The organism is Streptomyces sp. RK62, from assembly GCF_018070255.1.
Classification (GTDB): Bacteria; Actinomycetota; Actinomycetes; order Streptomycetales; family Streptomycetaceae; genus Streptomyces; species Streptomyces nigra.
Map to the genome: position 1 here is coordinate 1 of NZ_JAGPYD010000024.1, position 57,671 is coordinate 57,671.

Here is a 57,671-nt window from a genome sequence, read left to right on the forward strand (position 1 = left end):
GGCTGCTGTGGGTGGGGACGTGTCGTCGGGGGTGGGGGTGGACCATGGGGCCGGGGGGGTCATCCGAGGGGCTCCTTCGTGGGGGTGAGGGCTCCGGTGATCCATTTGCGGTCGTCGCCGGGGACCAGGAGTTCCGCCACCTCCAGGACGTGGTGGCCCGCCATCGACGGCAGGCAGCTGCCGCGGGCCGGGGCGATCGCGGCCGCCCAGTCCGGGGGGATTGCCTGCTCGCCCTGGGTCGCGCCGGCCAGCGCGCCCGCCACCGCGGCCGTCGTGTCCGCGTCGCGGCCCATGTTCACCGCCGTCAGGACCGCCTGGACGAAGTCGCCGTCGGCCGCCGCGTACGCGCCGAAGGCCAGGGCGACCGCCTCGGGGGCCAGGTCGGTCCAGGGGTAGCCGCCGATGACCACCGCGGAGCGCACCGCGCGTTCCCCCTCGTGGGCGACCGCGGCGGCCCGGCGCAGGGAGCGGGCCGTCCAGGAGTCGTCCGGGACCACGGCCAGCGCCGAGGCCACCACCACCGGGGTCGGGGCGCCCGTCATCGCCGCGGCCACCCCGGCCGCCACGGCCTGGCCGCCGTAGATGCCCTCGCCGTCGTGGCTCACCGAGCCGTCGATGGCGACCAGCCGGGCCGCCTCGGCGGGGCGGCCCGCGGCGAACACGCCGAACGGCGCCGCCCGCATGGCCAGCCCGTCGCTCCAGGCGTGCCGGTGCTGGGCGGAGATGGGGGCCGCGAGCCCCCGGCGGAGGTTCTCCAGTGTGCCCCGCTCGCTGAACCCGGCGCCCCGGAACGGCCCCTCCGCCCGGTCCGCGATCCACTCGTGCCAGGCGGCCTCGACATGGGCCGGGGTGAGCGCCGAGCCATGGCGGGCGAGCAGCAAGCCGGAGAAGATCGCGTACTCGGTGTCGTCGGTGCCGCACGGCCGTTCGCTGACGAAACCGGTGATACGGCCCCACCGGGCGCGGATCTCCGAGGGCTTCATGTTCTCGGCGGGGGCGCCCAGCGCGTCGCCCACCGCCAGGCCCAGCAGGGCGCCGCGCGCCCGCTCGCGGAGTTCGCCGGCGTCACCGGGCGCCGGGACCGAGGGGATGCAGGCGATCGATGCCATACGCGGCCTCTCCTCCGGGGGCTCCGCCCAGGGCGCGGAGCCCTTTGCGGATGTGTCCCACCGTCGGCGGTTGACCTGAGCCTGGACGGCCCCACTGTCACCCGGTCGACGTGGCGTCCGAGGCCCCGGCGGCGTGACGGGTTCTGGGGCAAAACCGCAGGTTAGCCCAGCCTTTCCTTGCTGGCGGGCGGGAATGGGGCGGCGTAGATTGGGTGTTGTCAAAGAGTAGAACTCGTCTAAAGCAAGCCTTGCCTGACTTCGCGTTCTGCCGCCTCACCTGGCTTTTCCGAAGCTTTTCCGACCACCTGACTTCCGGGGGGAACCTCATGGCGATCATCGAGACCGAGGCCGCGCTGCACGAGGCGCACCGTGACAACCACACGCACCGCGATGTGAACGGCGGCTGGCTGCGCCCCGCGGTCTTCGGCGCGATGGACGGCCTCGTCTCCAACCTCGCCCTCATGACCGGTGTCGCCGGCGGTGCCGTCAGCCACCAGACCATCGTGCTCAGCGGCCTCGCGGGCCTCGCGGCCGGCGCGTTCTCCATGGCCGCCGGCGAGTACACCTCGGTCGCCTCGCAGCGCGAGCTCGTCGAGGCCGAACTGGCCGTCGAGCGGCGGGAGCTGCGCAAGCACCCCGAGGACGAGGAGGCCGAGCTGGCGGCCCTGTACGAGGCCCGGGGCGTGGACGCCGACCTCGCGCGGGCCGTCGCCGCACAGCTCTCCCGCGACCCCGAGCTGGCCCTGGAGATACACGCCAGGGAGGAGCTCGGCATCGACCCCGGCGACCTGCCCTCGCCCCTGGTCGCCGCCGTGTCGTCGTTCGGGTCCTTCGCCCTGGGCGCCCTGCTGCCCGTCCTGCCGTACCTGCTCGGCGCCACCGCGCTGTGGCCGGCCGTCCTGCTCGCGCTGCTCGGCCTCTTCCTGTGCGGTGCGGTCGTGGCCAAGGTGACGGCGCGCAGCTGGTGGTTCAGCGGACTGCGGCAGCTCGCCCTGGGTGGCGCGGCGGCCGGTGTGACGTACGCCCTGGGCAGCTTCTTCGAAACGGCCGTAGGATAGCGCGGCTGGAACTTATGCGTCGGACCGCATAAGTTTCCGTTACTCGCTGGTTTCGGATGCATGACCACCGGGCATGAGCCGTAAGCACTGTGGGCAATGACGCCTGCAGCGCACACGCGGGGTGGGCGGCGACGCCCCTTCCGCCTCCTTGAGGACCGACGGGCATGGACCTGTCCCGCTCGGTCCCCCCATACTTCGAGCTACGTGCGCGGGACCCCTGCCGCAGGCCGTGGTGTCCGCATGGTGGAACGGAGTATCCCGGTTCCCGAGAGTCGTTCCATCATGTAACCTGCACGAAATTTTGCGATCACGCAGAGGGCCAACGTCGTCCCTTGCACCTGCCCCCCGGCTTCCGATCCCGGGGGATTCCCAGACAAATGACGACGACGGGAGAGCCGATGCGTACGCCGCGCCAGCCGTCCCAGCACTCCACGAATGGCCAGAACTGGTCGTTCATGGATGCTCGCCCTGCTGCGCAGGGTATGTACGACCCCCGCGACGAGCACGACGCCTGCGGCGTCGGCTTCGTGGCCACCCTCACCGGAGAGGCGAGCCACACGCTGGTCGAGCAGGCGCTGACCGTTCTGCGCAATCTCGAGCACCGCGGCGCCACCGGCTCCGAGCCCGACTCGGGTGACGGCGCGGGCATCCTCTCCCAGGTGCCGGACGCCTTCCTGCGCGAGGTCACCGCGTTCGAGCTGCCCGAGGCCGGCGCCTACGCCGTCGGCATCGCCTTCCTCCCGGAGGAGGGGACCGAGGACACCGTCGCGCGCATCGAGACGATCGCCGCCGAGGAGGGCCTCGACGTCCTCGGCTGGCGCGAGGTCCCGGTCGCCCCCGGACTGCTCGGCGCCACCGCCCGCTCGACGATGCCGGCCTTCCGCCAGATCTTCGTCGCCGACGGCACCTCCACCGACATCGCCCTGGACCGCAAGGCGTTCGTGCTGCGCAAGCGCGCCGAGCGCGAGGCCGGGACGTACTTCCCGTCGCTGTCGTCCCGCACCATCGTCTACAAGGGCATGCTGACCACCGGCCAGCTCGAGCCCTTCTTCCCGGACCTGTCCGACCGCCGCTTCGCCTCCGCGATCGCGCTCGTCCACTCGCGCTTCTCCACGAACACCTTCCCGTCGTGGCCGCTCGCGCACCCCTACCGCTTCGTCGCGCACAACGGTGAGATCAACACCGTCAAGGGCAACCGCAACTGGATGCGCGCCCGCGAGTCGCAGCTCGTCTCCGACCTGTTCGGCGACCGCGGCCTCGAGCGGATCTTCCCGGTCTGCACGCCCGACGCCTCCGACTCGGCGTCCTTCGACGAGGTGCTGGAGCTCCTCCACCTCGGCGGCCGCTCCCTGCCGCACTCCGTGCTGATGATGATCCCGGAGGCGTGGGAGAACCACGACTCCATGGACCCGGCCCGCCGCGCCTTCTACCAGTTCCACTCCACGATGATGGAGCCCTGGGACGGCCCGGCCTGTGTCACCTTCACCGACGGCACCCAGGTCGGCGCGGTCCTCGACCGCAACGGCCTGCGCCCCGGCCGCTACTGGGTCACCGACGACGGCCTCGTGGTCCTCGGCTCCGAGGTCGGCGTCCTCGACATCGACCCCGCCAAGGTCGTCCGCAAGGGCCGCCTCCAGCCGGGCCGCATGTTCCTCGTCGACACCGCCGAGCACCGCATCATCGAGGACGACGAGATCAAGGCGTCCCTCGCCGGCGAGCAGCCGTACGCGGAGTGGCTGGAGGCCGGCGAGATCGAGCTGTCGGACCTGCCCGAGCGCGAGCACATCGTGCACACCCACGCCTCGGTCACCCGCCGCCAGCAGACCTTCGGCTACACCGAGGAAGAGCTGCGCATCATCCTCGCGCCGATGGCCAAGGCCGGCGCCGAGCCGATCGGCTCGATGGGCACCGACTCGCCGATCGCCGCGCTGAGCGACCGCCCCCGGCTGCTCTTCGACTACTTCACCCAGCTGTTCGCGCAGGTCACCAACCCGCCGCTGGACGCCATCCGCGAGGAGCTCGTCACCTCGCTGCGCTCCTCGCTGGGCCCGCAGGGCAACCTGCTCGAGCCGACCGCCGCCTCCTGTCGCTCGGTCACCCTGCCCTTCCCGGTGATCGACAACGACGAGCTGGCCAAGCTCATCCACATCAACGCCGACGGCGACATGCCCGGCTTCAAGGCCGCGACGCTGTCCGGCCTGTACCGGGTCTCCGGCGGCGGCGACTCCCTCGCCGCGCGCATCGAGGAGATCTGCGCCGAGGCCGACGCCGCCATCGAGAACGGCGCCCGGCTGATCGTCCTGTCGGACCGCCACTCCGACGCCGAGCACGCGCCGATCCCGTCGCTGCTGCTCACCGCGGCCGTCCACCACCACCTCATCCGCACCAAGCAGCGCACCCACGTGGGCCTGCTGGTCGAGGCCGGCGACGTCCGCGAGGTCCACCACGTCGCCCTGCTCATCGGCTACGGCGCCGCCGCGGTCAACCCGTACCTGGCGATGGAGTCCGTCGAGGACCTGGTCCGCGCCGGCACCTTCCTGCCCGGCATGGAGGCCGAGCAGGCCATCCGCAACCTGATCTACGCCCTCGGCAAGGGCGTCCTCAAGGTCATGTCCAAGATGGGCATCTCCACCGTCGCCTCCTACCGGGGCGCCCAGGTCTTCGAGGCCGTCGGTCTCGACGACGCCTTCGTGGAGAAGTACTTCAACGGCACGGCCACCAAGATCGGCGGCGTCGGCCTCGACGTCATCGCCCAGGAGGTCGCCGCCCGGCACGCCAAGGCCTACCCGGCCTCCGGCATCGCCCCGGCGCACCGCGCGCTGGACATAGGCGGCGAGTACCAGTGGCGCCGCGAGGGCGAGCCGCACCTGTTCGACCCGGAGACGGTCTTCCGCCTCCAGCACTCCACGCGCACCGGCCGCTACGACGTCTTCAAGAAGTACACCGAGCGCGTGAACGAGCAGTCCGAGCGGCTGATGACGCTGCGCGGCCTGTTCGGCTTCAAGTCGGACCGCCCCTCGATCCCCGTCGAGGAGGTCGAGCCGGTCTCCGAGATCGTCAAGCGCTTCTCCACCGGCGCCATGTCGTACGGCTCCATCTCCAAGGAGGCGCACGAGACCCTCGCCATCGCCATGAACCAGCTGGGCGGCAAGTCCAACACCGGTGAGGGCGGCGAGGACCCGGACCGTCTGTACGACCCGGCCCGCCGGTCGTCCATCAAGCAGGTCGCCTCCGGCCGCTTCGGTGTGACCAGCGAGTACCTCGTCAACGCCGACGACATCCAGATCAAGATGGCCCAGGGCGCCAAGCCCGGCGAGGGCGGCCAGCTGCCCGGCCACAAGGTCTACCCGTGGGTGGCGAAGACCCGGCACTCCACGCCGGGCGTGGGGCTCATCTCCCCGCCGCCGCACCACGACATCTACTCCATCGAGGACCTGGCCCAGCTGATCCACGACCTCAAGAACGCCAACCCGCAGGCCCGCATCCACGTGAAGCTGGTCTCCGAGGTCGGCGTCGGCACGGTCGCGGCCGGTGTGTCCAAGGCCCACGCGGACGTCGTGCTGATCTCCGGTCACGACGGCGGCACCGGTGCCTCCCCGCTGACCTCGCTGAAGCACGCGGGCGGTCCCTGGGAGCTCGGCCTCGCCGAGACCCAGCAGACCCTGCTGCTCAACGGCCTGCGCGACCGGATCGTCGTGCAGACCGACGGCCAGCTGAAGACCGGCCGTGACGTCGTCATCGCCGCGCTGCTGGGCGCCGAGGAGTTCGGTTTCGCGACCGCGCCGCTCGTCGTCTCCGGCTGCGTCATGATGCGCGTCTGCCACCTGGACACCTGCCCGGTCGGCATCGCCACCCAGAACCCGGTGCTGCGCGACCGGTTCTCCGGCAAGGCCGAGTACATCGTCAACTTCTTCCGGTACATCGCCGAAGAGGTCCGCGAGCTCCTCGCCGAGCTGGGCTTCCGCTCCATCGAGGAGGCCGTCGGCCACGCCGAGGCGCTCGACGTGACCCGCGCGGTCGACCACTGGAAGGCGCAGGGCCTGAACCTGGAGCCGCTGTTCCACGTGCCCGACCTGCCGGCCGGCACGGTCCGCCACCAGCTGGTCCAGCAGGACCACGGCCTGGAGAAGGCGCTCGACAACGAGCTGATCAAGCTCGCCGCCGACGCCCTCGCCGCCGACTCGGCGACCGACGCCCAGCCGGTGCGCGCCCAGGTGAAGGTCCGCAACATCAACCGCACGGTCGGCACCATGCTCGGCCACGAGGTGACGAAGAAGTTCGGTGGCGCGGGCCTGCCCGACGACACCATCGACATCACCTTCACCGGCTCCGCGGGCCAGTCCTTCGGCGCCTTCCTCCCGCGCGGTGTCACGCTGCGCCTGGAGGGCGACGCCAACGACTACGTCGGCAAGGGCCTCTCCGGCGGCCGGATCGTCGTCCGCCCGGACCGCGCGGCCGACCACCTCGCCGAGTACTCGACGATCGCGGGCAACACCATCGCGTACGGCGCGACCGGCGGCGAGCTGTTCCTGCGCGGTCGTACGGGCGAGCGGTTCTGCGTCCGCAACTCCGGCGCGACGGTCGTCTCCGAGGGCGTGGGCGACCACGGCTGCGAGTACATGACCGGCGGTCACGCGGTGGTCCTCGGTGAGACGGGCCGCAACTTCGCGGCCGGTATGTCCGGTGGCATCGCCTACGTCATCGACCTCGACCGGGACAACGTCAACGCCGGCAACGTCGATGCCGTCGAGGCGCTCGACGAGACCGACAAGCAGTGGCTGCACGACGTCGTGCGCCGCCACCAGGAGGAGACCGGGTCCACGGTGGCCGAGAAGCTCCTCGCCGAGTGGGACACCGCGGTGGACCGCTTCAGCAAGATCATCCCCAGCACGTACAAGGCAGTGCTCGCCGCCAAGGACGCCGCCGAGCGAGCCGGTCTCTCCGAGACCGAGATCACCGAGAAGATGATGGAGGCGGCGACCAATGGCTGATCCCAAGGGCTTTCTCAACCACGGGCGCGAGGTCGCCAAGTCCCGCCCCGTCGACGTCCGGCTGAAGGACTGGAACGAGGTCTACGTCCCCGGCTCGCTGCTGCCGATCATCAGCAAGCAGGCCAGCCGGTGCATGGACTGCGGCATCCCGTTCTGTCACAACGGCTGTCCGCTCGGGAACCTCATCCCTGAGTGGAACGACTACGCCTACCGCGAGGACTGGGCGGCCGCCCAGGAGCGGCTGCACGCGACCAACAACTTCCCGGAGTTCACCGGTCGTCTGTGCCCCGCGCCCTGCGAGTCGGCGTGTGTGCTCGGCATCAACCAGCCGCCGGTCACCATCAAGAACGTCGAGGTCTCCATCATCGACAAGGCGTGGGAGACCGGGGACGTCGCCCCGCAGATCCCGGAGCGCCTGTCCGGCAAGACCGTCGCCGTCATCGGCTCGGGCCCGGCGGGTCTCGCCGCCGCCCAGCAGCTGACCCGGGCCGGCCACACCGTGGCCGTGTACGAGCGCGCGGACCGCGTCGGCGGCCTGCTGCGCTACGGCATCCCCGAGTTCAAGATGGAGAAGCGGCACATCAACCGCCGCATCGAGCAGATGCGCGCGGAGGGCACCCGCTTCCGCACCGGCGTAGAGATCGGCCGCGACCTCAAGGCGACCGACCTGAAGAAGCGGTACGACGCCGTCGTCATCGCCGCCGGCTCCACCACCGCCCGTGACCTCCCCGTCCCCGGCCGGGAGCTGAAGGGCGTGTACCAGGCGATGGAGTACCTGCCGCTGGCGAACAAGGTCCAGGAGGGCGACTACGTCACCTCCCCGATCTCCGCCGAGGGCAAGCACGTCGTCGTCATCGGCGGTGGCGACACCGGCGCCGACTGCGTGGGCACCGCCCACCGCCAGGGCGCGGCCTCGGTCACGCAGCTGGAGATCATGCCCCGCCCGAACGACGAGCGGAACAACGTCAGCCAGCCGTGGCCGACGTTCCCGATGCTCTACAAGGTCACCTCCGCGCACGAGGAGGGCGGCGAGCGGGTCTACTCCGTCTCCACCACCCACTTCGAGGGCGACGAGGACGGCAACGTCCAGTGGCTGCACCTCACCGAGGTCGAGTTCGTCGACGGCAAGCTGACCCAGAAGCCGGGCACGGAGCGCAAGATCCCCGCCCAGCTGGTCACCCTCGCGATGGGCTTCACCGGCACCGACCGGGAGAACGGCCTGGTCGAGCAGTTCGGCCTGGAGCTCGACGAGCGCGGCAACATCGCCCGCGACGTCGACTTCCAGACCAATGTGCCGGGCGTGTTCGTCGCCGGTGACGCCGGCCGCGGCCAGTCGCTCATCGTGTGGGCGATCGCGGAGGGCCGCTCGGCCGCCCGCGGCTGCGACCGCTTCCTGACCGGCGCCAGCGAGCTGCCGGCCCCGATCCGCCCGACGGACCGCGCCCTGGCGGTCTGATCCCGGCGGATCATCCGAGAACGTCCCGTACAACGGCGTACGGGCGGGAAATCCGGGGGGCTTCCCCCGGACCCCCCGAGACGGCGTCTGCCTCGTCCCCGACCGGACGAACGGGCAGGCGCCGTCGGCATGCCCGTGGCTCTACGGCAGTCGGTACGTCTCGCCGTAGACCTTCCACCGCAGTGGGGGCTTCAGGGCGAGGTTGCCGTCGTAGAGGAACTGGCGCTGGGCCGTGTCGATGCGGCTGGTGTCGATGCCGGGGCGCTTGTCCTTCATGGCGGCGCGGCGGATGTCCAGGAAGATGTCCAGGTACGCCTTCTCCGAGCCGCCCTGGGCGGGGGTGTCGGCCTCGCGCTGGGCGCGTTCGCGCAGTACGTAGAAGCCGTCGTCGTCGACGCCGGGGCCGTGGAAGACCATCGCGTCGAAGTAGATGAACTGGCCGAGCGTGCCCAGGCCGTCGAGCTTGGCGAGGCGTACCGCCGGTTCGAAGTAGGCGCGGTCCCGTTCGGCGAGCTGCGCCTGCTGGAACTCGGGCTTGCGGGCCTCCGCCTTCCACGCCTCGGTGAAGCCGGGGTCCAGGCCCTCGTGCGAGTCGGTGCCGTTGACCTCGCGCAGGGCGGGCAGGTACGTGGCGAGCCCGTTGTCAGGGTGGTCGGCGGTGTAGCGCTCGACCAGGGTGAGCAGGTCGTCGGTGCCGGTGCAGAAGCCGATGATGCCCGCCGTGTAGCCCTGGCCGTCGCCGATGTCCTCGATGTAGCCGAAGGTGCCGCGCCAGTTCAGGGTGGAGTTCTCCGCGCTCGACACCAGCTGCTGGGCCATTGTCTTCATGGCCGGCGCGGCGAGGCCCGGCGGCCGGGACGCGATCAGCTCGTCGTCCGCCGACCGCTCCTCCTCCGCCCGGGACTTGGCCTCCTGCCGGGCGTCCTCCCGGCTGTTGGTGACGGCCGGCCCGGCCGGGCCCTCGGCGGAGTCGGTCGGCATGAGGAAGTACGCCGCCGCGGTGAGCGCCAGCGGCGCCGTCGCGAAGATCAGGATGCCGGAGCGCTTCACTGGGGTATCCCTCCACCGGTCAGCTCGGAGACCTTGGCGAACGCGGCCAGGGCCAGCAGTGCGAGGACGCCCGCGCACGCGGCCGCCTGGATCAGGGCCTGGCGCGGCCCGCGCGGGGCGTAGGCGAAGGCGGCGGTCACCGCTGCGCCCGTCAGCAGCCCGCCCAGATGCCCCTGCCAGGACGTCAGACCCGCCGACAGCACCAGCCACAGCATCAGGAACACCATGAACCGGTTGACGGCCCGCATGTCCGCGCCGATCCGGCGGGCCAGAACGTAGTAGGCGGCACCCAGCCCGAAGATCGCGCCGGACGCGCCCAGCGACTCCACGTTCACGTCGGTGAGCATCAGCTCGAACACCGAGCCGCCCAGCGTCGCCAGCAGATACAGCGCGACGAACCGCAGCCGGCCCAGCATGGGCTCCACGACCCGGCCGAGCTGCCACAGCGCGACCATGTTCAGCACGATGTGCAGCAGCCCGAACGTGCCCTCCGTGGGAGGCATGTGGAGGAAGCCGCTGGTGAGCAACCGCTCCCACTCCCCGGCGACCAGACCGGACGGCTCGAAGCCGGACGGGTACCCGGGCCGGTAGATGTAGAAGCCGCCGTCCGGGCCGATCAGCCGGGCGGAGAGCATCGCGAACCGGTCGACCAGCTCCGGGCGGGCCAGCTCGGCCAGATACGCGAGCACGTTCAGGCCGATGAGGACCGACGTCACCAGCGGGGTCGTCGTGATCCGCCCGCCGACGAGCGTGCGGGCCTGCCGGACCGAGCGCGCCCCCTCCTTGACGCACTCCACGCACTGGTGCCCGACGGCCGCCTCCCGCATACAGGAGGGGCAGATGTAGCGCTCGCAGCGCGTGCAGCGCACGTGGGACTCCACCTTGGGGTGGCGGTAGCACGTGGTGACGGCTGCGTCGGTGGACTCGGGCTCCACTGCCGGCTCCCTGGAGGATCGAATGAACGGTGAGCCGATGGGGACGGCGGCGAACAAAATATCGAACCCCGGTGCCGAAATCGAATGCCGGTACAGAACGGAAGGGGAGAGCGGGACGTGTGTGCCGTAGGGTCGGCCGCCGGGGTGCCGTACGAGGGGGACCCGGGGTGCCGTACGAGGGGGACGGGGAATGGCCGCGATCAGTCTGAGCAAGGTGGAGAAGACCGCGCCGGCGCTGGCCGGCGCGTACCGCAGCGCCGGGGTGTCGCTGCGCAAACACGGGCTGGACGAGGCACGGGCCGCCGTCTACCTGGTGGTCGACTACTCCGGCTCGATGAAGCCGTACTACAAGGACGGCAGTGTGCAGGCACTCGCCGACCGGGTGCTCGGGCTCTCCGCCCACCTGGACGACGACGGCAGGGTCCCGGTCGTCTTCTTCTCCACCGACGTCGACGCCGTCACCGACATCGCGCTGGACGGCCACGAGGGCCGGATCGAGCGGATCGTGTCCGGACTCGGGCACATGGGCAAGACCAGCTACCACCTGGCCATGGACGCCGTCATCGACCACTACCTGGACAGCGGCTCGAAGGAACCCGCCCTCGTGGTGTTCCAGACCGACGGCGGGCCCATCAACCGGCTCGCCGCCGAGCGGTATCTGTGCAAGGCGGCACGGCTGCCGCTGTTCTGGCAGTTCATCGGGTTCGGCGACCGGGGCAGCAAGCAGTTCGACTTCCTGCGCCGGCTCGACGAGCTGCCCGTGCCGGGCAAGCGGGTCGTCGACAACGCCGGCTTCTTCCACGCCGGCTCCGACCCGTCGGCCATGTCGGACACCGAGCTCTACGACCGTCTCGTCGCGGAGTTCCCGCAGTGGCTGGCGGCCGCGCGGGCGCGGGGCATCGTGCCGTCGGCCTGAGCGCGGCCGGCGCTCACCGGCGGCCCGCGCCGCGCAGCACCTCGGTCCGGCAGCTGTCCGGGTCGCCCCAGGCGGCGCGCAGCACCCGGGCCTTGGTCAGCCACAGCGACAGGTCGTACTCGGCGGTGTAGCCGATCGCGCCGTGCGCCTGGAGGGCGGCGCGGGCGGTGGCGTACGCGGCCTCACCGGCGGCCACTTTGGCGGCGGCGACGTCCATCGGGTCCAGGGTGAGCGCGGCCCCGAAGAGGAGGGGCCGGGCGAACTCCAGCCCCATCTTGGCGTCGGCCAGCCGGTGCTTCACGGCCTGGAACGAGCCGACCGGGACACCGAACTGGGTGCGCCGCCGGACGTAGGTGACCGTCCGGTCCAGCAGGGCCTCCCCGACGCCGAGGGCCTGCGCGGCGGTGCACAGCCGGGCGTACGCGAGGGCCCGTGCCGGGGGCGGACCGGTCGGGAGCAGCTCCCCTCCGGGGTCGAGCGGGGTGAGACGGCGGGCCGGGTCCAGGGAGGGGCGCACCGGGCCGTGCCCGGGGGCGAGGCGCAGCCCCTCACCGGTGACCGCGAGCCGGATGTCGGCCGTGTCCCCGTCCAGCGCGTACGGCGCCGTCCACGCCACCGTCGCCAGGGCCTCACCCGACAGCAGCGCCGGCACCAGCCGCCCGGCGGGACCGGACTCGGGCAGCCCTGCCAGCAGCACGGCCGCCGTCACCGTCTCCACCAGGGGGCCCGGCACGGCGTGCCGCCCCAATTCCACGAAGGCGGCCGCGAGTTCCACGGGAAGGGGGCCCAGTCCGCCGCGGGACTCGGGGACCGCCAGCGCGAACACGCCCGCCCCGGCGATCCGGGACCACAGCGCACGGCCCGCCGCGTGCTCGCCCCGGGCCCAGGCCCGTACGACCGCCGGGGTGTCCGCCGCCGTCAGCATCTTGTCCAGCGAGCCGGTGAAGGCCCGCTGCTCGGCGTCGAGAAGGAATCTCATCGGCGGCGCTCCTTCGGCGGAACGGGCAGGGACCTCATCGGCGGCGCTCCTTCCGCAGAGAACTCATCGCAGGCACCCCTCGGCAGCCCGTGCGGGAGCTTCATCCTCGGCGTCCCTTCGGCAGCCCCAGCAGCCGTTCCGCGACGATGTCCCGCTGGATCTCGTTCGTGCCCGCGTACAGCGGTCCGGCCAGCGCGAAGACGTACCGCTCCGCCCACTCGGTGTCCGCCGCCTCGCCCTCCGGGCCGAGCAGATCCAGGGCCGTCTCCTGCAGCGCGATGTCGTACTCCGACCAGAACACCTTGTTCATGCTGGACTCCGCGCCGAGCGACCCGCCCTCCGCGAGCCGGGACGCAGCCGCCCACGCGAACAACTGGTAGGCGCGGGCCCCGATCAGCGCGCCGGCGACCCGGGCCCGCGCGCTCTCCGGCTCGCCCCGTGCCCGCCACAGCCGGTGCAGCCGGTCCGCGGCCGCGAGGAAACGGCCGGGGGAGCGCAGCATCAGCCCGCGTTCGTTGCCCGCCGCCGCCATCGCGATCCGCCAGCCGTCGCCGGGCTCCCCGATCACATCGGCGTCCGGCACGAACACCTCGTCCAGGAACAGCTCGGCGAAGGCCGGTCTGCCGTCGAGCCGGGCGATAGGACGGACCGTGACACCCGCGGCCCGCAGGTCGAACATCAGGTAGATCAGGCCGCGATGGGGCCGCTCCGCGTCGGGGTCGCAGCGGAACAGCCCGAACGCGCGGTCCGCGAACGCCGCCCGCGAGGACCATGTCTTCTGCCCCGACAGCAGCCAGCCGCCGGACACCCGCACGGCCCTGGACCGCAGGGAGGCCAGGTCCGAACCGGCCTCCGGCTCCGACCACGCCTGCGCCCAGACCACCTCCCCGGTGGCCATGGGCGGCAGCACCCGCGCGCGCTGCTCCTCGGTGCCGTGCGCGAGGAGCGTCGGGGCGAGCAGGCTGACGCCGTTCTGCCCGACGCGGCCCGGCGCGCCCGCCGCGTAGTACTCCTCCTCGAACAGCAGCCATCGCACCAGGCCGGCGTCCCGGCCGCCGTACCGGGCCGGCCAGTCCACGACCGACCAGCGATCGGCGGCCAGTTCGGCCTCCCAGGCGCGGTGCGCGGCGAAGCCCGCCTCGGTCTCCAGCGAGGGCGGCGGCTCGGCCGGCACATGCGCGCGCAGCCAGGCACGGGCCTCGGCGCGGAACGCCTCGTCGGCGGCGGAGTGCGTGAGGTCCACGGCCGGTCCCCCTCCGGACGGCTCTTCCCTAACAAGTGTTTGGTAGGTTAGCGTGCTGCCATGACACCCGTCGAGGCACCGGCGTACGTTCCCGGGCACGGACTGCTCCGCGGGCGCACGGCCGTCGTCACCGCGGCGGCGGGCGCCGGCATCGGCGGCGCGACCGCCCGCAGGCTCCTCGAGGAGGGCGCCCGGGTAGTGATCAGCGACCCGCACACCCGGCGGCTCAAGGACCACCAGGCCGAGCTGGCGGCGGAGTTCGGCGACGCGGTGACGTCCACGGCGTGCGACGTCACCGACGAGACCCAGGTGCGCGACCTGTTCGACACGGCGGAGCGGGAGCACGGCCGGCTGGACATCGTCGTCAACAACGCCGGGCTCGGCGGCACCGCGCCCCTGGTCGACATGACCGACGAGCAGTGGACACGCGTCCTCGACGTCACCCTCGGCGGCACCTTCCGCTGCACCCGGGCCGCCCTGCGCCGGATGCGCGAAACCGACGGCGGCGTGATCGTCAACAACGCCTCCGTCGTCGGCTGGCGCGCCCAGGCCGGGCAGGCCCACTACGCCGCCGCCAAGGCCGGGGTGATGGCGCTGACCCGGTGCGCCGCGGTCGAGGCCGCCGCCTACGGGGTGCGGGTCAACGCGGTGGCGCCCAGCCTCGCCCTGCACCCGCACCTCGCCCGGGTGACGACGCCCGAACTGCTGGAGGAGCTGACCGCGCGCGAGGCGTTCGGGCGGGCCGCCGAACCCTGGGAGGTGGCCAACGTGATCGTCTTCCTCGCGTCGGACTACTCCTCGTACATGACGGGCGAGACCGTCTCCGTCAGCAGCCGGCACCCCTAGATCGACCCAGGACAATGGACCGGTGCCGACCAAGAAGAAGGAACCCCAGGTGACCGCCGCGGCCGCCCGACGCCGTGAACTCCTCGACACCGCCGCCGAGGTGTTCGCCGAACAGGGCTACAACGCCACGACCGTCCGCACCATCGCCGACCACGCCGGCATGCTCGCGGGCAGCCTCTACTACCACTTCGACTCCAAGGAGTCGATGCTCGAGGAGATCCTGCGGACCTTCCTCGACGAGCTGTGGGCCGGCTACGACGCCGTCCTGGAGTCCGAACTGGGCCCGCGCGAGACGCTGGAGGCGCTGGTCACCGAGTCGTTCCGGGAGATCGACCGGCACCGGGCCGCCGTCGCGATCTACCAGAAGGAGAACAGGCAGCTCGCCGCGCAGGAGCGGTTCGCGTTCCTCGCCGACTCGCAGCGCCGGTTCGAGAAGGCGTGGCTGTCGACACTGGAGCGCGGCGTCGCCGCCGACGTGTTCCGGCCCGACCTCGACGTCCGGCTGACCTACCGGTTCGTCCGCGACACCGTGTGGGTCGCCGCGTCCTGGTACCGGCCCGGCGGACAGCACAGCCCCGAAGAGATCGCCCGGCAGTACCTGTCGATGGTGCTGGACGGGATCGCCGTACGCCGATAACCCCTAGGTGGCAGGGAGTCGCCATGGCCGAGGCCTACATCGTCGAAGCGGTCCGTACGCCCGTCGGGCGGCGCGGAGGAGGACTCGGCGCGATCCACCCCGCCGACCTGGGCGCCCACGTCCTCAAAGCCCTGATCGCACGCGCCGACGTCGACCCGTCCGCCGTCGAGGACGTCGTCTTCGGCTGTCTGGACGCGGTCGGTCCGCAGGCCGGCGACATCGCACGGACCTGCTGGCTGGCGGCCGGACTGCCCGAGGAGGTGCCGGGCGTCACCGTGGACCGGCAGTGCGGCTCGTCGCAGCAGGCCGTGCACTTCGCCGCCCAGGCCGTGCTGTCCGGCACCCAGGACCTGGTGGTCGCGGGCGGTGTGCAGAACATGTCGATGATCCCCATCGCCTTCGCCACCCGGCAGGCCGTCGAGCCGCTGGGACTGACCGAGGGCCCCTTCGCGGGCAGCGAGGGCTGGCGCGCCCGGTACGGGACGAAGCCCGTCAACCAGTTCGTCGGGGCGGAGACGATCGCCGCGAAGTGGCGCATCGGGCGGCGCGAGCAGGAGGAGTTCGCGCTGCGCTCGCACCGGCGGGCGCTGCGGGCCGTCGACGAGGGCCGCTTCGAGCGGGAGATCGTGCCGTACGGGCCGGTCGCCGTGGACGAGGGGCCCCGCCGGGACACCTCGCTGGAGAAGATGGCCGCGCTGCGGCCGGTCCTCGACGGGGGCACGATCACCGCGGCCTGCTCCTCGCAGGTGTCCGACGGCGCGGCGGCGATGCTGCTCGCCTCCGAGCGGGCGGTACGCGAGCACGGCCTCATACCGAGGGCGCGGGTGCACCATCTGTCGGTACGCGGCGAGGATCCCATCCGGATGCTCACCGCGCCGATCCCCGCGACCGCCCACGCCCTGAAGAAGACCGGCCTGCCGATCGACGCCATCGACCTCGTGGAGATCAACGAGGCGTTCGCCCCGGTCGTCCTGGCCTGGCTGAAGGAGACCGGCGCCGACCCCGACCGCGTCAACGTCAACGGCGGCGCGATCGCGCTCGGGCATCCGCTGGGCGCGACCGGCGTACGGCTGATGACGACCCTCCTGCACGAACTGGAGCGCACGGGCGGCCGGTTCGGACTGCAGACCATGTGCGAGGGCGGGGGACAGGCCAACGTGACCATCATCGAACGGGTCTGACGGCTGCCCCTCAGTACCCGCTCACCCCTGCCCGCGCCTCCTCCGCCTCCCGCATGATCCGGTCCACGAGGTCCGCGCACGACGGCAGGTCGCCGATCACCCCGGCGACCTGCCCGGCGGCCATCACCCCCACATCCGTACGGCCCTCCACCATGGCCGCCCGCAGCAGCATCGGGGTGTTCGCGGCCAGCAGCACCTGGCTCCACGTCAGATCCTTGCCGTGCCGCAGCGCCCGGCCCTCCTGGAGCATCCGGCGCCAGCCGGTGCCCGACAGCGCCCGGTAACCGGCCGCCGCCCGGACCGCCCGCGCCAGCGCCCGCACCCGGCCGGAGCGCTCCAGCGCGTCGACCAGGTCCGTGCGCAGCATCCGGTGCGGCAGACCGTCCACGGCCCGGGTGACCGTGACATCGGCGACCGTGGCCGCCAGATAGCGGGCCTTCACCGCGTCCGGCACCGTCGAGTCCGACGTCAGCAGGAACCGCGTCCCCATCGCCACCCCGGCCGCCCCGTAGGCCAGCGCCGCCACCAGCCCCCGCCCGTCGAAGAACCCGCCCGCCGCCACGACCGGTATCCGCACCGCGTCGACCACCTGCGGCAGCAGCACCGTCGTCGCCACCGCGCCGGTGTGCCCGCCGCCCTCCGCGCCCTGCACGATCACCGCGTCCGCGCCCCACCCGGCGACCTTCTCGGCGTGCCGCCGCGCCCCCACCGTGGGCACGACGAGCACCCCCGCCTCCTTGAACCGGGCGATCAGCTCCGGGGACGGCGCGAGGGCGAACGAGGCGACCCGCACCCCCTCCGCGATCAGCACGTCGGCCCGGTCCCCGGCGTCCGGGGCGTCGGCCCGCAGATTCACCCCGAACGGCGCGTCCGTACGCGATCTGACCTCGCGCACCGCCTCGCGCAGCCGGTCGACCGTCATCGTCGCCGACGCCAGGATGCCCAGCGCCCCCGCGTTCGCCGTGGCCGCCACCAGACGCGGTCCCGCCACCCAGCCCATCCCGGTCTGCACGACCGGATGCCGCACCCCGGTCAGCCGGGTCAGCGCGGTCTCCATCACCCGGCGACCTCCCGCGCCCGGGCGTTCCCCGGGTCGAGGACCTCGCGGATCAACCGCAGTTCTGCCGGGGTGGGCGCCCGCGTCACCGCCACCTCGTCCGCCACCGCCAGCTCGAACGAGGTGGCCTCCCGGACCTGCTCCACGGTCACGCCCGGATGCACCGCGACGAGCCGCATCGTGCGGTCGGGTGTGCCGAAGTCGAAGACACCGAGGTCGGACACCACCCGCCGCAGACAGTGGTGGCGGGCGCCGGCCGCGCGGTCGTTGCCCACCCCGCACACCATGTCGACCCGCTCCACGAAGACCCGCCGCGAGTGCCGGGGCACCCAGTAACTCGTCGGATTGTTCAGGGTGTTGACGGGCGCCCCCCGCACCCCCAGCAGCTGGCGGGTCGGCCGCTCCCAGGGGCCGACGCACGAGATGTTCTGGTTGCCGTGGCGGTCGAGCTGGCTCGCGCCCATCATCACGTGCCGGCGGCCGCCGGTCACCAGCGTGAGGTGCTGCCGGTACGGCAGCCAGCCCTCGACCGTGCCGCCGGGCGTGACCAGCAGGGCCTCCCCGTCGGTCAGCAGCAGATCCGGCGCGAAGGTCAGCCGGGCCAGCCGGGCGCCGATGGACGGGATCATCCCCATGGGGCTGGCCAGCACCTCCCCGTCGTCCCGCCACTCCTCCGCGCAGGCGATCACGCAGTGCTCGGCACGGGTCACCTCCGTCATGGCCGCCTCCCCACGGCCGCCCGGTACGTCTGTTCGTCACCGCCGAGATAGCGGGCCGCGAACTCCGGCCACGACGTCGTCGCGTACGTCCGCTGGAACTCCTCGTCCCGGCCGTAGTCGGGGGCGCAGGACGTGAAGTGCGCGCCGCCCGGCGCCTCGATCACCCCCGTGACCCGGTGCCGCTTGACCAGCAGCGACTGCGGGGGCCCGCCCTTGGCCAACTCGGCGGTGTCGACGATACGTTCGCAGGAGACGTACGCCGTGTCCGCCGCCTCGCAGAACAGGTCGTCGAAGTACGGGTCGGGGCCCAGATACTGCCCGTTGCCCCGCCGGTCGGCGCGGTTGACGTGCACCAGGGCCGCGTCGAGCCGCAGTGCGGGCATGGCCACGAACGTCTCCCCGTCGTCGTACGGCGATGTCACCGTCCGCAGGCCCGGGTTGACCCGCATGACGTCGGAGCCGAGGCCGGCCCGCACCGGCAGGAACGGCATCCGGTTCGCCGCCGCCCGCAGCCCCCACAGGAACATCGCCTCGTCGACCTCCATCAGGTCCAGCTCCCCGCGTTCGCGTGCCGCGCGGAAGTGCGGTTCGAGGGGGATGGAGTCCAGCGTCGCGAACGGGGCGACGAGCCGGCGGATCCGGCCGGCCGCCGCCAGCATCCCGACGTCCGGGCCGCCGTACGACACGACCGTCAGGCCCGTCACCCCGGACCGCAGCAGCGCCCTGACCAGGGCCATCGGCTTGCGGCGCGAACCCCAGCCGCCGATCCCGACGGTCATGCCGTCCCGCAGCCGGGAGACGGCCTCGTCGGCGGTCATCGTCTTGTCCGGCATCTACGCCCCCTCCGTCCCGCGCACCCCGAAGCCGGCCCGCACCCGCTTGGCGACCCCGCTGAGCCCCGCCTCGAAGGTGAAGCCCTGCTCGAAGCGGTAGCTGCGGCGCACATCGACCGGGTCGATGCCGTTGAGCGCGGCCTTGGCCAGACGCAGCAGCCGCCCGTCCTTCGCGGCGATCTCCCGCGCCAGCTCCACGGCGGCCGACGGCAGTTCGGCACGGGGCACGACCCGCCACACCGAGCCGTGCGCGAGCAGCTCGGCCGCGGTGACCGTGCGCGCCGTGTAGTACAGGGCGCGCAGCAGATGCTGGGGGACCAGCCGGGCCAGATGGGTGGCCGCGCCCAGCGCGCCCCGGTCCAGCTCGGGCAGCCCGAACACGGCGTCCTCGCTCGCCACGATCGCGTCCGCGTTGCCCACCAGGCCGATGCCGCCGCCCAGGCAGAAGCCCTGCACCGCCGCCACGACCGGCACCGGGCACTCGTACACCGCGGCGAACGCCTCCGCGCAGGCGTGGTTGACGTCGATCAGCGTGTCGTGGCCGCCGCGCTGGAGCTCCTTGATGTCGACCCCGGCGTTGAACCCGCGCCCCTCGGCGGTGAGGACGACACAGCGGACGTCTCCGTCGCGGCCCGCGGTCCGCACGGCGTCGGCCAGCGCCGACCAGCCGTCCACCGGCAGGGCGTTCACCGGCGGGAAGTCCACCGTGACGACGGCGATTCCCTCGGGATCCGTCCCTTCTTCCAGGGACGAGGTGGAGACACCCATGGCCGCATCAGCTACCTTTCCACCAAACGTTTGTTAGGTGGAGGGTAGCCGGGCATGGGGCTGGACGGGAAGGTCGTGGTCGTCACCGGCGGCACCCGCGGGGTCGGCGCCGGAATCGCGCGGGCCTTCACCGAGGCCGGCGCCCAGGTGCTGACCTGCGCCCGCAGACCGCCCGAAGTGGCGCTGCCCGGCGCCGAGTTCACGCCCCTGGATCTGCGGGACACCGCGGCCGTCCAGGACTTCTTCGGGGCGCTCCCGCGCCTGGACGTCCTCGTCAACAACGCGGGCGGCACCCCCTACCGGCGGCTGACCGACGCCGGCGCCGAGCGGCACGCGCGCGTGATCGAGCTGAACCTCCTCGCCCCGCTGACCGCATCCCTGGCCGCCCACGAGCATCTGGAGCGCACGCGGGGCTCCGTCGTGATGATCGGCAGCGTCAGTGGCGGCCGGCCCTCGCCCGGCTCGGCGGCGTACGGGGCCGCCAAGGCCGGACTGGAGAGCCTCGCCCGGTCCATGGCGGTCGAATGGGCGCCGCGGGTGCGGGTCAACACGCTGGTCGTCGGCATGGTCCGCACCGAGCGGTCGGGCGACCACTACGGGGACGAGCGGGGGGTCGCCCGGGTCACCCGCACCGTCCCGCTGGGCCGCCTCGCCGAACCGGCCGACGTCGGAGCGGCCGCCGTCTTCCTCGCCTCCGACGCCGCCGCCTACATCAGCGGCGCGAGCCTGCTCGTGCACGGCGGCGGCGAGCGGCCCGCGTTCCTGGACGCCGTCACCGACACCGAGGGGGCATGACATGAGCGGGATCTGCACGGGACGGGTCGTCGTCGTCACCGGCGCGGGCCGGGGCCTGGGCCGCGCCCACGCGCTGGCGTTCGCCGCCGAGGGCGCCCGTGTCGTCGTCAACGACCTCGGCGTCGGCCCGGACGGCACCCCCGGCGACGACGGCCCGGCCCGGCGCGTGGCCGACGAGATCCGCGCGGCGGGCGGCGACGCCGTCCCCCACACCGGCGACGTGGCCACCGCCGACGGCGCGGCGTCCCTGGTCACCACGGCCCTGCGGACGTACGGCCGGCTCGACACGCTCGTCAACAACGCGGGGTTCCTCCGCGACCGCATGCTGGTCAACCTCGGCGAGGACGACTGGGACGCGGTGGTCCGCGTCCACCTCAGGGGCCACTTCCTGCCGCTGCGGCACGCCGCCGCGCACTGGCGGGCGGAGACCAAGGCGGGCCGGGCCCCGGCCGCCCGGATCGTCAACACCAGCAGCGGTGCCGGACTCCTCGGCTCCGTCGGGCAGGGCGCCTACAGCGCCGCGAAGGCCGGGATCGTGGCCCTCACCCTGGTCGCCGCCGCCGAACTGGCCCGCTACGGCGTCCAGGTCAACGCGATCGCCCCGGCGGCCCGCACCCGGATGACCGAGGGCGTCTTCGCCGAGGCCATGGCGGCCCCCGGCACCGGCTTCGACGCGATGGCCCCGGAGAACGTCTCCCCGCTGGTCGTCTGGCTGGGCTCGGCGGCGAGCACCGGCGTCACCGGCCGCGTCTTCGAGGCGGAGGGCGGCCGGATCACCGTCATGGAGGGCTGGACGCCGGGCCCCACCGCCGACAAGGGGGCCCGCTGGACGCCCGGGGAGGCGGGGGAGACGGCGCTCGAACTGCTGGGGGAGGCCCACCCTCCGCGCCCCGTGTACGGGACGTGACCGGCAACGGCGGCCGCTGTCAGGTGTCGCACTCCAGCACCGTCCGGCACAGCCCGCACCGCGCGCGGACCCGCCCCCGCACCGGCACCCGGATCCGCTGCTGACACGTCGGACACGGGAACGACACCCGGAGCGGACCCCGCTCCTCCGGCGTGAACGTGTACGCCACCCCCGGCCGCGCCCCGCCCTCCCGGTGGTCCCGCGCCTGCCGCCGGTCATGGGCGTACCGCCGGCGGCCCGCCCACCCGGCCGCGGTCAGCGGCGGCTGCCGCGCGTCCTCCCGCGCTCGCGCCAGACCCCTGCCGTACGACGTGTACGCCTGCGGGCTGGTGAACCACACCGAGGGGTCCTCGTCGAACAGCAGGGACCGCTTGGCCAGGACGTACCCGAACTCCTCCGGGGTCAGATAGCCCAGCTTCTGCGAGGAGGCGGCATCCTCCCGGTAGGCGTCCAGCAGCAGCCAGCCCGCGCCCAGATACGTGGTCACCGTGTCCGTCAGGATCTCGTTGTCCCGGGTGCCGGGGAACGCCAGGTCCAGCCGGTGCAGATACACATGGGTCACCTCGTGCGCCAGCGCCGCCCCGATGTCCCGCCGATGCGTACGGAAGCGGTCGTTCAGCTCGACGAAGTACTCGGGGCCCGCCGTCAGTTCGACGTTCGCCGCATGGCTCATCTCCCGGAACCCGACGACCAGGCGCGCGTCCGGCAGCCGGAAGTGCCGCACCAGCTCGCGCGCCACCCGCTGCGCCCCCAGATGCAGATCGTCCATGTCGCCGAACGCCACATCGGCGGGCGCCACGCTGGCCGCGAAGGTCCGGACCGTCTCGTACGACAGACGCCGGTAGAGCGCGGTGATCGACGCCCGCACCGTGTCCAGGTGCGGAAAGCCGTGCTCGACCGGACCGCCGTTCGCCACGCCGCACCCCCTGGACGTCTCGAACCCGATTCCACTCTACGGGGGAGTGAGGGGGATTTCCCCGCCGAGGTTCCACACCCCCGGCGTGAGATCCGTCCTTGCCACACCACCCGGCCGATCTTCATACTGCGGGCCGCTCAACACGCCATGAAAGGACGTATGTTGACCCAGAGCCCGCCGAAGAGAACCGGCATATCCCTGGCCACCCGAGCCGCGGCGGTGGGCGCCGTCGCGCTCGCGGTCGTCTCCCTGCAGCCCCTCTCCGCCAACGCCGACACCCGTTCCACCCGCGTCGTCGGTGGAACGACCGCCGCGCAGAACGAGTTCCCGTTCATGGTCCACCTCTCCATGGGCTGCGGCGGGGCGCTCTACAAGAAGGACGTCGTCCTCACCGCCGCCCACTGCATGAACGGGTCCGGCCCCGACACGAGCATCACCGTCACCGCCGGCGTCAACGACCTGACCTCCTCCTCCGCGATCAAGGTCAGGTCGACCAAGGTCAAGGTGGCCACCGGCTACGACGGCACCGGCAAGGACTGGGCGCTGATCAAGCTGGCCCGGCCGATCGACAAGCCGACGCTGAAGATCGCCACCACCGACCGCTACAACCGCGGCATGTTCACGATCGCCGGATGGGGTGACATGAAGGAGGGCGCCAACACGGGCACGACCAAGCTCCGCAAGGCCACCGTCCCCTTCGTCGCCGACCGCGTCTGCAAGCGCCACTACGGCAACCGGCTGGTGTCGAAGGAGGAACTGTGCGCCGGCTGGCAGTCCGGCGGCATCGACACCTGCCAGGGCGACTCCGGCGGCCCCATGTTCCGCAAGGACGACGGGGGCAAGTGGATCCAGACCGGCATCGTCAGCTGGGGCGACGGCTGCGCCCGCACCGGCGTGCCCGGCGTCTACACCGAGGTCAGCCACTTCGCGAAGGACATCGCCCGCGCGGCGAACGCCCTGTGAGGCACCCGCTCACACCGGCCGCAGGAGCGGATCGCGCCCCGCGCCCTCCAGCTCCAGCAGCCACACGTCGTTGACGCCCTCCCGCAGCACCGGCCCGGGCACGTACAGCGAACGCTGGGGGCCCGCGGACCAGTAGCGGCCCAGGCAGAAGCCGTCGACCCAGACGAAGCCGCGGGTCCACCCCGGCAGCTCCAGCCGGGCGTCACCGGCGCCCCGCACCACGACGGTGCCCCGGTACAGCCCCGGGGCACCGTCCCCGGGCACCCCGTCCGACGCCACCTCGCGCACCGCCCCGGCCGCGTCCAGCGCCTCCAGCCGCAGGCCCCGCGCGCGGACGCCGTGCAGATACTGCCGCTCGTGCAGGACGCCCCCGGTGATCCCCTTGGCCTCGCCCAGCCGCGGCCCGTAGTTCACCCGCCCCAGCGACTCCACCCACAGCTCCACGCGCGCGGGCCCGGCGACCGGCTCCGCGAGGACCGCGTCCTCCCCGGTCAGCGTCCCCGCCCGCGCCCCGTCGACGTACACCACGGCCAGGTCCCGCAGCCCGCGCACCGACAGCGGGTACGCCCGCCGCGGCCCCGGCACGTCCAGCGCGTACCGCACCAGGCCCCGCTCGACGCCCAGTTCCTCGAAGGTGGGCGGCACCGGCTCCGTCACCTCCGGTCCGCCCAGCGCCTCCAGCACCCCGTCCAGGGACGCCCAGCCCGCCCACTCCGTCCTCGCCTCGGCCTCCAACACCGGCGGCAAGGGCGGCGGTTCGGGCAGCGGCCCGTCCGCGTACCCGGCGAGGACCTCGCGGAACGCCCAGAACTTCGGTGTCGGAGCACCCCGTTCGTCGATCGGGGCGTCGTAGTCGTACGACGTGACATCCGGCTCCAGCGGGCCGTCGTGCAGCGCCCCGCCCCGGTTGGCGCCCGCCCAGCCGGCGAAACTCGTCCCGCCGTGCGCCATGTACAGGTTCACCGACGCCCCGCACTCCAGGATCTCCCGCAGCACCGCCGCCGCGTCCCCCGGGTCACGGACGGTGTGCCCGCCGCCCCAGTGGTCGAACCAGCCGCACCAGAACTCCATGCACATCAGCGGGCCCTCCGCCCGGTACCGGCGCAGCACGTCGAACGCCTCCCGCGCGTTCGCCCCGAAGTTCACGGTCGTGAGCACCCCGGGCACGGAACCGGCGGACAGCATGTGCTCCTCCGGGCCGTCCGAGGTGCACAGCGGCACCGTCACCCCCACGTCCCGCAACAGCCCCGCCAGCAGCCGCGGATACTCCGCGTCCGAGCCGTAACTGCCGTACTCGTTCTCCACCTGCACCATGACCACCGGGCCACCCCGATCGACCTGCCGGGGCACGACCTCCTCCGCCAGCCGCCCGAACCAGTCCGCGACCCGCCCCATATAGCGCTCGTCGCGGGTACGCGCGCGTGCCCCCACCTCGGCCGTCAGCCACGACGGCAGCCCGCCGTTCTCCCACTCGGCGCAGATGTACGGCCCCGGCCGCACGACCGCCCACAGCCCCGCCTCCCGCGCCGCGTCCAGGAACCGCCCGAGCGCCCCCACGTCCCGCGACCGCCCCGGCTCCGGCTCGTGCAGATTCCACGGCACATACGTCTCCACACAGTTCAGGCCCATCGCCCGCAGCATCGCCAGCCGATGCCCCCAGTGCCCCTGGTGCACCCGGAAGTAGTGCAGCGCACCCGACAGCAGCCGCACCGGCCGCCCGTCCAGCACGAAGCCGTCGTCCCCCACCCCGAAGTCACCCATGCCGCCACCCTCGCCCCTGGCGCCCACCCCGGTCCATGGACAAAGATCGGCACCGCTTGGACCCACGCGCCGGAAAGGGGGCGGACACCCGTGTACCGCACCTGGATGCGGTTCTTCACCCCCGGCCCCGCCCACCACCGGCTCGGCCTGGTCTGCCTCGGCGTCGGCCTCCAGTACGGCCGCCTGCCCACCGTCGGCCCCCGCACCCTCGACCACCACGTCGCCGTCGTCATCAGCACCGGCCGCGGCTGGTACGCCGCCCCCGACGGCCGCCGCACCCCCGTCACCGCGCCCGCCCTGCTGTGGCTCACCCCCGGCGTGCCCCACCACTACGCCCCCGACCCCCGCACCGGCTGGGACGAGGGCTTCGTCGACTTCACCGGGCCCGCCACCACCACCTACACCGACCTCGGCTACATCGAACCCGGCCGCCCCGTCGTCCCCCTCGCCGACGCCTCAGGACCCCGCGCCGTCATCGGCCGCATGGCCCGCGCCGCCCGCCGCGACAACCCCCTCCTCGAGGTCGAGACCGGCGCCGCCGTCCACGAACTCCTCGTCGCCCTGCGCCGCGCCCGCGCCGACCTCGCCCCCGACGGGCACCCCGTCCTCCAGGCCCTCGCCCGCGACGCCTGCCTGCCCCTCACCGTCGCCGACCACGCCGCCCGGCACGGCATGACCCCCGCCGAGCTGCGCACCGCCGTCCGGCGCGGCGCCGGCCGCAGCCCCAAGGACTATCTGCTCGGCATCCGCCTCGGCCGCGCCAAGGAACTCCTCGCCGGCACCGAACTGCCCGTCGCCGCCGTCGCCCGCCGCGTCGGCTACGACGACCCCGCCTACTTCTCCCGGCTCTTCACCCGCCGCGTCGGCACATCCCCGGTCCGCTTCCGCGCCCAGCAGGGCCGCGCCGTCCCCGGCGGCTGGAGCGACCAGGTCCCCGACCCCGCCGATCCGCCCGTGATCGGGCGAACGGACCCTCCGGCCGCCCCGTAGGCTGGGCGCCCATGACCAGCAACACGTCCCCCGACGCCGTCGACCCCGCCGTCCGCGAGGAACTCGCCCGGCTGCGCGACAGCATCGACAACATCGACGCGGCCGTCGTCCACATGCTCGCCGAACGGTTCAAGTGCACCCAGCAGGTCGGCCACCTCAAGGCCCGCCACCAGCTGCCGCCCGCCGACCCGGCCCGCGAGGCCCGCCAGATCGCCCGGCTGCGCACCCTCGCCGAGAACGCCAAACTCGACCCCGCGTTCGCCGAGAAATTCCTGAACTTCATCATCGCCGAGGTCATCCGGCACCACGAGAGCATCGCCGTCGACACGACCGACGGCACCGCACCCGCCGCGGACGCGTCCGCCCCGGGGGAGTGACCGCGGGGCGGCGCCACCCCCGATCCGGCACCGGCTCCGCCCCCTCAGCCCCACACCCTCCCAGGTGAACCGGACATCACGCCCTTACCGGGCCTCCTCTGTGCCTGACCGGCGGCATCAGGCAGCATGTCGTTCATGTCCGTACTGACGCGCGACGAAGCGCAGACCCGTGCCCAGCTCCTCGACGTCCACCGGTACTCGATCGCACTCGATCTGACCACCGGGGACGACACCTTCGACTCGCACACCGTCATCGCGTTCACCACGCGCGCCGACGCGGACACCTTCGTCGAGCTCAAGCCGGCCCACCTGCGCTCCGTCACCCTCGACGGCAGCCCCCTCGACCCGGAGACCCTGGACGGCAACCGCCTCCCCCTGAAGGGCCTCACCGCCGGCGAGCACGAACTGCGCGTCGACGCCGCCATGCGCTACTCCCGCACCGGCGAGGGCATGCACCGCTTCACCGACCCCAGCGACGGCGAGACCTACGTCTACACCCAGCTGTTCCTCGACGACGTCCAGCGCGTCTTCGCCGCCTTCGACCAGCCCGACCTCAAGGCCGTCTTCGACCTGGACGTCACCGCCCCCGACGGCTGGACCGTCCTCGCCAACGGCGTCACCGAACACCTCGGCGACGGCCGCTGGCGCGCCGCGACCACCCCGCTGATCTCCACCTACCTCGTCGCCGTCGCCGCAGGCCCCTGGCACTCCGCGCGCACCGAGCACCGCGGCCTGCCCTTCGGCATCCACTGCCGGCGCTCCCTCGCCCCCTACCTGGACGCCGACACCGACGAACTCTTCGAGATCACCCGGCAGTGCTTCGACCGCTTCCACGAGAAGTTCGAGGAGCCCTACCCCTTCGACTCCTACGACCAGGCGTTCGTTCCCGAGTTCAACGCCGGCGCCATGGAGAACCCCGGCCTCGTCACCTTCCGCGACGAGTTCGTCTACCGCTCCGCGGTCACCGACACCGAACGCCAGACCCGCGCCATGGTCATCGCCCACGAGATGGCCCACATGTGGTTCGGCGACCTCGTCACCCTGCGCTGGTGGGACGACATCTGGCTCAACGAGTCCTTCGCCGAGTACATGGGCTACCAGATCTGCGGCGAGGCCACCCGCTTCCACGACACCTGGACCGACTTCGGCGTCGCCCGCAAGGCCTGGGGCTACGACGCCGACCAGCGGCCCACCACCCACCCCGTGGCCCCCGAGAACGTCGACGACACCGCCTCCGCCCTGCTCAACTTCGACGGCATCTCCTACGCCAAGGGCGCCTCCGCGCTCCGCCAACTCGTCGCCTGGCTCGGCGAGAAGGACTTCCTCGCCGGCATCAACAGCCACTTCGCCCGCCACAAGTTCGGCAACGCCACCCTCGCCGACTTCATCGACTCCCTCGCCTCCGCCACCGAACGCGACGTCCACGCCTGGGCCGACGCCTGGCTGCGCACCACCGGCGTCGACACCCTCAGCGCCTCCGTCGACGCCGTCCCCGGCCAGTGGACCCTCGCCCTGGACCGCGCCGGCAGCCGCCCCCACCGCGTGACCGTCGGCGTGTACGACCGGGACCTCGGCGACGGACGCACCCTCACCCTGCGCGAGCGGTACGAGACCGACGTGCCCGTCACCGAACCGGCGCCGCGCCCCGGCACCCGCCCGGCCCTGGTCGTCCCCAACGACCTCGACCTGACCTACGCCAAGATCCGTCTCGACGACACCTCCCTGGAGACCGTCCTGCGCGGCCTGTCCGGCATCCCCGACGCCCTCACCCGCGCCGTCGTCTGGAACAGCCTGCGCGACATGGTCCGCGACGGCGAACTGGCCCCCTCCGACTACCTGGCCACCGCCGGCGCCCACCTGCCCGAGGAGACCGACCTCGCACTGGTGCAGGGCGTCCTCGCGTTCGCCGCCGGGCACATCACCGACCGGTATCTGCGGCCCGAGGAGCGGCCCGCCGCCCTCACCACCCTCACCTCGCTGTGCCGGGACATCATCCGCCGCACCGAGGACGGCGACCACCCCGGCCTCCGGCTCATCGCGGTACGGCACTTCATCGCCGCCGCCGCCCACCCCGACACCATCGCCGCCTGGCTCGCCGAAGGCACCGTCCCCGGCGGACCCGAACTCGACCCCGACCTGCGCTGGCGCGTCCTCGCCCGGCTCGCCGTGCTCGGCGCCGTCGACGAGGACGCCATCGCCGCCGAACTCGACCGCGACCCCAGCGCCACCGGCCAGGAAGGCGCCGCCCGCTGCCGGGCCGCCCTGCCCGCCGAGGACTCCAAGGCCCGCGCCTGGGACGCCATGTTCGGCTCCGACGACCTGTCCAACTACCTGTTCACCGCCACCGCCCAGGGCTTCTGGCAGCCCGAACAGGCCGACCTGGTACGGCCGTACGTGGCCCGCTGGTTCCAGGACGCGCCCGCACTCGCCGCCCGCCGCGGCCCCGCCATCGCCGACGCCGCCGGCCGCCACGCCTTCCCGGCACACGCCGTCGACACCGAGACCCTGCGCCTCGGCGAGGCCTGCCTGAAGGACGCCGACCCCGCCCCGGCGCTGCGCCGCAGGCTCGCCGACCACCTCGACGACCTCGCCCGCGCCCTGCGCGTCCGCGAGACACAGGGCGACTAGGACGCCGAGAGCGGGGGCGCCGGTTCCGCCGGCGCCCCCTACTCCGCCGTACGGGCGACAGCGGGTAGGACACGCACTCGACGTACGTAAATACCCCCTTTCGGGTTCCGGTCAGGGGGCTTTCCGGGTGGATCCGGGCAACCGGGTCCAAGCTGGAGGCCCTTCCCGTCCAGTGCGCCCGGAGGACCCGATGAGCACGCCCTGGCCGCTCGCGTCAGGCCCCGAAGGCCCCCACGCCCTGCGGCCGTTGCTCGACACCGTGCTCACCGCCCTCGACGCGGGCGGCCGGGCCAGAGGCGGACCGCTGCCCGCCGGCGGCCCCCGCGCCGTCACCGCCCGCGTCCGCGCCGCCCTCCCCGACGCCCTCCCCGAGCACGGCGACCCCGACGCCCTCCGCGACCTCGTGCACACCCTCGCCGAAGGCTCCGCCGACCCCGCCGACCCGCTGTGCGCCGCCCATCTGCACTGCCCGCCCCTCGCCGTGGCCGTCGCCGCCGACCTCGCCGCGAGCGCCCTCAACCCCTCCCTGGACTCCTGGGACCAGGCCCCCGCCGCGTCCGCGCTCGAAACCCTGGTCACCCGCGCCCTCGCCCACGAGATCCACCCCCCGCCCGCCGGCCCCGACGCCCTCACGACCACCGGCGGCACCGAGTCCAACCAGCTCGCCGTCCTCCTCGCCCGCGAGACCCAGGGCCCCGGCGTACGCCTCCTGCACGGCGCCAACGCCCACCACTCCCTGCCCCGCGCCGCCTGGCTGCTCGGACTCCCCGACCCCGTCACCGTCCCCGCACCCGCCGGAGTCCTCGACCCCGCCGCCCTCGACGAGGCCCTCACCCACCTCCCCGGCCCCCACCTCGTCGCCGCCACCGCCGGCACCACCGACGCCGGACTCATCGACCCGCTCCCCGAGATCGCCGCCCTGTGCGCCGCCCACGGCGCCCGCCTCCACATCGACGCCGCCTACGGCGGAGGCCTCCTCTTCAGCGCCCGGCACCGCCACCGGCTCACCGGCCTCGACGCCGCCCACACCGTCACCCTCGACCTGCACAAACTCGGCTGGCAGCCCGTCGCCGCCGGACTCCTCGCCGCCCGCGACCCCGCCGACCTCCAGGCGCTCCACCACCGCGCCGACTACCTCAACGCCGACGACGACACCGACGCCGGCCTGCCCGACCTCCTCGGCCGCTCCCTGCGCACCAGCCGCCGCCCCGACGTCCTCAAGATCGCCGTCACCCTCGCCACCCTCGGCCGCGACGGACTCGGCCGCCTCGTCGACCAGGTCTGCGACCGCGCCGCCGAGTTCGCCGACCTCGTCGCCCGCCACCCCGGCTTCGACCTCTACGACCGGCCCACCATCAGCACGGTCCTGTTCCGGCCCGCGCACGCCACGGACACCGCCGTCGCCGCCGTACGCCGGCACCTCCTCACCGACGGCCGCGCCGTCCTCGGCCGCGCCCACGCCGACGGGCGCCTGTGGCTCAAGACCACCCTGCTCAACCCGCAGGCCCGCCCCGACGCCCTGGCCGCCCTCCTGAAACTGGTGGAAGGAAACACCCCCGGATGACCCCGCAGACCCACCCCCGGCACCCCGCACCCGACACCCCCCGCGACCTCGTCGGCATCGGCATCGGCCCCTTCAACCTCTCCCTCGCCGCCCTCGCCCACCCCCTCGCCGAGGTCGACGCCGTCTTCTACGACCAGAACCCCGCCTTCTCCTGGCACCCCGGCCTCCTCCTCGACGGCGCCCGCATCCAGGTCCCCTTCCTCGCCGACCTCGTCACCCTCGTCGACCCCGCCAGCCCCTGGACCTTCCTCAACCACCTGCGCAGCCGCGACCGGCTCTTCCCCTTCTACTTCGCCGAACGCTTCCACATCCAGCGCGCCGAATACGACGCCTACTGCCGCTGGGTCGCCGAGAACCTCCCCGGACTGCGCTTCGGCCACCACGTCGACGCCGTCCGCTTCAACCCCGAACGCGACGTCTTCGAGGTCGACCACATCCGCCGCGACCCCGACACCGGCATCGAGGAACTCGGCCGCACCCACGCCCGCAACATCGTCGTCGGCATCGGCACCGAACCCGACGTCCCCGACACCCTCAGACCCCTCGTCGACGCCCCCGGCGTCCCCGTCGTCCACGCCGCCGACTACCTCACCCACCGCGACACCCTGCTCGCCGCCGGCCACATCACCGTCGTCGGCTCCGGACAGTCCGGCGCCGAGATCTTCCTCGACCTGCTCCGCCACAGGCCCGCCGGACACGAACGCCTCCACTGGCTCGGCCGCACCGAGTCCTTCGCCCCCATGGAGTACTCCAAACTCGGCCTGGAGCACTTCACCCCCGACTACACCCGCTACTTCCAGGCCCTCGCCGAACCCGTCCGCGACCGGCTCGTCGCCTCCCAGTGGCAACTCCACAAAGGCATCGACGCCGACACCCTCGCCGCCATCCACGACGAGCTCTACCGCCGCACCCTCGACGGCGGCTGGCCCGACACCGTCCTCACCCCCGGCGTCGCCGTCCGCACCGCAGGCCGCCTCGCCACCACCAAGATCGAACTCCATCTGGAGCACCCCGACCAGAACGCCCGCACCCGCCTCACCACCGACGCCGTCGTCCTCGCCACCGGCTACCGCGAACGCCCCCTCAACCGCCTCCTCGCCGGACTCGACCCCTACCTGCGCCGCGACAACAAAGAACGCCCCCGCGTCGACGACACCTACCGGCTCGTCATGGACCCCACCGTCAGCGGCTCCGGCTGCCACGTCTACGTCCAGAACGCCGAACGGCACACCCACGGCGTCGGCACCCCCGACCTCGGCCTCGCCGCCTGGCGCAGCGCCACCATCCTCAACGCCGTCACCGGCAAGGAGACCTACCCGCTGCCCGACCGGACCGCCTTCACCACCTTCGGCCTGGAACAGCCGGAGCCCCGGCTCCCCGAAGCGCGCCGCCCGAAGGCACTGACACCGCTCACCGAGGGAATCCGGGGCTCCTGACCGAGCCGCCGCCGTCAGAACACCGGAGTGCCCTCACGGGTCAGCTTCCAGTCCACCGACGCGAAGTCCTTCGGGTCCAGCACACCCTTCGCGGTCACCCACTCCGCGATCCGGGTCCGGATCTCCGTCGACTCCGACCACAGCTCCTGGGCCGACGCCACATGCGGAAACGCCCCGCCACCGTTGGCCCGGTAGTTGTTCACCGCGAACACGAACCTCTGCGCATCGTCCAGCGGCGCACCCTGGTACGACAGATTCCTGATCCGCTGCCCGGCCGGCTGCGCGATGTCGATGTCGTACGACAGCCCCGACACATAGTCGTAGTTGTAGTCCGGCCGGTTGTTCGCGTTCGTCAGCTTCGCCACGTCCACCGGAGCACCCGCCGCCGTCTGCACGAAGTACTCCGCCGAATACTCCAGGTACGCCCGCACCTGAGCACCGGTCATCAGCTTCGCGACCAGCGTGTTGTCGTACACGTACAGGCTCGACAGATCCCGGATCGTCACCTCGCCGGCCGGGATCTCCGACGTCCGCGAGAACGGCGACGCCTGAGAGATCACCGGCAGCGCGGCATGCTCCGTACCCGCCAGCGCCGCCTTCACCACGTCCTCCTGGACCTTGGTGATCAGATCGATGATCGGGGCGTCCTTGTACCGGGCGTCCACCGTCGTCAGCGTCTCCGTCGCCGACCCCACGACCTGGTTGACGTACTCCACGACCAGGTCGTGGTCCTCCTTCAGCAGCCGCGTGATCCGCGGGTCGTCCGGCACCGACTTCGAGTCCCGCACCGACGCCCGGACCGACTCGACCGTCCAGCAGCCCCGCTCGAAGACCAGCTCGACGTCGAACAGCGACAGCCGCTGCGCGTAGCACAGCGGCTCCGACAGCACGACCGTCCGCCCGGTCTTCTCGTTCGTGACCTTCAGCTCCGCGATCTCCGTGTGCGCGTGCCCCACCAGGATCGCGTCGATCCCCGGCACCTTCTGCGCCACCAGCGCCGCCGAGTTCTCCACATACGGCAGCTGGTCACCGTACGACGACGTGCCCGACGTACCCGAGTGCGCCGACACCACGACCACGTCCGCGCCCATCGACCGCAGCTTCGGCACCCACTTCGCGGCCTGCTCCTCCAGACCCGGGAACACCAGCTTGCCCTCGACGTACGCCTTGTCCCAGATCGCGATACCCGGGTTCGTCAGCCCCAGCACCGCCACCTTCACCGGCGGCGCGCCCTTCACATGGAACGTCTTGATGAAGTACGGCGGGAACGCCGGCTTCAGCGTCCTCGCGTCCAGCGCGTTCGCGCCCAGCAGCGGGAAGTCGCACTGCGACTCGAACTTGCGCAGCGTCTCGATGCCGTAGTTGAACTCGTGATTGCCCAGCGCCACCGCGTCATACCCGATCGCGTTCATCGCCGCCGCCATCGGGTGGACCGGGCCGCCCTTCGCGGTGATCGGGTCCACCTTCGCGTAGTAGTACGTCAGCGGGGTGCCCTGGATCGTGTCGCCCGCGTCGATGAGGAGCGTGTTGCCGCGCCCCTTCTCCTTGCGGACCTGGTTCACCAGCGTCGAGACCCGCGACAGGCCCTTCGCGTTCCCCGCGGCGTCCGTGTACTCCGCGTCCTTGAAGTAGTCCCAGTTGAAGACGTTCCCGTGCAGGTCCGTCGTACCCATCACGGTCAGCGCGTACCGCTTCTTCCTCGGACCCTTCGCCGGCTGCGCGGCATGCGCCGCCGGGGCACCCACCGCACCGGCCACCGCCACCCCCGCTCCGGTCACGGCTGACTTCTTCAGGAACTTCCGGCGGTCCAACGGCATGAGTGCATCTCCCGAGGGGAAGGGCCAACAACGCGCGTAGATTCTGACCTGGGCATGGCAGCGCGCAACAGCCCCCGCAGGTTTCGAATTGATGACCTGACGGCCCCGTAACCCGGCAAGCAGTGACACAGTGGGACGTATGGCCACCGCTTCCCAGGACCCCCACCCCGACGCACCCCACATCGCCGTCCGCGGCGAGGCCCACCTCGACGTCGACCCCGAGATCGCCCGCATCGGCGTCACCGTCACCTCCCGCGGCAAGGACCGGCGCACCGCCCTCGACGACCTCACCCGCCGCAACACCGCCGTCCTCGACCTCCTCAAGAGCCACGGCGACACCGTCGAACACCTGGAGACCGGCACCTTCTCCCTCAGCCCCCAACTCAAGGACAAAGGCCGCGGCGAACGCGTCCACGCCTACCACGGACACGTCCACCTCACCGCCGACCTCACCGACTTCACCGCCCTCGGCGAAATCACCACCCGCCTCGCCGACTTGGACCTCACCCACGTCGACGGCCCCCAGTGGGCACTGCGCCCCGACTCACCCGCCCACCGCCAGGCCCGGCAGCAGGCCGTACACGAAGCCGTCCAACGCGCCCGCGAATACGCCGAAGCCCTCGGAGCAGACCTCACCGCCCTCCTCGAACTCGCCGACCTCGACACCGACACCCCCGCGGCACCCGTCGCCCGGACCCGCTCCCTCGCCTACGGCGCCCCCGACGACACGCCCGCACCCCTCGACCTCGAACCGCAACGCCAGCACGTCGTCGCCCGGGTGAACGCCCGCTTCACCATGACCCCACCCCGGCTGTGACTCCCCGTCCCCGCCTGGAATCCCCCGATGGGATGCCCCGGAATTGCTCATCGGAGCACCCCGCCGCACAATTCAACTCTTGTCAATAACCCTTCACGCAAAGCTTGTTGGGTCGTCACCGATGACCAATTCTCTACCCACCGGTAAGTCATAGAGTCGAACCATGCGCCGAGCCAAGATCGTCTGCACCCTGGGCCCCGCCACCGACGGCTACGACCGCACAAAAGCACTGGTCGACGCCGGAATGGACATCGCCCGGTTCAACCTCAGCCACGGCACCCACGCCGAGCACGAGGAGCGCTACCAGCAGGTCCGCAAGGCCTCCGACGAAACCGGACACAGCGTCGGCCTCCTCGCCGACCTTCAAGGCCCGAAGATCCGCCTCGGCCGCTTCACCGAAGGACCCGTACTCCTCGAACGCGGCGACACCTTCACCCTCACCGTCGAACCCGACGCCGAAGGCGACCGCCACCAGTGCGGCACCACCTACCCCGGCCTCGCCGACGACGTCACCCCCGGCGAACGCGTCCTCGTCGACGACGGCAAGGTCTGCCTCCAAGTCACCGGCATCGACGGCCCCCGCATCCACACCACCGTCGTCGAAGGCGGCATCGTCTCCGACCACAAGGGACTCAACCTCCCCGGCGTCGCCGTCTCCGTCCCCGCCCTCTCCGACAAGGACGAGGCCGACCTGCGCTGGGCCCTGCGCACCGGCTTCGACATCATGGCCCTGTCCTTCGTCCGCTCCGGCCGCGACATCGACGACGTCCACCGCATCATGGACGAAGAGGGCCGCCGCCTCCCCGTCATCGCCAAGATCGAGAAACCCCAGGCCGTCGACGCCCTCGACGACATCGTCGCCGCCTTCGACGGCATCATGGTCGCCCGCGGCGACCTCGGCGTCGAGATGCCCCTCGAACAGGTGCCGATCGTCCAGAAACGCGCGATCACACTGGCCCGGCGCAACGCCAAGCCCGTCATCGTCGCCACCCAGATGCTCGACTCCATGATCGACCACTCCCGCCCCACCCGGGCCGAGGCGTCCGACGTGGCCAACGCCGTCATCGACGGCACCGACGCCGTGATGCTCTCCGGCGAGACCAGCGTCGGCAAATACCCCGTCGAGACCGTCCGCACCATGGCGAAGATCGTCGAAGCGGCCGAGGAGGACGTCCTCGCCCACGGGCTGCCCCCGCTGACCGAACACAACAAACCCCGCACCCAGGGCGGCGCCGTCGCCCGCGCCGCCGCCGAGATCGGCGACTTCCTCGGCGCCCGCTTCCTCGTCGCCTTCACCCAGTCCGGCGACACCGCCCGCCGGCTCTCCCGCTATCGCTCCCCGATCCCCCTCCTCGCCTTCACCCCCGAACCGGCCACGCGGTCGCAGCTCAACCTGACGTGGGGCGTGGAGACCTTCCTCGGACCGCACGCGGACTCCACGGACGCGATGGTCGACCAGGTGGACGAACTGCTGCTGCGGTACGGCCGCTGCCGCAAGGGCGACACGGTCGTCATCACCGCGGGCTCCCCACCCGGGGTGTCGGGCTCGACCAACCTGGTCCGCGTCCACCACATCGGCGAGGACGACACCCCGCACTGACGGGTCAGTACTTGGGGCCTACGTGGGCGTCCATGAGGGCCACGGATGCCTTTCGGGCGATGGAGACGATGAACGGGTCGCTGCCGCGGGCGAGCGTGGTCCACCGCACGCCGAGCTTGTCGAGCGTGTCGGTGAAGAGCCTGCGGATGTCGTCCGACTTGTGGTGATACGGCAGCCGTCGGAGTGGATGAGGCCGCGGATGAATTCCCAAGGGTGAGCGTCGACGATCTCCTGCTGCCAGGGTTCGAGGACGATGGCTCGCTCGTGCTTCTTGCCGGGGCCGTGCTGCGGGAACAGGCAGGGGAGGTGCTTCGAGTAGACCTTCACATTCCGGCAGCCGGTCCTGCGGACCCGGCAGACGGCGTTGTCGGGGAACACGGCACGCATGGCCTTCTCGCAGCCGTCCATCAGGCCCGGCCAGGACTCGTCGTAGCTGATCATGAGATTCGGGACGCGATGCGCGGAGTGGTGGCTGATGTGCCCGTCGCCGAGGTAGAGACCGAGCAGGTACCCGTAGGCTGGCCGATCGAGATGCCGGCCGTCGCACCGGGGGCACTTCGGATCGTGCCGGCCGGGACACTCACCGCGTTGCGCGCGGTCGAGGTGCTTCCAGTAGCCGATCGTGCCGTTCGGCACATTGAGCCTGCGCGCCACTTCGGCGTTCGTTGCGCCGCCACGCAGCAGTGCGAGCGCCACGTCCCGAACATCAGTACCGTGTTTGTCCATGTGGCTACTCTGAGTGAGTGAAACTCGCGACGGGCAGCAAAAAGCGGATGTTCACGAGAACGTGGACATCCGCTCTTGGATCACAGGTGCCGGGTGCGGGACTCGAACCCGCAAGCCCTCTCGGGCAGATGTGTTTGAGACATCCGTGTATGCCATTCCACCAACCCGGCTGGACTGGCCCCGGAAAGCATACCGGGTCACCGCGCTTCCCCGCCTCTAGGTAGGCTGCTTAAGCAGCAGCACCTGCCCGGCCCGTAACAAGGAGCCCCCGTGACCGCCCCCGAGTCGCCCCAGCCCGTGGACGCGCCTGACGACGACAAGTCGCACGTGCCTCCGCTGACGACCCGCGTCGTCATCGCCGAGGACGAGGCCCTGATCCGGCTCGACCTCAAAGAGATGCTCGAGGAGGAGGGGTACACCGTCGTCGGTGAGGCCGGTGACGGTGAGCAGGCCGTCGAGCTGGCGCGCGAGCACCGCCCCGACCTCGTCATCCTCGACGTGAAGATGCCGAAGCTCGACGGCATCTCGGCGGCCGAGAAGATCGCCGAGGAGAGCATCGCGCCGGTGCTGATGCTGACGGCGTTCTCGCAGCGCGACCTCGTGGAGCGGGCCCGGGACGCCGGTGCCATGGCCTACCTGGTGAAGCCGTTCAGCAAGAGCGACGTCGTGCCGGCGATCGAGATGGCCGTCTCGCGGTTCACGGAGCTGAAGGAGCTGGAGAAGGAGGTCGCGGACCTCAGCCAGCGCCTGGAGACCCGCAAGCTGGTGGACCGGGCGAAGTCGGTCCTGCAGACGCAGTACGGCCTGACCGAGCCGGCCGCGTTCCGCTGGATCCAGAAGACGTCGATGGACCGCCGGATGTCGATGCAGCAGGTCGCCGAGGCCGTGATCCAGGACGCCGAGGAGAAGAAGGCCGCCAAGGGCTGATCTCCCCGAGGACAAGCGTGAGGCCCGTGCCCCTGACCGGGGGGCACGGGCCTCAGCTCTTGAGGGCGTCAGTCCTCGCCGAGGTACGCCTTGCGTACCGACTCGTCGTGCAGGAGGTCCTGCCCGGAGCCGGAGAGGACGATCTTGCCGACCTCCATGACGTGACCGTGGTCGGCCAGGGAGAGCGCGGCCTGGGCGTTCTGCTCGATGAGCAGGATGGTGGTGCCCGCGGCCTTGAGTTCCTGGATGGTCGCCATGATCTTCTGCATCATGATCGGCGAGAGTCCCATGCTGGGCTCGTCGAGCATGAGCAGCTTCGGCCGGGACATCAGCGCCCGTCCCATGGCGAGCATCTGCTGCTCGCCGCCGGAGAGGGTGCCCGCGGCCTGCTTGCGGCGTTCCCCGAGGATGGGGAAGAGGTCGTAGGCGCGCTGGATGTCCTTCTCGATGCCGTCCTTGTCGGTGCGCAGGAAGGCGCCGAGGCGCAGGTTGTCCTCGATCGTCATGCGCGGGAAGATGTGCCGCCCCTCGGGGGAGTGGGCGAGTCCCAGGGAGACGACCTTGTGGGCGGGGATCTTCTTCAGCGATTTGCCGTCGAACTTGATGTCGCCGGACAGGGGCTGGAGGAGGCCCGAGAGGGTGCGCAGGGTGGTGGTCTTGCCGGCGCCGTTGGTGCCGATGAGGGTGACGACCTCGCCTGCTTCGACCTTGAACGAGATGCCCTTGACGGCCTCGATCTTGCCGTAGGCGACTCGGAGGTCCTCGACCTCGAGCAGTGCGGTCACTTCTCGTCCCCTTCCGTGGTGCTGTGCGCGTCGCTCTCCGAGGCCTCGACCTCGGCGGCCTCGACCTCGGCGGCTTCGGCGGCACCGGGGGCGCCTTCGAAGGGTTCGCCGAGGTAGGCGGCGATGACGCGCTCGTCGGCCTGGACGACTTCGGCGGGGCCTTCGACGATCTTCTCGCCCTGGACGAGCACGGCGACCCGGTCGCAGAGGTTCATGATGAACCGGATGTCGTGCTCGATGACGAGGACGGCGATGCCCTGGTCCCGGATGGCGAAGATGAGTTCTTCGGCCGCGCGGGTCTCCTGGGGGTTCATGCCGGCGGTGGGTTCGTCGAGGAGGAGCAGGCCGGGTTCGCTCGCGAGGGCCCGGGCGATCTCCAGCTTGCGCTGTTCGCCGTAGGGCAGGTTGCGGGCGAGGTGGTCGGCCTTGGCGGCGAGGCCGGTGAACTCGAGGAGTTCCATGGCCCGTTCGCGGGATGCCTCTTCGGCCTTCTTGAAGCCGGGCAGGCGCAGCAGGGCGGACCAGAGGCCTTCCTTGGTGCGGGTGTGCCGGCCGACGAGGACGTTTTCCAGGACGGTCATGTTGGCGAAGAGCCGGATGTTCTGGAAGGTGCGGGCGATGCCGGCCTGGGTGACCAGGTGCGGCTTGGGGGGCAGGACGGTGCCTTTGTAGGCGACCTTGCCCTCGGTCGGCACGTAGAGGCCGGTGAGGCAGTTGAAGAAGGTCGTCTTGCCGGCGCCGTTGGGGCCGATGAGGCCGACGATCTCGCCGGTGTTGACGGTGAGGTCGACGCCGCGGACGGCGGTGAGGCCGCCGAAGCGCATGGTGACGCCGCTGGCGTCGAGCACCGTCGTGGTGGTGGGTGTGGTCGTGGTGGTGGTCATGGCGGTCACGCCCCTGCCTTGGCGACGCCGGTCGCGCCTTCGGGCAATGGCTTGTCCTCCGGTACGTCGAGCTGTCCGGTCTCGTGGAATTCGAGCTGCTTCCTGCGGTCGGCGACCAGGCCCTCGGGGCGGAAGCGCATCAGGAGCATCAGGGCGATACCGAAGAGCAGCAGCTGGTACTCGGCCATGAACTGGAGCTTGGCCGGGATCAGGTAGAGCAGTGCCGCGCCGATCAGGGGTCCGCTGATGGTGCCCATGCCGCCGAGGATGACGGCGGCGAGCAGGAAGGCCGAGTTGGGCGGCACGGGGCCGGCGAACTGGTACTGCTCGGGGGTGACGCTGTAGGACACGTGGGCCTGGACGGTGCCGGCGAGGCCGGCGAGGCAGGCGCCGAGGGCGAAGGCGAGGAGCTTGAGGCGGAAGCCGTTGATGCCCATGGCGGTGGCGGCGGTCTCGTCCTCGCGGATGGCGACCCAGGCGCGGCCGATGCGGGATTCCGCGGAGCGGCGGAAGACCATCACGACGATGATCGTGAAGACCAGCATCAGCAGGTAGTAGTTGGCGGAGCGGGTGAGCTCGTGGCCGAGGACGTCGTGCGGGACTCCGAGGTTGAAGCCGAGGATCTCCAGGTCGGGGATCTGCGGGATGCCGTTGGAGCCGTTGGTGACGTCGGGTCCGCTGTTGCCGTTCAGGTTGTTCATGGTGATGCGGAAGATCTCACCGAAGCCGAGCGTCACGATGGCGAGGTAGTCGCCGCGCAGTCGCAGGGTCGGTGCGCCGATGACGACGCCGAAGATCAGCGAGGCGACGGCGCCGGTGAGGACGGCGGCCCAGAACGGGAAGGTGACGCCGATGGTGGAGGCGGGGGAGCCGGACACCAGGGCGGCGGCGTAGGCGCCGACGCCGAGGAAGGCGACGTAGCCGAGGTCGAGGAGGCCGGCGAGGCCGACGACGACGTTGAGGCCCAGGGCGACCGTGGCGAAGATGAGGATGTTCGCGCCGATGAGGGCGAACTGGTCGTTGGTCTGGGTGAAGGGGAAGCAGATCGCCGCCGCGAAGGCCGCTCCGAGGGTGACGTTGCGGTGCTTGGCGGTGAGTGCGGAGAGCCGCTTCAGCAGTCCGGCGCGGTTGACGGCGGTGAAGCCGAAGGCCGCGAGGATGAGGAAGCCGATGAACAGCTCGGAGTACTCGGTGCTGATGCCGTACGAGAAGACGTACAGGCCGACGCCGAAGCCGGCGGCGATGATGAGGATCTCGAGCCAGGAGGGGAGTTCCTTGGCGCGGCCGGGGTCGGGGGCGGTGAGCGCGTGGCGGACGCGGCCCCACAGGTTGGGGTCGGGGTCGCCGGCGTCGTAGGGCTGGTCGACGGGGAGGCCGAGGGCGCCGATGACGGCGACGAGGGCGCCGAGGCCGGAGACCCAGGCGCCGGGCTCGAGGTTGACGAGGCCGCCGAGTTCCTGGGCGATGGCGCCCATGGCGTAGCCGGTGACGCCGAGGACGCCGAGGGCGGAGAGCAGTACGGGGCTGTTCTTGCCGCCGGGGGTGAGCCAGCCGAGTCCGCGCACGCCGTAGCCGGTGAGGGCGAACAGGAGGGTCAGCAGGGAGCCGACGAGGGTGAGGATCTGGAGGCCGCCGGGGTAGCCGGTGACGGTGAGGTTGCCCGGGAATTCGTCGGTCCAGGTCCAGGCGAGGAAGGTGCCGATGAGGGCGAGGGCGGAGCCGGCGACCGTGATGCCGCGGGCCGCGGTGTGCGGGAGCGGGATGATCGGGGTGGCTGCGGGGGTGGACACCTTGGTGGTGTCGTCGGTGGTCTTGTCCATGGGGATGTCGGTGGTCATGGGTATCACGCCCGATCCGCGACGCGTTCGCCGAGCAGGCCCTGTGGCCTGAACAGCAGGACGAGGATGAGGAGGCTGAACGCCCACACGTCCTTCCAGGCGCCGCCGCCGAAGAGGTCCATGCCGGGGATTTCGCCTATGTAGCCGGTGGCGAGGGATTCGGCGACGCCGAGGACGAGGCCGCCGAGCATGGCGCCGTAGATGTTGCCGATGCCGCCGAGGACGGCTGCGGTGAAGGCCTTGAGGCCCATCAGGAAGCCCATGCGGAAGCCGACCTGGCCGTTCTTCAGGCCGTAGGCGACGGCCGCGACGGCGGCGAACGCGGCACCGATGGCGAAGGCCATGACGATGATGCGGTCGGTGTTGATGCCCATGAGCTTGGCGGTGTCGGGGTCCTGGGCGGTGGCCTGCATGCCGCGGCCGGAGCGCGTCTTGTTGACGAACAGGCCGAGGGCGATCATGCAGAGCGGGGCGGCTATGAGGACGAAGATGTCGCCGCGCTGGATGTTGGCGCCGAGGATCTCGACGGGGTCGCCCTGGAAGCGGGGGAAGGGGACGTCCTTCTTGGCGTCGGGGAACCACATCCATACGGCCTGCTGGAGGACGATGGACAGGCCGATCGCGGTGATGAGGGGCGCCAGGCGGGGTGCGGTGCGCAGGGGACGGTAGGCGAACCGTTCCGCCGCGGTGCCGACGGCGACCGAGACGAGGATGCCGCCGATGATCATGAGGGGGATCGCCGCCCCGAGGCCGAAGCCGTCGGGGAGGACCATCCAGATGGTGAGGGCCCCGAAGCCCCCGACCATGAAGATCTCGCCGTGGGCGAAGTTGATGAGCTGGACGATGCCGTAGACCATCGTGTAGCCGATCGCGATGAGTCCGTACATCGCGCCGAGGATGAGTCCATTGGCCAGCTGTTGCGGCAGTTCGTGCACCGCAGGGCCTCCGTGGAGTGGTTCGGATATGGCGCCGCGCGGGGAGCGCTGGTGGGCGCTTCCCGCGCGGCCTGGATCAATGTGTGAGGTGGATGGGTTCTCTGACTCGTCCTTCGTCAGCCGAGCTTGGGCTCGCCGCTGAACTCGGGCGCCCAGGCGTTGTCCTTGATCTTGTAGGCGGTCATGGTGTGGTTCGTGGTGTCACCGAACTCGTCGAACGAGATGGTGCCGGTGACGCCGTCGAACTTGACCTTGGCCATGCCGTCCAGGACCGCCTTGCGGCCGTCGGACGGGACCTTGCCGTCGTTGCCCTCGACGGCCAGCTTGACGGCCTCGATGATGGCCCAGGTGGCGTCGTAGGTCAGGCCGCCGTAGGCCTCGTAGTCGTCCTCGTAGCCCGCGGCCTTGTAGTCCGCGATGAAGGTCTTGGCGGAGGGGAGCTGCTCGACGGGCCGGCCGACGGAGGTCGCGAGGTCGCCCTCGGCCTTCTTGTTCAGCTTCGGGAACTCGCCGGAGTAGATGCCGTCGCCGCCCATGAGCGGGATGTTCTGGCCGCTGTCCTTGAGCTGCTGGCTCAGCGGGCCGGCGGCCGGGTACTCGCCGCCGTAGTACAGGGCCTGGGCGCCGGTCTTCTTGATCTTGGCGACCACGGCGTTGAAGTCACGGTCGTCGGGGTTGATGTGGTCGGTGCCCACGATCTTGCCGCCGAACTTGGTGAAGTTCGCCTTGAAGGACGCGGCGAGGCCGGCGCCGTAGGTCTTCTGGTCGTCGATCAGGTAGACCTTCTTGAGCTTCGCCTTGTTGTACAGGTAGTCGGCGGCGAAGGCACCCTGGATCTCGTCCGTGGTGGCGGTGCGGAAGAACGTCTTGAACTGGCGGACCGAGTCGCCGGTCTTCCAGCCGTCGCCCTGGGTCAGCTCGGTGCCGGTGTTGGCCGGGGAGACCTGGGTGAGGCCGGCGTCGTTGAGCGGCTTCTGCATCTGCTGGGAGACGCTGGAGTTCAGCGGGCCGACGACGCCGAGGACGTCCTTGTTGCTGATGAACTTCTGGGCGTTCTGCTGGCCGACGGACGGCTGAGCCTGGTCGTCCAGGGCCTCGATCTTGAACTCGACGCCCTTGACGAACTCCTTCTTGTTGGCCGTCTTGGCGGCCAGGTCCGCGGAGTTCTTCATGCCGAGGCCGAGCGCGGACAGGTCGCCGGACAGCGGGGCGTCGAGGCCGATCACAACTGTGGTCTTGTCGCCGTTGCTGCTGCCGCCGTCGTCGTCACGCGACCCACAAGCCGTGAGTGTCAGCGATCCCGCCGCGAGCGCGGCGGTAATGGCGATGATCGAACGTTGACGCACGAATCAGGTCCTTTCCCTGGCACGGCGGTTCCCCATGGAACGCGCCGAGTCGAGCGCTGGGGACGAAGTGACTTCGAATCCGATGGCTCGGTGACTGGCCGTGACTCTAAGCGCGGGTGGGGAACATGGAGGAGGCTCTGACCAAGGCTGTGACGCTCTTGTTATGACACGCGGTATCCCTGAGCGGTACTGCGTGGGGGGAAGAGCGGATTTCCGGCCGATTCGCCCTGTCCACATAGTGAGAATCCGCAGCGTTCGCGCGTAGCTTCTTCACGAGCGTTCACGCGTTTAGGTGCTGACCGTATTCGGTGCCGAAGGCAACCGGGGGTCTTGCGGGGGTGTGCGGGAAAGCGGCGCGCGGCGGGTGTGCGGGCGGCTTTCATTGCAGCCGTATTACGCAGAGTTACACGCGTGAAAGATGTCCGGCGTGCCGCACCGTATTCGTGTAGAGGGCACGGAAAGTGGAATTGCGGATTTGGTTCGTCAGCCCCAGGGGCCTCCCGTGGGTTCGCCGTTCCGGTACCGCTCCTCGCAGGCCGTGCGCGCCCGGCGGTCGATGAGCCGGCCGGCCGCCTCGTCGCCGGCGCGCTCACGCTCGGCGCGGGCCGCGTCGACCACCGTCCGCAGGATCTCGTACTGCCCGTCGGACAGCCCCATCGACTGGTAGTCGCCGTAGGTGTCGCCGGTCAGCGCCCGGCGCGACCAGTACGCGATGATCCGCGTGCAGAGCCGGGCCGGTGAAGTCGTCGCGGCGGAAGGCGAGTTGCCGGTCACCGTGGGGTGCGCCGGGGAGGGCCGCGCGCCCGGCTCCCCGCAGCCGCCCGCCGAGCAGGCGGCCAGCAGGGCCAGTCCGAGCGCAGCCCCTTTCCGGCGCGCCCCTGCCTTGGTCATGCCCCGACCGTATGCCGCCGCGCGGCAGGGATCAACGGCGGGGTGGGAACAGGGAGTTGACCCGGCTCAGTCCGCCGCGCGGACCCGCTCCGCGTCGCCCGGGTTCACATCGCGCAGCATGCAGGTCAGCCGCGCCGTGCACACCCGCCGCCCCTGCTCGTCGCTGATCACGATCTCGTACGTCGCCGTGGAACGGCCCCGGTGCAGCGGTGTGGCCACACCGGTGACCAGGCCCGAGCGGGCGCCCCGGTGGTGGGTGCAGTTGAGGTCCACACCCACCGCGATCTTCGAGGTGCCGCCGTGCAGCATGGAGCCCACCGAGCCGAGGGTCTCCGCGAGCACCGCGGACGCGCCGCCGTGCAGCAGCCCGTACGGCTGGGTGTTCCCCTCCACCGGCATCGTCCCGACGACCCGCTCCGCGGACGCCTCCACGATCTGGACGCCCATACGCGTGCCGAGGTGCCCGGCCGAGAACAGGGCCTGAAGATCGACGCCGAGCGCGGCGTACTCGTCGATGACCTCCTGCGGGAACTTCACGTGCTGCTGCTCGCCCATGGGCCCGGCTCCGTTCGTCGTGATCACTCGGTGGCGTGGCGCACCGCCTGAGCAAACGCTCAGTCGGTCGCCGATTGTTCCAGACGTACGATCACGGACTTGCTGGCCGGGGTGTTGCTGGTGTCCGCGGTGGCGTCCAGCGGCACCAGCACGTTGGTCTCCGGGTAGTACGCCGCCGCGCAGCCCCGCGCCGTCGGGTACGCCACCACCCGGAACCCGGGCGCGCGCCGCTCCACGCCGTCCCGCCACTCGCTCACCAGATCCACGTACGAGCCGTCGGCGACCCCGAGCCGCCGGGCGTCCTCCGGGTTGACCAGCACCACCCGGCGGCCGTTGCGGATGCCCCGGTAGCGGTCGTCCAGGCCGTAGATCGTGGTGTTGTACTGGTCGTGCGACCGCAGCGTCTGCAGCAGCAGCCGCCCCTCGGGGACCTCCGGGTACTCCACCGGCGCCGCCGTGAAGTTGGCCTTGCCGGTCGCCGTCGGGAAGCGGCGCTCGTCGCGCGGGGCGTGCGGCAGCGTGAAGCCGCCGGGACGCTCCACGCGCGCGTTGAAGTCCTCGAAGCCCGGCACGACCCGGGCGATCCGGTCCCGGATCGTCGCGTAGTCCTTCTCGAACTCCTCCCACGGCGTCCGGCTCTTCTCACCCAGCACCCGGCGGGCCAGCCGGCACACGATCGCCGGCTCCGACAGCAGATGCGCACTCGCCGGCTCCAGCCGCCCCCGGGAGGCGTGCACCATGCCCATGGAGTCCTCGACGGTGACGAACTGCTCGCCGCCGCCCCGCAGATCCCGCTCGGTACGGCCCAGCGTCGGCAGGATCAGCGCCCGCGCGCCCGTCACCGCGTGGCTGCGGTTCAGCTTCGTCGACACGTGCACGGTCAGCCGGGCCCGGCGCACGGCCGCCTCGGTGACGGCCGTGTCCGGCGTGGCCGCCACGAAGTTGCCGCCCATCGCGAAGAACACCTTCGCCTCGCCGTCGCGCAGCGCCCGGATGGCCCGTACGACGTCCAGACCGTGCTCACGCGGCGGCGCGAACCCGAACTCCCGCTCCAGGGCGTCCAGGAAGGCGGGCGCGGGCCGCTCGAAGATGCCCATCGTGCGGTCGCCCTGCACATTGGAGTGACCGCGCACCGGGCACACACCCGAACCGGGCCGGCCGATGTCGCCGCGCAGCAGCAGGAAGTTGACGATCTCCCGGATCGTCGGCACCGAGTGCTTGTGCTGGGTCAGGCCCATCGCCCAGCACACCACCGTGCGCCGCGACGCCAGCACCATCTCCAGCGCCCTGTCGACGTCCTCGCGCGTGAGGCCCGTCGCCGTCAGCGTCTCGTCCCAGCCGGCGGCGCGGGCGGCCTCGGCGAACTCCTCGAAGCCATGCGTGTGATCGCGGACGAAGTCCTCGTCGACGGCGCCCTCGGTCTCCAGGATCAGCTTGTTCAGCAGCCGGAACAGCGCCTGGTCGCCGCCGATGCGGATCTGCAGGAACAGATCGGTCAGCGCGGCGCCCTTGAGCATGCCCTGCGGGGTCTGCGGGTTCTTGAACCGCTCCAGACCCGCCTCGGGCAGCGGGTTGATGGTGATGATCCGCGCGCCGTTCGCCTTCGCCTTCTCCAGCGCCGACAGCATCCGCGGATGGTTCGTCCCCGGGTTCTGCCCGGCGACGATGATCAGCTCGGCCTGGTACAGGTCCTCCAGCAGGACGCTGCCCTTGCCGACGCCGATCGTCTCCGACAGCGCCGACCCGGACGACTCGTGGCACATGTTCGAGCAGTCCGGCAGATTGTTCGTGCCCAGCTCACGGGCGAAGAGCTGGTACAGGAAGGCCGCCTCGTTGCTGGTGCGGCCCGACGTGTAGAAGACGGCCTCGTCGGGCGAGCCCAGCGCGGCGATCTCCTCGGCGACGATGTCGAAGGCCCGCTCCCAGCTCACCGGCTCGTAGTGGGTGCCGCCCTCCGGCAGATACATGGGATGCGTGAGCCGCCCCTGCTGCCCGAGCCAGTAGCCGCTGCGCGTCGCCAGGTCGGCCACCGGGTGCGCGGCGAAGAACTCCGGGGTGACCCGGCGCAGCGTGGCCTCCTCGGCGACCGCCTTCGCGCCGTTCTCGCAGAACTCCGCCGTGTGCCGGTGCTCCGGCTCCGGCCAGGCGCACCCCGGGCAGTCGAAACCGTCCTTCTGGTTGACCCGCAGCAACGTGAGCGCGGTGCGCTTCACCCCCATCTGACGCTGGGCGGCCCGCAGGGTGTGGCCGATGGCGGGCAGGCCCGCCGCCGCGTGCTTCGGCTCGGCGACCCGGGGCGCGTCCTGGACCGGATCACCCGTGGGCGGCTTGCTGGCCATCGCGCACTCTCCTTCGTGTACACGTGTGACGTACGTCTCCGATCCTCGCATGTGCAACGGTCCCTGCGGGGAGCGGGTGTTCGGGCCCGGCGCCCGGCCGGGACGGTCCGCCGGCGCCCCGGCGGCACCCGGCTGTCAGTGGGGCGTGGCAGGATCGGGGGCGTGGCAGATTCAGCATCGAAGCAGACCGACAGCACCCCCGGCGGCGGCCGGCCCCGCCTGATGCTCATGGACGGGCACTCACTGGCCTACCGCGCCTTCTTCGCGCTGCCCGCGGAGAACTTCACGACGGCGACGGGCCAGCCGACGAACGCGATCTACGGCTTCGCGTCGATGCTGGCCAACACACTGCGTGACGAGGCGCCCACCCACTTCGCCGTGGCGTTCGACGTGTCCCGCAAGACATGGCGCTCCGAGGAGTTCACCGAGTACAAGGCGAACCGCTCCAAGACCCCGGACGAGTTCAAGGGCCAGGTCGAGCTGATCGGCGAGCTGCTCGACGCGATGCACGTCTCCCGGTTCGCCGTCGAGGGCTTCGAGGCCGACGACGTGATCGCCACCCTCGCCACCCAGGCCGAGGCCGCCGGTTTCGAGGTGCTGATCGTCACCGGCGACCGTGACTCGTTCCAGCTGGTCAGCGAGCACACCACCGTGCTCTACCCGACCAAGGGCGTCTCCGAGCTGACCCGGTTCACCCCGGAGAAGGTCCTCGAGAAGTACGGCCTCACCCCCGCCCAGTACCCGGACTTCGCTGCCCTGCGCGGCGACCCGTCGGACAACCTGCCGGGCATCCCCGGCGTCGGCGAGAAGACCGCCGCGAAGTGGATCAACCAGTTCGGGTCCTTCGCCGAGCTGGTCGAGCGCGTCGACGAGGTCAAGGGCAAGGCCGGGCAGAACCTCCGCGACCACCTGGAGGCCGTCAAGCTCAACCGCCGCCTCACCGAGCTGGAGCGGCAGGTCGAGCTGCCCAAGGCCGTCGCCGACCTCGCGCGTGAGCCGTACGACCGCAAGGCCGTCGCGATGATCCTCGACACCCTCGAGATCCGGAACCCGTCGCTGCGCGAGCGGCTCTTCGGCGTCGACCCGGGCGCCGAGGAGGCCGAAACCACCCCGATCTCCACCGAGGGCGTCGCCCTGGACGGCACCGTCCTCGGCACCGGCGAGCTGGCTCCCTGGCTGGCGGAGCACGCCGGCGGGGCGCTCGGCGTGGCCACCGTCGACACCTGGGCCCTCGGCACCGGCTCGGTCGCCGAGGTCGCGCTGGCCGCCGACAGCGGCGCGGCCGCCTGGTTCGACCCCTCCCAGCTGGACGAGGCCGACGAGCGGGCGTTCGCCGGCTGGCTCGCGGACGCCGAGCGGCCCAAGGTCTTCCACAACGCCAAGGGCGCCATGCGGGTCTTCGCCGAGCACGGCTGGAGCATCGAGGGCGTCCGCATGGACACCGCGCTCGCCGCCTACCTGGTCAAGCCGGGCCGCCGCTCCTTCGACCTGGACGCCCTGTCCCTGGAGTACCTGCACCGCGAGCTGGCACCCGCCGCCACGGCCGACGGCCAGCTGGCCTTCGGGGCGGACGAGGGCGCCGAGGCCGAGGCGCTCATGATCGAGGCCCGGACCGTCCTCGACCTCGGCGAGGCCTTCGAGGGCCGGCTCCAGGAGGTCGGCGCCGCCGAGCTGCTGCGCGACATGGAGCTGCCGACGTCCGCCCTGCTCGCCCGCATGGAGCGGCACGGCATCGCGGCCGACCGGGCACACCTGGAGGCCATGGAGCAGATGTTCGCCGGTGCCGTGCAGCAGGCCGTGAAGGAGGCGCACGCGGCGGCCGGGCACGAGTTCAACCTGGGCTCGCCCAAGCAGCTCCAGGAGGTCCTCTTCGGCGAGCTGGCCCTGCCCAAGACGAAGAAGACGAAGACCGGCTACACCACCGACGCCGACGCCCTGGCCTGGCTCGCCGGCCAGACCGACAACGAACTGCCGGTGATCATGCTCCGCCACCGTGAGCAGGCGAAGCTGCGGGTCACCGTCGAGGGCCTGATCAAGACGATCGCGGCGGACGGCCGGATCCACACCACGTTCAACCAGACCGTCGCCGCCACCGGCCGCCTCTCCTCCACGGACCCCAACCTGCAGAACATCCCGGTCCGCACCGACGAGGGCCGCGCGATCCGCCGGGGCTTCGTCGTCGGCGAGGGCTTCGAGTCCCTGATGACGGCGGACTACAGCCAGATCGAGCTCCGTGTGATGGCCCACCTCTCCGAGGACGAAGGCCTGATCGAGGCGTTCACCTCCGGCGAGGACCTGCACACCACGGCCGCCTCCCAGGTCTTCGCCGTGGAGCCGGCCGCCGTGGACGCGGAGATGCGCCGCAAGATCAAGGCGATGTCGTACGGCCTCGCGTACGGGCTGTCGGCCTTCGGCCTCTCCCAGCAGCTGAACATCGAGGCGGCCGAGGCGCGCACCCTGATGGACGCCTACTTCGAGCGGTTCGGCGGCGTCCGCGACTACCTGCGCCGGGCGGTCGACGAGGCCCGCGCGACGGGCTACACGGCGACCCTCTTCGGCCGCCGCCGCTATCTGCCCGACCTCAACAGCGACAACCGCCAGCGCCGCGAGGCGGCCGAGCGCATGGCGCTGAACGCGCCCATCCAGGGCACGGCGGCCGACATCGTCAAGATCGCTATGCTCAACGTGGACCGCGCCCTGCGCGAGTCGGGACTCGCCTCCCGGATGCTCCTCCAGGTCCACGACGAAATCGTCCTGGAGATCGCCCCCGGCGAACGCGAGGCGGCGGAGGAACTGGTCCGCCGTGAAATGTCCAACGCCGTCCACCTGAGAGTCCCCCTGGGCGTCTCGGTAGGCGCCGGCCCCGACTGGGAATCAGCGGCCCACTAGCCGGCTGCCGAACGCCGGGCCGGCCAACCACCGGCCCGGCGCAAAGGGGCACGGGGAACTGCGCACCCAGCCCCCACGGTCCGCACACAACACACAGCCGGGCGCCCACCCCCTCAGGGGCGCGGGGGACTGCGCGACAAGCCCCCACCGGCCCGCACAAACCAACCGGCCAGGCCCACCCCTTCAGGGGCGCGGGGAACTGCGCGACCAAGCCCCACGGCCCCGCACGCAACGTACCGACCGGGCCCACCCTCAGGGGCGCGGGGACCTGCGCGACCAAGCCCCACCGGCCCGCACCCGCGCATCACACCGCCCCCGGCACACGAGCAGGCGCAGCCAAGCCGCACAAACCAACCGGCCAGGCCCACCCCTTCAGGGGCGCGGGGAACTGCGCGACCAGCCCCTACCGGCCCGCACAAACAGGGGCGCGGGGAACTGCGCGACAAGCCCCCACCGGCCCGCACCCGCGAAACACACCGCCCCCGGCACATGCATAGGCGCCCCGACGGAGTCACCCACGTGGCCCCCGCCAAACCGCCCCCGACATCCACCCCCGGTAAGGATGCCGACATGGGTATACACACGCTCAACCGCCGGACGGCACCTGCCGCGGCCCCAGCCGACTGGCCCCTTCCCCCCACCCCGCCCCGGCGCCCCGCCCTCGCCCCCACCGCGAGCAACGCCCGCATCCCCACCGAACTCATCGGCACGGTGCGACGCACGATGACAGCGGTCCGCCGGCGCCTGACCCGCCGGCTGCGCGACTGGACGGAACTCGCCCGCTCCTACGTGGCCCTGGCGCTGACCCTGATCCCGGCAGCCCCCGGCACGGCCGACGTCACCGCACCCCCGGCCGGCTCCGCTCCCGCACGGCACCACCCGTCCCCGTACTGCCAGGGACCGGGACCGGACGCCACAGCCTGACGGCGGCGCCGTACAGAAGGAGTCCCACGGCGAGTCCGGCGCCCGCGCCGAAGCACAGCGTCGGGATCAGCTCCCAGTACTTCGCGGTGGCGCCCCAGTACTCCCACCACCGCGACGCCCGCTGGAACGCCGCCACCCCCGCACCCCCGCCGAGCACCACCACGGCCGCCCACCGGTCCCGCACGGACAGCACCGGCACGCCCGGCGTGGAAATCCCCGCGCCCACGCCCCGGATCCGCCGCAACGCCACCGCCACGAACACCCCGATGACGACCGCCGCGACCGCCGACCCCCCGTACTGGAGGTACCAGTACAGCGGCGACCCCGCGACCTCCTCGCCCAGCACCGGGAACAGCCGCATCCCCCAGCGGTCGAGATGCGTGAACGCGTCCCACACGACATGGGTGAGCCCGCCCAGCACGGCTGACACGTACCAGCGCGCGGCCAGCGCCGGCGTCACCCGCGCCCGGGGCGCCCCGCATCGCAGCAGCGCGGCCGGCCGCGCCTGGAGCCGGGCCGGCAGCAGCGCCACCAGCGGCTCGCGCAGCAGCAGCCACACCCCCACCAGCGCCCAGGCGATGACGACGTCGACGGTGAGGACACCGGGGAAGGAGTGGGTGACGTCGCCGAACTCCATGGCCCCGGACAGGACACTCGCCGCGTAGTAGGTCATGTCGGGAGCGAAGGAACCGGCCACCATCACCGCCGGCACGAGTCCGGCCCGGCCGGTCCCCGAGGTGCGCACGGCGGGCAGGACGGCGGCCGCGTGGCTGAGCGTGAACGGCAACAGGGCTCCTCGGATGCGGTCTTGACGGGACCGGTCCGGCCCCCCTCGTCGGCGACCCCAGTATGCGTGACGGCCCGGTGGTGAACGGCCTGTGGTCAACCGGGAAATATCGGGCAGCAACGGGTGTGCGCGTAAGGGAAGTTGTCGTAGGGTCGCCTGGGTCACCGTGCCGAGACCCGCGGACGAACAGATGAACGACGACGCGATCCTCGCCGCGAGGGCAACTGTCGTGGCGAGTCGATCGTCACTACAGGGGCGGGCCCGGCACGGCGGGTCCGGCAGACCGGCACGGACGTCAGGGCGTCCACGGGAGGGGTCCACCAGATGGCGGCGGAATTCGGCAGGCTCCGCAAGGGGGCGGTGAACACCACGGTCGCGGCGGTCGTGGTCGCGGCACTGGCCGCGTCCCAGGCACCGGGAGTGACGACCGACGGCGCCGGCAGAAAGGTGACCACCGGCACCCAGCCGTCCCCGGACACCCCCGCCGCCGACAGCGCGACCGGCAACTCGCCGTACTACACGGACCTTCCGCCGCTCAACAGCCCCAACCCGGCCCCGTCATCGGGCACCACGGTCACCCCGGCGGCCGGTGAGGCGGGAATACCGGCCACGGTCCTCGACGCCTACAAGAAGGCGGAGGCCGCGCTGCGGGAGTCCAAGCCGCACTGCAACCTGCCCTGGCAGCTCCTCGCCGCCATCGGCAAGGTCGAGTCCGGCCAGGCCCGCGGCGGCCGGGTCGACGCCGACGGCACCACCCTGTCCAAGATCCTGGGCCCGCAGCTCAACGGCGCCGGCTTCGCGAACATCAGCGACACCGACGGCGGCGCCTACGACGGCGACGCCCGGTACGACCGTGCCGTCGGCCCCATGCAGTTCATCCCGTCCACCTGGAAGTGGGCGGGCCGCGACGGCAACGGCGACGGCCGCAAGGACCCCAACAACGTCTACGACGCGGCCCTCGCCGCCGGCCACTATCTGTGCCGCTTCGACTGGAACCTCGCCGACCAGGCCGACCTCGACCGCGCGATCCTGAGCTACAACAACTCCCGGGACTACCTCAACCTCGTCATGCGGTGGCTGGACTACTACCGCAAGGGCACCCACGAGATCCCGGACGGCACGGGCACCCTGCCGTCGGGCCGCAGCGACGACGGCGCGGGCGCCAACCCCACGCCGTCGCCCACACCGCCCGCCTCGCCGTCGACCCCGTCGTCCCCCTCGGCGCCTTCCTCCCCGTCCGCGCCCACGACGCCGCCGAAGCCCGGCGGTTCCGAGCCGGGCGACGGCGGCTCCGGCAGCCCCAAGCCGACCCCGCCGCCCAGCACCACGCCTCCCACCCCCACCGACACGGTGGACCACCTGGAGGACGCCGGCACCGCCAAGCTCACCGCGATGGCGGGCGACACCTTCACCGAGAAGATCAGCGCCCGTGCGGAGACGGAGTCCGGCAAGGCCGTCGCCCGGGTCCGCGTCCGCTTCACCATCACCGGCGACACCGACGCCGTCTTCAGCACCGGCGAGAAGGTCGCCGCCGTCCTCACCGACGGCTCCGGCAAGGCGGTGGCTCCGGCGCTCCGGGCCGGCGAGGACACCGGCGAGTTCACCGTCCGGGCCACCGTCGTCGGCCGTGCCGTGGCCGGCCTCGACTACACGGCGACCGTCACCGAACGCGCCGCCGACACCCTGGCCCGCACCGACGACACCGCGCTGACCTGTGTGCCCGGCGGCGAGTTCGCCGAGCGGGTCGAGGTGAAGGCCACCTACAAGGGCGCCGTCGCCGACAAGGTCGCCGCCACCGCCACCCTGATCAAGGCGGCGGACGACCCGGACGAGAACGACAAGGGCCCCTACTTCAAGGACGCCGACGGCAAGCCGGTGCGCACCCTGACCGGTCTGAAGACCGACGCCGACGGCCTTCTGGAGCTGCCGAAGCTGTACGCCGACGACACCACCGGCACCTTCCTGCTCCGTATCGCCACGGCCGGCGGCGCGACCCTGACGGTCGAGCTGAAGGTCGCCGCCGCCGAGACGTCTCCCGAGACGCCCCCGGCGGAGGAGCCCACCGAGAGCGCCTAGCCGGTACGGCACACATACGGAAGGGGCGTCCGGCCGCCGGGCGCCCCTTCCGTGTGCGCGCGACCTGTTCTCATCTCGGCCGCCCGTTGCTACGGTGCCGGACCTGACGATGCATCAGCTCCGGGTCCCCGGGAGGCACGTATGCGCGCCCTGATCGCCGCCGCGGCCGGACTCGCCGCCGCCGTCGCCCTGGTCCTCGCGCTCACCGCCGTCGGCACCCCCTCCGGCGGCACCTCCCCGAAACCGCTGCTGACCACCGTGCCCGCCCATCCGTGACCCGGCCCGGAAGGGAGGCCGCCATGCGCCGCACGGCCGGCCTGATCCTGCTCGCCCTCGCCGTGCTCTGCGCGGCGCTGTCCCCGCTGCTGCGCTGGTACGCCTTCCCGCGCCTGGCCAAGATCCCCGCGAACCAGTACCAGGACATGGTCCTGGAGGCGAAGGACGCCACCCTCCTCGACTACGGCACCATGCGGGCCCGCAAGGTCGACAAGATCACCATCGTGCAGACCCTCAAGGGCGACGTGGCGGCCTCCGAACGGATCGAGCGGACCACGGACCGGGACGTCGTGGTCTGGGACGGCCTGTCCTACGTCGTCGGCCCCGACGGCGAGATGGTCTCCCGCATCCCCGAGCGCTACATCTTCGACGCCCACACCCAGGAACCCGTCCACGCCCCCGGCGAGTCGGTCGACGGCGACCCCGTGCGCCGCGACGGCATCGAGTTCAAGTGGCCCTTCCTCACCGAGAAACGGGACTACACCTACTTCGACGCGCAGGCCCGCGTCACCGCCCCCATCCACTACCGGGGCACCCAGGACTTCCGGGGCGTCGAGGTCTACTACTTCGAGCAGGTCATCCCCTGGACGAAGGTGCCGTTCCCCAAGACCCTGCCCGTCGAGGGCGTCACCGCGAAGTCGCTGGCCGGCACCGGCACGACCCGCTGGTACACCACCGTCCGCAAGTTCTGGGTGGAACCCCTCACCGGCGCCCCCGTCTACGGCGAGGAGATCCACCAGGAGGAGCTGCGCGGCGGCACACTCCTCGGCGGCCGGGACAAGGTCACCGCGTTCGCCGGGCACGTCAAGATGCGCGAGGACTACATCGAGCACACCGTCGACCTGGTCAAGACCAACCGCACCCTCGTCCTGCTGCTGACGTCCCATCTCCCCTGGGGCCTGCTCGTCCTCGGCGGACTGCTGCTCGCCCTGGCCCTCTGGCTGGAGGCACGCGGCCGCCGCCCCGGCGACCCGGAACCGGCCGAGGACGGCGAACCGGAACCCGTCACCGCCTGAGCCGCGCGTTGGTGTGCCGGGTCGGCTCGGCGGACGCCGGGTCCTCCGGCCACGGATGCTTCGGATAGCGGCCGCGCAGCTCCGCCCGCACACCCCGGTAGCCGTCCCGCCAGAACGAGGCGAGATCGGCGGTCACGGCGGCCGGACGCCCGGCGGGGGAGAGCAGATGCACCAGCAGCGGCACCCCGGCGACGGTCGGTGAGGCGTCCAGCCCGAACATCTCCTGCAGCTTCACGGCCAGCACGGGCCGCTCCGGATCGCCGTAGTCGACCCGGATCCGGGAACCGCTGGGCACGGTCACGCGCTCCGGGGCCAGTTCGTCCAGGCGCCCCGCCTCGCCCGTGGCCCACGGCAGCAGCCGTGTCAGTGCCTGCCCGGCGTCGAGCCGCCCGAGGTCCGCCCGCCGCCGGGCCCGGCCCAGCTCGGGCTCCAGCCACTCGTCCACGCGCGCGTGCAGCGCCTCGTCCGACACGTCCGGCCATGGATCGCCCCGGTGCAGCCGCAGGAACGCCAGCCGCTGCCGCAGCACCACTGTGTCCGGGGACCAGCGCAGCAGCCCGAACCCCTCCCGCCGCAGCCCGTCGAGCAGAGCGGCCCGTACGAGGGCCGGGTCGGCGCCGGGCAGGGGGCGCTCCGCCAGCTCGATCGCGCCGAGCCGCTCGACCCGCCGGGCCACCACGTCACCCTCCGCCCAGTGCACCTCCTCACCCTCCCGATGCAGGGAGGCCGCCGCCGAGCGGGCCGTCGCCTCGTCGATGACGGCCGCGAGGCGCACCCGCGCGTGCCCGCGCCCCACCGGCCGGTCGGCGACCGCCACCGCGATCCAGGGGGCGCCCCGCAGCGGACTGCCCTCGGCGAGCTCCGCGCGCGTGCCGGACGCCATCAGATACGACCCGCCGTCCGCCTTCGCCACCCGCTCGGGGAACGCCAGCGCGGCGACGAGCCCCGCTGCCCGGTCGTCGGAGGAGTCCTGCCCGCCCCGGGTGCCGGCGCCCGCCCGCAGCCGCCGCACCTCCGCCCGCCAGCGCCCGGCATAACCGTCACCGCCCCGCCGGGCCGCCCGCAGCGCCGCCCCCAGATCGTCGCCGTACTCGCGCGGCGGCTCCTCGCTGAGCAGCGCCACCACCTCGGCGCCCGCGTCCGGGCCGTCCAGCAGGGCCCGGCCCAGCCGGGGGTGCAGCCCGAGACGGGCCAGGGCGGCGCCCCGCTCGGTCGCCCGCCCGTCGCCGTCCACCGCCCCCACCGCCGTCAGGACGCTCCGCGCCGCCGCCATCGCCCCGGCCGGCGGCGCATCCAGCAGGGCCAGCCCGGCCGCGTCCGGATCGCCCCAGCAGGCCGCCTGCAACGCGAACGCCGTCAGATCGGCCACCTTGATCTCCGGCGCCGGGAAACGGGGCAGCCGCGCGTCCTCCGCCTCCGCCCAGCACCGGTACACCGCCCCCGGCGCCTCACGCCCGGCACGGCCCGCCCGCTGCCGCCCGGCGGCCTGCGAGGCCCGTACCGTCGTCAGCGCGCTCAGCCCGCGCGCGTGATCCACGCGGGGCTCACGCGCCAGCCCGGAATCGACGACGACCCGCACACCGGGGACCGTCAGCGAGGACTCCGCCACGGACGTCGCCAGCACCACCCGGCGCCGCTCCCCGACGGACAGCACCGCGTCCTGCACGGCCGCCGGCGCCCGCCCGTGCACCTGGAGGACCTCCACGTCCCCGAGATCACCGAGCTGCCCGGCGACCCGTGCGATCTCCCCGACCCCCGGCAGAAAACACAGCACGTCACCCGGCCGCTCGACCAGCGCCCGCCGCACCACCGCGGCCACATGCGAGAGCAGTACGGGATCGACCCGCGTCCCGTGCGGCGGCCGTACCGGACGCGACGGCGGCGCCCACACCGTCTCCACCGGATGTGCGGCGCCCTCGGCCACGACGACCGGCGCACCGCCCAGCAGCCCGGCCCAGCCCTCCGCGTCCGTCGTCGCCGACGCGGCCACCAGCCGCAGCTCCGGCCGCAGCGTCTCCCGGACGTCCCACAGGAACGCCGCCGCCGTGTCCGCGTCCAGATGCCGCTCATGGCACTCGTCCAGAACCACCACGTCCACGCCCGCCAGCTCCGGGTCGCGCTGGAGCCG

Annotated in this window: 45 protein-coding genes, 1 tRNA gene and 1 pseudogene (1 of these 47 running past the window's edge); 23 read left to right on the forward strand and 24 right to left on the reverse strand. The window is 72.0% G+C overall.

What is annotated here, in order from left to right:
• Positions 1-59: 59 nt before the first annotated feature.
• A complete protein-coding gene (locus KBY32_RS32895; RefSeq protein WP_108706431.1) occupies positions 60-1,109 on the reverse strand; it encodes an ADP-ribosylglycohydrolase family protein in 1,050 nt (349 codons plus the stop codon).
• A gap of 326 nt (positions 1,110-1,435) precedes the next feature.
• On the opposite strand from KBY32_RS32895, the gene KBY32_RS32900 reads away from it, so the two are divergent.
• The 3 genes from KBY32_RS32900 (at position 1,436) to KBY32_RS32910 (ending at position 8,614) form a co-directional block, all read left to right on the forward strand.
• Entirely contained in the window at positions 1,436-2,167 is a 732-nt protein-coding gene (locus KBY32_RS32900) for a VIT1/CCC1 transporter family protein (protein ID WP_055621563.1), read from the forward strand.
• 398 nt (positions 2,168-2,565) lie between these two features.
• The gene (gltB, locus tag KBY32_RS32905) at positions 2,566-7,158 is read left to right on the forward strand and encodes a glutamate synthase large subunit (protein ID WP_210982698.1); all 4,593 of its coding nucleotides are present in this window, start codon (positions 2,566-2,568) and stop codon (positions 7,156-7,158) included.
• Positions 7,151-8,614, forward strand: a complete 1,464-nt coding sequence (locus tag KBY32_RS32910; protein WP_210982653.1) for a glutamate synthase subunit beta — start codon at positions 7,151-7,153, stop codon at positions 8,612-8,614. The genes gltB and KBY32_RS32910 overlap by 8 nt, the downstream gene beginning before the upstream one ends.
• Positions 8,615-8,755: 141 nt before the next feature.
• Here the strand turns inward: KBY32_RS32910 and KBY32_RS32915 are convergent, their stop codons facing one another.
• Both KBY32_RS32915 and KBY32_RS32920 read right to left on the reverse strand, forming a co-directional pair.
• Positions 8,756-9,664, reverse strand: coding sequence for a chitosanase (locus KBY32_RS32915; protein ID WP_308293815.1), 909 nt, complete (start codon positions 9,662-9,664; stop codon positions 8,756-8,758).
• A complete protein-coding gene (locus KBY32_RS32920) occupies positions 9,661-10,599 on the reverse strand; it encodes a rhomboid family intramembrane serine protease (RefSeq protein ID WP_055621559.1) in 939 nt (312 codons plus the stop codon). The genes KBY32_RS32915 and KBY32_RS32920 overlap by 4 nt, the downstream gene beginning before the upstream one ends.
• Positions 10,600-10,789: 190 nt before the next feature.
• Here KBY32_RS32920 and KBY32_RS32925 point away from each other — a divergent pair, with 190 nt between their 5' ends.
• Complete coding sequence (locus tag KBY32_RS32925) at positions 10,790-11,515, forward strand: VWA domain-containing protein (protein WP_210982654.1); 726 nt, start codon at positions 10,790-10,792, stop codon at positions 11,513-11,515.
• Between the two features lie 13 nt (positions 11,516-11,528).
• Here the strand turns inward: KBY32_RS32925 and KBY32_RS32930 are convergent, their stop codons facing one another.
• Both KBY32_RS32930 and KBY32_RS32935 read right to left on the reverse strand, forming a co-directional pair.
• Positions 11,529-12,494, reverse strand: a complete 966-nt coding sequence (locus tag KBY32_RS32930) for an acyl-CoA dehydrogenase family protein (protein ID WP_210982655.1) — start codon at positions 12,492-12,494, stop codon at positions 11,529-11,531.
• Positions 12,495-12,594: 100 nt separating this feature from the next.
• Positions 12,595-13,737, reverse strand: coding sequence for an acyl-CoA dehydrogenase family protein (locus tag KBY32_RS32935; protein ID WP_210982656.1), 1,143 nt, complete (start codon positions 13,735-13,737; stop codon positions 12,595-12,597).
• Positions 13,738-13,797: 60 nt separating this feature from the next.
• Here KBY32_RS32935 and KBY32_RS32940 point away from each other — a divergent pair, with 60 nt between their 5' ends.
• The 3 genes from KBY32_RS32940 to KBY32_RS32950 are packed head-to-tail and all read left to right on the forward strand — an operon-like array spanning position 13,798 to position 16,401.
• Entirely contained in the window at positions 13,798-14,583 is a 786-nt protein-coding gene (locus KBY32_RS32940) for an SDR family oxidoreductase (RefSeq protein ID WP_210982657.1), read from the forward strand.
• A gap of 22 nt (positions 14,584-14,605) precedes the next feature.
• Positions 14,606-15,220 (forward strand): TetR/AcrR family transcriptional regulator, encoded by a 615-nt coding sequence (locus KBY32_RS32945; RefSeq protein WP_210982658.1) that lies wholly within the window; start codon positions 14,606-14,608, stop codon positions 15,218-15,220.
• A gap of 23 nt (positions 15,221-15,243) precedes the next feature.
• Entirely contained in the window at positions 15,244-16,401 is a 1,158-nt protein-coding gene (locus tag KBY32_RS32950) for an acetyl-CoA C-acetyltransferase (protein WP_210982659.1), read from the forward strand.
• A 10-nt stretch (positions 16,402-16,411) separates the two neighbouring features.
• Here KBY32_RS32950 and KBY32_RS32955 read toward each other — a convergent pair whose 3' ends face one another.
• From KBY32_RS32955 to KBY32_RS32970, 4 genes are read right to left on the reverse strand one after another with little or no spacing between them, the layout of a single operon-like run.
• Positions 16,412-17,458, reverse strand: a complete 1,047-nt coding sequence (locus KBY32_RS32955) for a nitronate monooxygenase family protein (protein ID WP_210982660.1) — start codon at positions 17,456-17,458, stop codon at positions 16,412-16,414.
• Positions 17,458-18,177, reverse strand: coding sequence for a CoA-transferase subunit beta (locus KBY32_RS32960; protein ID WP_210982661.1), 720 nt, complete (start codon positions 18,175-18,177; stop codon positions 17,458-17,460). Before KBY32_RS32960 ends, KBY32_RS32955 begins: the two co-directional genes overlap by 1 nt.
• Positions 18,174-19,010, reverse strand: a complete 837-nt coding sequence (locus tag KBY32_RS32965; protein WP_210982662.1) for a CoA transferase subunit A — start codon at positions 19,008-19,010, stop codon at positions 18,174-18,176. Before KBY32_RS32965 ends, KBY32_RS32960 begins: the two co-directional genes overlap by 4 nt.
• The gene (locus tag KBY32_RS32970; RefSeq protein ID WP_210982663.1) at positions 19,011-19,778 is read right to left on the reverse strand and encodes an enoyl-CoA hydratase family protein; all 768 of its coding nucleotides are present in this window, start codon (positions 19,776-19,778) and stop codon (positions 19,011-19,013) included.
• 54 nt (positions 19,779-19,832) lie between these two features.
• On the opposite strand from KBY32_RS32970, the gene KBY32_RS32975 reads away from it, so the two are divergent.
• Positions 19,833-20,573: an SDR family oxidoreductase gene (locus tag KBY32_RS32975; RefSeq protein ID WP_210982664.1), complete on the forward strand. Its 741-nt coding sequence runs from the start codon at positions 19,833-19,835 to the stop codon at positions 20,571-20,573.
• Position 20,574: 1 nt separating this feature from the next.
• Complete coding sequence (locus KBY32_RS32980; RefSeq protein ID WP_210982665.1) at positions 20,575-21,480, forward strand: SDR family oxidoreductase; 906 nt, start codon at positions 20,575-20,577, stop codon at positions 21,478-21,480.
• 19 nt (positions 21,481-21,499) lie between these two features.
• Here KBY32_RS32980 and KBY32_RS32985 read toward each other — a convergent pair whose 3' ends face one another.
• Positions 21,500-22,396, reverse strand: a complete 897-nt coding sequence (locus tag KBY32_RS32985) for a hypothetical protein (RefSeq protein ID WP_210982666.1) — start codon at positions 22,394-22,396, stop codon at positions 21,500-21,502.
• Between the two features lie 159 nt (positions 22,397-22,555).
• Here KBY32_RS32985 and KBY32_RS32990 point away from each other — a divergent pair, with 159 nt between their 5' ends.
• Positions 22,556-23,359, forward strand: coding sequence for a trypsin-like serine protease (locus KBY32_RS32990; protein WP_055621546.1), 804 nt, complete (start codon positions 22,556-22,558; stop codon positions 23,357-23,359).
• 9 nt (positions 23,360-23,368) lie between these two features.
• Here KBY32_RS32990 and KBY32_RS32995 read toward each other — a convergent pair whose 3' ends face one another.
• Positions 23,369-25,120: a beta-galactosidase family protein gene (locus KBY32_RS32995; protein ID WP_210982667.1), complete on the reverse strand. Its 1,752-nt coding sequence runs from the start codon at positions 25,118-25,120 to the stop codon at positions 23,369-23,371.
• A 90-nt stretch (positions 25,121-25,210) separates the two neighbouring features.
• Between KBY32_RS32995 and KBY32_RS33000 the strand changes: the two genes are divergently transcribed.
• The 5 genes from KBY32_RS33000 to KBY32_RS33020 all read left to right on the forward strand — a co-directional run bounded on the left by KBY32_RS33000 (position 25,211) and on the right by KBY32_RS33020 (position 32,115).
• Complete coding sequence (locus tag KBY32_RS33000) at positions 25,211-26,110, forward strand: AraC family transcriptional regulator (RefSeq protein ID WP_210982668.1); 900 nt, start codon at positions 25,211-25,213, stop codon at positions 26,108-26,110.
• 11 nt (positions 26,111-26,121) lie between these two features.
• The gene (locus KBY32_RS33005; RefSeq protein WP_115509423.1) at positions 26,122-26,487 is read left to right on the forward strand and encodes a chorismate mutase; all 366 of its coding nucleotides are present in this window, start codon (positions 26,122-26,124) and stop codon (positions 26,485-26,487) included.
• Positions 26,488-26,613: 126 nt separating this feature from the next.
• Positions 26,614-29,115, forward strand: a complete 2,502-nt coding sequence (pepN, locus tag KBY32_RS33010; protein ID WP_210982669.1) for an aminopeptidase N — start codon at positions 26,614-26,616, stop codon at positions 29,113-29,115.
• 190 nt (positions 29,116-29,305) lie between these two features.
• Positions 29,306-30,679 (forward strand): aminotransferase class V-fold PLP-dependent enzyme, encoded by a 1,374-nt coding sequence (locus KBY32_RS33015; RefSeq protein ID WP_210982670.1) that lies wholly within the window; start codon positions 29,306-29,308, stop codon positions 30,677-30,679.
• Entirely contained in the window at positions 30,676-32,115 is a 1,440-nt protein-coding gene (locus KBY32_RS33020) for a lysine N(6)-hydroxylase/L-ornithine N(5)-oxygenase family protein (RefSeq protein ID WP_210982671.1), read from the forward strand. The genes KBY32_RS33015 and KBY32_RS33020 overlap by 4 nt, the downstream gene beginning before the upstream one ends.
• Positions 32,116-32,129: 14 nt before the next feature.
• On the opposite strand, the gene KBY32_RS33025 is transcribed toward KBY32_RS33020, so the two are convergent.
• On the reverse strand, positions 32,130-33,932 hold the full coding sequence (locus KBY32_RS33025; RefSeq protein WP_210982672.1) for a bifunctional UDP-sugar hydrolase/5'-nucleotidase: 1,803 nt from the start codon (positions 33,930-33,932) through the stop codon (positions 32,130-32,132).
• Positions 33,933-34,071: 139 nt separating this feature from the next.
• Here KBY32_RS33025 and KBY32_RS33030 point away from each other — a divergent pair, with 139 nt between their 5' ends.
• Both KBY32_RS33030 and pyk read left to right on the forward strand, forming a co-directional pair.
• The gene (locus KBY32_RS33030; RefSeq protein WP_115509418.1) at positions 34,072-34,749 is read left to right on the forward strand and encodes an SIMPL domain-containing protein; all 678 of its coding nucleotides are present in this window, start codon (positions 34,072-34,074) and stop codon (positions 34,747-34,749) included.
• 163 nt (positions 34,750-34,912) lie between these two features.
• Positions 34,913-36,349, forward strand: a complete 1,437-nt coding sequence (gene pyk / locus KBY32_RS33035; protein WP_210982673.1) for a pyruvate kinase — start codon at positions 34,913-34,915, stop codon at positions 36,347-36,349.
• Positions 36,350-36,353: 4 nt separating this feature from the next.
• Here the strand turns inward: pyk and KBY32_RS33040 are convergent.
• Together KBY32_RS33040 and KBY32_RS33045 are read right to left on the reverse strand one after the other, a co-directional pair.
• Positions 36,354-37,075 (reverse strand): annotated as a pseudogene (locus tag KBY32_RS33040) (helix-turn-helix domain-containing protein).
• 87 nt (positions 37,076-37,162) lie between these two features.
• Positions 37,163-37,245, reverse strand: a tRNA-Leu gene (locus KBY32_RS33045).
• Positions 37,246-37,345: 100 nt separating this feature from the next.
• Here KBY32_RS33045 and KBY32_RS33050 point away from each other — a divergent pair.
• Positions 37,346-38,002 (forward strand): ANTAR domain-containing response regulator, encoded by a 657-nt coding sequence (locus KBY32_RS33050; protein WP_055621537.1) that lies wholly within the window; start codon positions 37,346-37,348, stop codon positions 38,000-38,002.
• 68 nt (positions 38,003-38,070) lie between these two features.
• Here the strand turns inward: KBY32_RS33050 and KBY32_RS33055 are convergent, their stop codons facing one another.
• From KBY32_RS33055 to KBY32_RS33090, 8 genes are all read right to left on the reverse strand, one after another.
• Positions 38,071-38,787, reverse strand: a complete 717-nt coding sequence (locus tag KBY32_RS33055) for an ABC transporter ATP-binding protein (RefSeq protein WP_210982674.1) — start codon at positions 38,785-38,787, stop codon at positions 38,071-38,073.
• Positions 38,784-39,671, reverse strand: coding sequence for an ABC transporter ATP-binding protein (locus tag KBY32_RS33060; protein ID WP_210982675.1), 888 nt, complete (start codon positions 39,669-39,671; stop codon positions 38,784-38,786). The genes KBY32_RS33055 and KBY32_RS33060 overlap by 4 nt, the downstream gene beginning before the upstream one ends.
• Positions 39,672-39,676: 5 nt before the next feature.
• On the reverse strand, positions 39,677-41,491 hold the full coding sequence (locus KBY32_RS33065; protein ID WP_055621638.1) for a branched-chain amino acid ABC transporter permease: 1,815 nt from the start codon (positions 41,489-41,491) through the stop codon (positions 39,677-39,679).
• Between the two features lie 23 nt (positions 41,492-41,514).
• On the reverse strand, positions 41,515-42,444 hold the full coding sequence (locus KBY32_RS33070) for a branched-chain amino acid ABC transporter permease (protein WP_210982676.1): 930 nt from the start codon (positions 42,442-42,444) through the stop codon (positions 41,515-41,517).
• Between the two features lie 116 nt (positions 42,445-42,560).
• Positions 42,561-43,790, reverse strand: coding sequence for a branched-chain amino acid ABC transporter substrate-binding protein (locus KBY32_RS33075; protein WP_370592109.1), 1,230 nt, complete (start codon positions 43,788-43,790; stop codon positions 42,561-42,563).
• A gap of 483 nt (positions 43,791-44,273) precedes the next feature.
• The gene (locus KBY32_RS33080; protein ID WP_210982677.1) at positions 44,274-44,681 is read right to left on the reverse strand and encodes a hypothetical protein; all 408 of its coding nucleotides are present in this window, start codon (positions 44,679-44,681) and stop codon (positions 44,274-44,276) included.
• Positions 44,682-44,747: 66 nt separating this feature from the next.
• Positions 44,748-45,236 carry a hotdog fold thioesterase gene (locus KBY32_RS33085; protein WP_055621533.1) on the reverse strand — a complete coding sequence of 163 codons (489 nt, stop codon included), beginning with the start codon at positions 45,234-45,236 and terminating at the stop codon, positions 44,748-44,750.
• Between the two features lie 59 nt (positions 45,237-45,295).
• On the reverse strand, positions 45,296-47,575 hold the full coding sequence (locus KBY32_RS33090) for an FdhF/YdeP family oxidoreductase (protein ID WP_210982678.1): 2,280 nt from the start codon (positions 47,573-47,575) through the stop codon (positions 45,296-45,298).
• A 162-nt stretch (positions 47,576-47,737) separates the two neighbouring features.
• Here KBY32_RS33090 and polA point away from each other — a divergent pair, with 162 nt between their 5' ends.
• On the forward strand, positions 47,738-50,464 hold the full coding sequence (polA, locus tag KBY32_RS33095; protein WP_210982679.1) for a DNA polymerase I: 2,727 nt from the start codon (positions 47,738-47,740) through the stop codon (positions 50,462-50,464).
• Positions 50,465-51,034: 570 nt separating this feature from the next.
• Positions 51,035-51,388 carry a hypothetical protein gene (locus KBY32_RS33100; RefSeq protein WP_210982680.1) on the forward strand — a complete coding sequence of 118 codons (354 nt, stop codon included), beginning with the start codon at positions 51,035-51,037 and terminating at the stop codon, positions 51,386-51,388.
• On the opposite strand, the gene KBY32_RS33105 is transcribed toward KBY32_RS33100, so the two are convergent.
• Positions 51,303-52,175, reverse strand: coding sequence for a DUF4184 family protein (locus KBY32_RS33105; protein WP_210982681.1), 873 nt, complete (start codon positions 52,173-52,175; stop codon positions 51,303-51,305). The two genes, KBY32_RS33100 and KBY32_RS33105, sit on opposite strands and share 86 nt — an antisense overlap.
• Positions 52,176-52,499: 324 nt before the next feature.
• Here KBY32_RS33105 and KBY32_RS33110 point away from each other — a divergent pair, with 324 nt between their 5' ends.
• The 3 genes from KBY32_RS33110 to KBY32_RS33120 all read left to right on the forward strand — a co-directional run bounded on the left by KBY32_RS33110 (position 52,500) and on the right by KBY32_RS33120 (position 55,543).
• A complete protein-coding gene (locus tag KBY32_RS33110) occupies positions 52,500-54,251 on the forward strand; it encodes a lytic transglycosylase domain-containing protein (RefSeq protein WP_210982682.1) in 1,752 nt (583 codons plus the stop codon).
• Between the two features lie 141 nt (positions 54,252-54,392).
• Positions 54,393-54,527 (forward strand): SPW_0924 family protein, encoded by a 135-nt coding sequence (locus KBY32_RS33115; RefSeq protein WP_107096731.1) that lies wholly within the window; start codon positions 54,393-54,395, stop codon positions 54,525-54,527.
• Positions 54,528-54,550: 23 nt separating this feature from the next.
• Positions 54,551-55,543 (forward strand): DUF3068 domain-containing protein, encoded by a 993-nt coding sequence (locus KBY32_RS33120; protein ID WP_210982683.1) that lies wholly within the window; start codon positions 54,551-54,553, stop codon positions 55,541-55,543.
• Here KBY32_RS33120 and hrpB read toward each other — a convergent pair.
• Positions 55,533-57,671, reverse strand: partial view of an ATP-dependent helicase HrpB gene (gene hrpB, locus KBY32_RS33125; protein ID WP_210982684.1) — the 3' portion only. The gene runs 342 nt beyond the window's last position; 2,139 of the gene's 2,481 nt are visible here — the last part of the coding sequence; its start codon lies beyond the right edge, outside the window — the gene reads right to left on this strand; it ends in the stop codon at positions 55,533-55,535. The two genes, KBY32_RS33120 and hrpB, sit on opposite strands and share 11 nt — an antisense overlap.

Excerpts from the sequence above, each read along its gene's own strand:
- KBY32_RS33080 (WP_210982677.1), bottom strand. The coding sequence starts at position 44,681 with ATGACCAAGGCAGGGGCGCGCCGGAAAGGGGCTGCGCTCGGACTGGCC.
- KBY32_RS32955 (WP_210982660.1), bottom strand. The coding sequence starts at position 17,458 with ATGGAGACCGCGCTGACCCGGCTGACCGGGGTGCGGCATCCGGTCGTG.
- KBY32_RS33115 (WP_107096731.1), top strand. The coding sequence starts at position 54,393 with ATGCGCGCCCTGATCGCCGCCGCGGCCGGACTCGCCGCCGCCGTCGCC.
- KBY32_RS32995 (WP_210982667.1), bottom strand. The coding sequence starts at position 25,120 with ATGGGTGACTTCGGGGTGGGGGACGACGGCTTCGTGCTGGACGGGCGG.
- KBY32_RS33120 (WP_210982683.1), top strand. The coding sequence starts at position 54,551 with ATGCGCCGCACGGCCGGCCTGATCCTGCTCGCCCTCGCCGTGCTCTGC.
- KBY32_RS33060 (WP_210982675.1), bottom strand. The coding sequence starts at position 39,671 with ATGACCACCACCACGACCACACCCACCACCACGACGGTGCTCGACGCC.
- KBY32_RS32970 (WP_210982663.1), bottom strand. The coding sequence starts at position 19,778 with ATGGGTGTCTCCACCTCGTCCCTGGAAGAAGGGACGGATCCCGAGGGA.
- KBY32_RS32930 (WP_210982655.1), bottom strand. The coding sequence starts at position 12,494 with ATGAGATTCCTTCTCGACGCCGAGCAGCGGGCCTTCACCGGCTCGCTG.
- pyk (WP_210982673.1), top strand. The coding sequence starts at position 34,913 with ATGCGCCGAGCCAAGATCGTCTGCACCCTGGGCCCCGCCACCGACGGC.
- KBY32_RS33085 (WP_055621533.1), bottom strand. The coding sequence starts at position 45,236 with ATGGGCGAGCAGCAGCACGTGAAGTTCCCGCAGGAGGTCATCGACGAG.
- KBY32_RS33005 (WP_115509423.1), top strand. The coding sequence starts at position 26,122 with ATGACCAGCAACACGTCCCCCGACGCCGTCGACCCCGCCGTCCGCGAG.
- KBY32_RS32980 (WP_210982665.1), top strand. The coding sequence starts at position 20,575 with ATGAGCGGGATCTGCACGGGACGGGTCGTCGTCGTCACCGGCGCGGGC.
- KBY32_RS33090 (WP_210982678.1), bottom strand. The coding sequence starts at position 47,575 with ATGGCCAGCAAGCCGCCCACGGGTGATCCGGTCCAGGACGCGCCCCGG.
- gltB (WP_210982698.1), top strand. The coding sequence starts at position 2,566 with ATGCGTACGCCGCGCCAGCCGTCCCAGCACTCCACGAATGGCCAGAAC.
- KBY32_RS33100 (WP_210982680.1), top strand. The coding sequence starts at position 51,035 with ATGGGTATACACACGCTCAACCGCCGGACGGCACCTGCCGCGGCCCCA.
- KBY32_RS32950 (WP_210982659.1), top strand. The coding sequence starts at position 15,244 with ATGGCCGAGGCCTACATCGTCGAAGCGGTCCGTACGCCCGTCGGGCGG.
- KBY32_RS32900 (WP_055621563.1), top strand. The coding sequence starts at position 1,436 with ATGGCGATCATCGAGACCGAGGCCGCGCTGCACGAGGCGCACCGTGAC.
- KBY32_RS32895 (WP_108706431.1), bottom strand. The coding sequence starts at position 1,109 with ATGGCATCGATCGCCTGCATCCCCTCGGTCCCGGCGCCCGGTGACGCC.
- KBY32_RS32925 (WP_210982654.1), top strand. The coding sequence starts at position 10,790 with ATGGCCGCGATCAGTCTGAGCAAGGTGGAGAAGACCGCGCCGGCGCTG.
- KBY32_RS32960 (WP_210982661.1), bottom strand. The coding sequence starts at position 18,177 with ATGACGGAGGTGACCCGTGCCGAGCACTGCGTGATCGCCTGCGCGGAG.
- pepN (WP_210982669.1), top strand. The coding sequence starts at position 26,614 with ATGTCGTTCATGTCCGTACTGACGCGCGACGAAGCGCAGACCCGTGCC.
- KBY32_RS32975 (WP_210982664.1), top strand. The coding sequence starts at position 19,833 with ATGGGGCTGGACGGGAAGGTCGTGGTCGTCACCGGCGGCACCCGCGGG.
- KBY32_RS33065 (WP_055621638.1), bottom strand. The coding sequence starts at position 41,491 with ATGGACAAGACCACCGACGACACCACCAAGGTGTCCACCCCCGCAGCC.
- KBY32_RS33020 (WP_210982671.1), top strand. The coding sequence starts at position 30,676 with ATGACCCCGCAGACCCACCCCCGGCACCCCGCACCCGACACCCCCCGC.
- KBY32_RS32990 (WP_055621546.1), top strand. The coding sequence starts at position 22,556 with ATGTTGACCCAGAGCCCGCCGAAGAGAACCGGCATATCCCTGGCCACC.
- KBY32_RS32965 (WP_210982662.1), bottom strand. The coding sequence starts at position 19,010 with ATGCCGGACAAGACGATGACCGCCGACGAGGCCGTCTCCCGGCTGCGG.
- KBY32_RS33110 (WP_210982682.1), top strand. The coding sequence starts at position 52,500 with ATGGCGGCGGAATTCGGCAGGCTCCGCAAGGGGGCGGTGAACACCACG.
- KBY32_RS32940 (WP_210982657.1), top strand. The coding sequence starts at position 13,798 with ATGACACCCGTCGAGGCACCGGCGTACGTTCCCGGGCACGGACTGCTC.
- KBY32_RS32910 (WP_210982653.1), top strand. The coding sequence starts at position 7,151 with ATGGCTGATCCCAAGGGCTTTCTCAACCACGGGCGCGAGGTCGCCAAG.
- KBY32_RS33030 (WP_115509418.1), top strand. The coding sequence starts at position 34,072 with ATGGCCACCGCTTCCCAGGACCCCCACCCCGACGCACCCCACATCGCC.
- KBY32_RS33025 (WP_210982672.1), bottom strand. The coding sequence starts at position 33,932 with ATGCCGTTGGACCGCCGGAAGTTCCTGAAGAAGTCAGCCGTGACCGGA.
- KBY32_RS33015 (WP_210982670.1), top strand. The coding sequence starts at position 29,306 with ATGAGCACGCCCTGGCCGCTCGCGTCAGGCCCCGAAGGCCCCCACGCC.